64 protein-coding genes and 6 pseudogenes (1 of these 70 cut by a window edge) are annotated in these 53,483 nt (G+C 60.3%); 32 read left to right on the forward strand and 38 right to left on the reverse strand.

Annotated features, from left to right (window positions below):
* Window positions 1-232 precede the first annotated feature (232 nt).
* On the forward strand, window positions 233-1,396 hold the full coding sequence (locus tag AC0L14_RS24485) for an extracellular catalytic domain type 1 short-chain-length polyhydroxyalkanoate depolymerase (protein ID WP_473751058.1): 1,164 nt from the start codon (window positions 233-235) through the stop codon (window positions 1,394-1,396).
* Here AC0L14_RS24485 and AC0L14_RS24490 read toward each other — a convergent pair.
* Together AC0L14_RS24490 and AC0L14_RS24495 are read right to left on the reverse strand one after the other, a co-directional pair.
* The gene (locus AC0L14_RS24490; RefSeq protein ID WP_244602957.1) at window positions 1,393-1,785 is read right to left on the reverse strand and encodes a hypothetical protein; all 393 of its coding nucleotides are present in this window, start codon (window positions 1,783-1,785) and stop codon (window positions 1,393-1,395) included. The genes AC0L14_RS24485 and AC0L14_RS24490 overlap by 4 nt on opposite strands.
* Window positions 1,782-2,501 carry a Crp/Fnr family transcriptional regulator gene (locus AC0L14_RS24495; RefSeq protein WP_077383388.1) on the reverse strand — a complete coding sequence of 240 codons (720 nt, stop codon included), beginning with the start codon at window positions 2,499-2,501 and terminating at the stop codon, window positions 1,782-1,784. The genes AC0L14_RS24490 and AC0L14_RS24495 overlap by 4 nt, the downstream gene beginning before the upstream one ends.
* Window positions 2,502-2,706: 205 nt before the next feature.
* Between AC0L14_RS24495 and AC0L14_RS24500 the strand changes: the two genes are divergently transcribed.
* The gene (locus tag AC0L14_RS24500; RefSeq protein ID WP_123150106.1) at window positions 2,707-2,943 is read left to right on the forward strand and encodes a DUF6894 family protein; all 237 of its coding nucleotides are present in this window, start codon (window positions 2,707-2,709) and stop codon (window positions 2,941-2,943) included.
* A 31-nt stretch (window positions 2,944-2,974) separates the two neighbouring features.
* Here AC0L14_RS24500 and AC0L14_RS24505 read toward each other — a convergent pair whose 3' ends face one another.
* Together AC0L14_RS24505 and AC0L14_RS24510 are read right to left on the reverse strand one after the other, a co-directional pair.
* Window positions 2,975-3,412, reverse strand: a complete 438-nt coding sequence (locus tag AC0L14_RS24505) for a DUF982 domain-containing protein (protein ID WP_473750972.1) — start codon at window positions 3,410-3,412, stop codon at window positions 2,975-2,977.
* Between the two features lie 140 nt (window positions 3,413-3,552).
* The gene (locus tag AC0L14_RS24510; protein ID WP_077383390.1) at window positions 3,553-4,479 is read right to left on the reverse strand and encodes a manganese catalase family protein; all 927 of its coding nucleotides are present in this window, start codon (window positions 4,477-4,479) and stop codon (window positions 3,553-3,555) included.
* Window positions 4,480-4,820: 341 nt separating this feature from the next.
* Between AC0L14_RS24510 and AC0L14_RS24515 the strand changes: the two genes are divergently transcribed.
* Window positions 4,821-5,012: a hypothetical protein gene (locus tag AC0L14_RS24515; RefSeq protein ID WP_077383391.1), complete on the forward strand. Its 192-nt coding sequence runs from the start codon at window positions 4,821-4,823 to the stop codon at window positions 5,010-5,012.
* Window positions 5,009-5,188, forward strand: coding sequence for a hypothetical protein (locus AC0L14_RS24520; RefSeq protein WP_077383392.1), 180 nt, complete (start codon window positions 5,009-5,011; stop codon window positions 5,186-5,188). The genes AC0L14_RS24515 and AC0L14_RS24520 overlap by 4 nt, the downstream gene beginning before the upstream one ends.
* Window positions 5,189-6,021: 833 nt before the next feature.
* On the opposite strand, the gene AC0L14_RS24525 is transcribed toward AC0L14_RS24520, so the two are convergent.
* From AC0L14_RS24525 to AC0L14_RS24535, 3 genes are all read right to left on the reverse strand, one after another.
* Window positions 6,022-6,426, reverse strand: coding sequence for a recombinase family protein (locus AC0L14_RS24525; protein ID WP_473750973.1), 405 nt, complete (start codon window positions 6,424-6,426; stop codon window positions 6,022-6,024).
* Window positions 6,426-6,704: a recombinase family protein gene (locus tag AC0L14_RS24530; RefSeq protein ID WP_473750974.1), complete on the reverse strand. Its 279-nt coding sequence runs from the start codon at window positions 6,702-6,704 to the stop codon at window positions 6,426-6,428. The genes AC0L14_RS24525 and AC0L14_RS24530 overlap by 1 nt, the downstream gene beginning before the upstream one ends.
* A gap of 97 nt (window positions 6,705-6,801) precedes the next feature.
* On the reverse strand, window positions 6,802-7,236 hold the full coding sequence (locus AC0L14_RS24535; protein ID WP_473750975.1) for a hypothetical protein: 435 nt from the start codon (window positions 7,234-7,236) through the stop codon (window positions 6,802-6,804).
* A 137-nt stretch (window positions 7,237-7,373) separates the two neighbouring features.
* On the opposite strand from AC0L14_RS24535, the gene AC0L14_RS24540 reads away from it, so the two are divergent.
* From AC0L14_RS24540 to AC0L14_RS24555, 4 genes are all read left to right on the forward strand, one after another.
* Window positions 7,374-7,559, forward strand: coding sequence for a hypothetical protein (locus AC0L14_RS24540; RefSeq protein WP_473750976.1), 186 nt, complete (start codon window positions 7,374-7,376; stop codon window positions 7,557-7,559).
* 89 nt (window positions 7,560-7,648) lie between these two features.
* Complete coding sequence (locus AC0L14_RS24545) at window positions 7,649-7,939, forward strand: hypothetical protein (RefSeq protein ID WP_473750977.1); 291 nt, start codon at window positions 7,649-7,651, stop codon at window positions 7,937-7,939.
* A 523-nt stretch (window positions 7,940-8,462) separates the two neighbouring features.
* Window positions 8,463-8,672 (forward strand): hypothetical protein, encoded by a 210-nt coding sequence (locus AC0L14_RS24550; protein WP_287381639.1) that lies wholly within the window; start codon window positions 8,463-8,465, stop codon window positions 8,670-8,672.
* A 36-nt stretch (window positions 8,673-8,708) separates the two neighbouring features.
* Window positions 8,709-9,056: a hypothetical protein gene (locus AC0L14_RS24555; RefSeq protein ID WP_473750978.1), complete on the forward strand. Its 348-nt coding sequence runs from the start codon at window positions 8,709-8,711 to the stop codon at window positions 9,054-9,056.
* A 5-nt stretch (window positions 9,057-9,061) separates the two neighbouring features.
* Here AC0L14_RS24555 and AC0L14_RS24560 read toward each other — a convergent pair whose 3' ends face one another.
* The gene (locus tag AC0L14_RS24560; protein ID WP_473750979.1) at window positions 9,062-9,220 is read right to left on the reverse strand and encodes a hypothetical protein; all 159 of its coding nucleotides are present in this window, start codon (window positions 9,218-9,220) and stop codon (window positions 9,062-9,064) included.
* On the opposite strand from AC0L14_RS24560, the gene AC0L14_RS24565 reads away from it, so the two are divergent.
* The 4 genes and pseudogenes from AC0L14_RS24565 to AC0L14_RS24580 form a co-directional block, all read left to right on the forward strand.
* Window positions 9,219-9,374 carry an integrase arm-type DNA-binding domain-containing protein gene (locus AC0L14_RS24565; RefSeq protein WP_473750980.1) on the forward strand — a complete coding sequence of 52 codons (156 nt, stop codon included), beginning with the start codon at window positions 9,219-9,221 and terminating at the stop codon, window positions 9,372-9,374. The two genes, AC0L14_RS24560 and AC0L14_RS24565, sit on opposite strands and share 2 nt — an antisense overlap.
* A gap of 608 nt (window positions 9,375-9,982) precedes the next feature.
* Window positions 9,983-11,221 (forward strand): helix-turn-helix domain-containing protein, encoded by a 1,239-nt coding sequence (locus AC0L14_RS24570; RefSeq protein WP_473750981.1) that lies wholly within the window; start codon window positions 9,983-9,985, stop codon window positions 11,219-11,221.
* Between the two features lie 94 nt (window positions 11,222-11,315).
* The gene (locus tag AC0L14_RS24575) at window positions 11,316-11,867 is read left to right on the forward strand and encodes a terminase small subunit (RefSeq protein WP_473750982.1); all 552 of its coding nucleotides are present in this window, start codon (window positions 11,316-11,318) and stop codon (window positions 11,865-11,867) included.
* A gap of 45 nt (window positions 11,868-11,912) precedes the next feature.
* Window positions 11,913-12,158, forward strand: a pseudogene (locus AC0L14_RS24580) (DUF2493 domain-containing protein); the annotation flags it as partial.
* Between the two features lie 120 nt (window positions 12,159-12,278).
* Here the strand turns inward: AC0L14_RS24580 and AC0L14_RS24585 are convergent.
* From AC0L14_RS24585 to AC0L14_RS24595, 3 genes are all read right to left on the reverse strand, one after another.
* Window positions 12,279-12,545, reverse strand: coding sequence for a DUF6064 family protein (locus AC0L14_RS24585; protein ID WP_473750983.1), 267 nt, complete (start codon window positions 12,543-12,545; stop codon window positions 12,279-12,281).
* On the reverse strand, window positions 12,533-12,964 hold the full coding sequence (locus tag AC0L14_RS24590; protein ID WP_473750984.1) for a DUF6064 family protein: 432 nt from the start codon (window positions 12,962-12,964) through the stop codon (window positions 12,533-12,535). Before AC0L14_RS24590 ends, AC0L14_RS24585 begins: the two co-directional genes overlap by 13 nt.
* A 120-nt stretch (window positions 12,965-13,084) precedes the next feature.
* Window positions 13,085-13,537: a pyridoxamine 5'-phosphate oxidase family protein gene (locus AC0L14_RS24595; protein WP_473750985.1), complete on the reverse strand. Its 453-nt coding sequence runs from the start codon at window positions 13,535-13,537 to the stop codon at window positions 13,085-13,087.
* A 79-nt stretch (window positions 13,538-13,616) separates the two neighbouring features.
* On the opposite strand from AC0L14_RS24595, the gene AC0L14_RS24600 reads away from it, so the two are divergent.
* The 6 genes from AC0L14_RS24600 (at window position 13,617) to AC0L14_RS24625 (ending at window position 22,910) form a co-directional block, all read left to right on the forward strand.
* Entirely contained in the window at window positions 13,617-13,799 is a 183-nt protein-coding gene (locus AC0L14_RS24600; protein WP_473750986.1) for a hypothetical protein, read from the forward strand.
* Window positions 13,800-14,037: 238 nt separating this feature from the next.
* Complete coding sequence (locus AC0L14_RS24605) at window positions 14,038-14,874, forward strand: universal stress protein (RefSeq protein ID WP_473750987.1); 837 nt, start codon at window positions 14,038-14,040, stop codon at window positions 14,872-14,874.
* Between the two features lie 29 nt (window positions 14,875-14,903).
* Window positions 14,904-16,493 carry an MBL fold metallo-hydrolase gene (locus AC0L14_RS24610; RefSeq protein ID WP_473750988.1) on the forward strand — a complete coding sequence of 530 codons (1,590 nt, stop codon included), beginning with the start codon at window positions 14,904-14,906 and terminating at the stop codon, window positions 16,491-16,493.
* A 118-nt stretch (window positions 16,494-16,611) separates the two neighbouring features.
* Window positions 16,612-19,002, forward strand: coding sequence for a phosphoketolase family protein (locus AC0L14_RS24615; protein ID WP_473750989.1), 2,391 nt, complete (start codon window positions 16,612-16,614; stop codon window positions 19,000-19,002).
* Window positions 19,003-19,086: 84 nt separating this feature from the next.
* Entirely contained in the window at window positions 19,087-20,280 is a 1,194-nt protein-coding gene (locus AC0L14_RS24620; protein ID WP_473750990.1) for an acetate/propionate family kinase, read from the forward strand.
* Window positions 20,280-22,910 carry a cation-translocating P-type ATPase gene (locus tag AC0L14_RS24625; RefSeq protein WP_473750991.1) on the forward strand — a complete coding sequence of 877 codons (2,631 nt, stop codon included), beginning with the start codon at window positions 20,280-20,282 and terminating at the stop codon, window positions 22,908-22,910. The genes AC0L14_RS24620 and AC0L14_RS24625 overlap by 1 nt, the downstream gene beginning before the upstream one ends.
* A 546-nt stretch (window positions 22,911-23,456) precedes the next feature.
* On the opposite strand, the gene AC0L14_RS24630 is transcribed toward AC0L14_RS24625, so the two are convergent.
* From AC0L14_RS24630 to AC0L14_RS24640, 3 genes are all read right to left on the reverse strand, one after another.
* Window positions 23,457-23,948, reverse strand: a complete 492-nt coding sequence (locus AC0L14_RS24630; protein ID WP_473750992.1) for a hypothetical protein — start codon at window positions 23,946-23,948, stop codon at window positions 23,457-23,459.
* Window positions 23,949-24,139: 191 nt separating this feature from the next.
* Window positions 24,140-24,694 (reverse strand): GNAT family N-acetyltransferase, encoded by a 555-nt coding sequence (locus AC0L14_RS24635; RefSeq protein ID WP_473750993.1) that lies wholly within the window; start codon window positions 24,692-24,694, stop codon window positions 24,140-24,142.
* Between the two features lie 19 nt (window positions 24,695-24,713).
* Entirely contained in the window at window positions 24,714-25,361 is a 648-nt protein-coding gene (locus AC0L14_RS24640; RefSeq protein WP_473750994.1) for a helix-turn-helix domain-containing protein, read from the reverse strand.
* An 853-nt stretch (window positions 25,362-26,214) separates the two neighbouring features.
* Here AC0L14_RS24640 and AC0L14_RS24645 point away from each other — a divergent pair.
* Window positions 26,215-26,553, forward strand: coding sequence for a cytochrome b/b6 domain-containing protein (locus AC0L14_RS24645; protein ID WP_473750995.1), 339 nt, complete (start codon window positions 26,215-26,217; stop codon window positions 26,551-26,553).
* 324 nt (window positions 26,554-26,877) lie between these two features.
* Here the strand turns inward: AC0L14_RS24645 and AC0L14_RS24650 are convergent, their stop codons facing one another.
* Window positions 26,878-27,066: a hypothetical protein gene (locus AC0L14_RS24650; RefSeq protein WP_473750996.1), complete on the reverse strand. Its 189-nt coding sequence runs from the start codon at window positions 27,064-27,066 to the stop codon at window positions 26,878-26,880.
* Window positions 27,067-27,340: 274 nt separating this feature from the next.
* Here AC0L14_RS24650 and AC0L14_RS24655 point away from each other — a divergent pair, with 274 nt between their 5' ends.
* The 5 genes and pseudogenes from AC0L14_RS24655 to AC0L14_RS24675 all read left to right on the forward strand — a co-directional run.
* Entirely contained in the window at window positions 27,341-27,760 is a 420-nt protein-coding gene (locus tag AC0L14_RS24655) for an Hsp20/alpha crystallin family protein (RefSeq protein ID WP_473750997.1), read from the forward strand.
* Window positions 27,753-28,217, forward strand: coding sequence for an Hsp20/alpha crystallin family protein (locus AC0L14_RS24660; RefSeq protein WP_473750998.1), 465 nt, complete (start codon window positions 27,753-27,755; stop codon window positions 28,215-28,217). The genes AC0L14_RS24655 and AC0L14_RS24660 overlap by 8 nt, the downstream gene beginning before the upstream one ends.
* A 118-nt stretch (window positions 28,218-28,335) precedes the next feature.
* Entirely contained in the window at window positions 28,336-28,863 is a 528-nt protein-coding gene (locus AC0L14_RS24665) for a flavodoxin domain-containing protein (protein ID WP_473750999.1), read from the forward strand.
* Between the two features lie 177 nt (window positions 28,864-29,040).
* Entirely contained in the window at window positions 29,041-29,475 is a 435-nt protein-coding gene (locus AC0L14_RS24670) for a pyridoxamine 5'-phosphate oxidase family protein (protein WP_473751059.1), read from the forward strand.
* Window positions 29,476-29,496: 21 nt separating this feature from the next.
* Window positions 29,497-29,586: pseudogene (locus AC0L14_RS24675) on the forward strand (hydrolase); the annotation flags it as partial.
* Window positions 29,587-29,703: 117 nt separating this feature from the next.
* On the opposite strand, the gene AC0L14_RS24680 reads toward AC0L14_RS24675, so the two are convergent.
* Window positions 29,704-30,039, reverse strand: a complete 336-nt coding sequence (locus AC0L14_RS24680) for an ArsR/SmtB family transcription factor (protein ID WP_473751000.1) — start codon at window positions 30,037-30,039, stop codon at window positions 29,704-29,706.
* 287 nt (window positions 30,040-30,326) lie between these two features.
* Here AC0L14_RS24680 and AC0L14_RS24685 point away from each other — a divergent pair.
* Window positions 30,327-30,548, forward strand: a pseudogene (locus AC0L14_RS24685) (zinc-binding dehydrogenase); the annotation flags it as partial.
* Between the two features lie 16 nt (window positions 30,549-30,564).
* Here AC0L14_RS24685 and AC0L14_RS24690 read toward each other — a convergent pair.
* The 6 genes and pseudogenes from AC0L14_RS24690 to AC0L14_RS24715 all read right to left on the reverse strand — a co-directional run.
* Window positions 30,565-31,155 carry an NAD(P)H-dependent oxidoreductase gene (locus AC0L14_RS24690; protein WP_473751001.1) on the reverse strand — a complete coding sequence of 197 codons (591 nt, stop codon included), beginning with the start codon at window positions 31,153-31,155 and terminating at the stop codon, window positions 30,565-30,567.
* Window positions 31,156-31,183: 28 nt separating this feature from the next.
* Window positions 31,184-31,570: a hypothetical protein gene (locus AC0L14_RS24695; RefSeq protein WP_473751002.1), complete on the reverse strand. Its 387-nt coding sequence runs from the start codon at window positions 31,568-31,570 to the stop codon at window positions 31,184-31,186.
* An 86-nt stretch (window positions 31,571-31,656) separates the two neighbouring features.
* Window positions 31,657-32,910, reverse strand: a complete 1,254-nt coding sequence (locus AC0L14_RS24700) for an MgtC/SapB family protein (protein ID WP_473751003.1) — start codon at window positions 32,908-32,910, stop codon at window positions 31,657-31,659.
* 11 nt (window positions 32,911-32,921) lie between these two features.
* Complete coding sequence (trxC, locus tag AC0L14_RS24705) at window positions 32,922-33,371, reverse strand: thioredoxin TrxC (RefSeq protein ID WP_473751004.1); 450 nt, start codon at window positions 33,369-33,371, stop codon at window positions 32,922-32,924.
* Between the two features lie 27 nt (window positions 33,372-33,398).
* Complete coding sequence (locus tag AC0L14_RS24710; RefSeq protein WP_473751060.1) at window positions 33,399-34,151, reverse strand: HAD-IC family P-type ATPase; 753 nt, start codon at window positions 34,149-34,151, stop codon at window positions 33,399-33,401.
* 161 nt (window positions 34,152-34,312) lie between these two features.
* A pseudogene (locus AC0L14_RS24715) lies at window positions 34,313-35,251 on the reverse strand (HAD-IC family P-type ATPase); the annotation flags it as partial.
* A gap of 165 nt (window positions 35,252-35,416) precedes the next feature.
* Between AC0L14_RS24715 and AC0L14_RS24720 the strand changes: the two are divergent.
* Complete coding sequence (locus AC0L14_RS24720; RefSeq protein WP_473751005.1) at window positions 35,417-38,098, forward strand: bifunctional acetate--CoA ligase family protein/GNAT family N-acetyltransferase; 2,682 nt, start codon at window positions 35,417-35,419, stop codon at window positions 38,096-38,098.
* On the opposite strand, the gene AC0L14_RS24725 is transcribed toward AC0L14_RS24720, so the two are convergent.
* The gene (locus AC0L14_RS24725; RefSeq protein ID WP_473751006.1) at window positions 38,037-39,680 is read right to left on the reverse strand and encodes a bifunctional aminoglycoside phosphotransferase/ATP-binding protein; all 1,644 of its coding nucleotides are present in this window, start codon (window positions 39,678-39,680) and stop codon (window positions 38,037-38,039) included. The two genes, AC0L14_RS24720 and AC0L14_RS24725, sit on opposite strands and share 62 nt — an antisense overlap.
* 50 nt (window positions 39,681-39,730) lie before the next feature.
* Window positions 39,731-40,129, reverse strand: coding sequence for a c-type cytochrome (locus AC0L14_RS24730; RefSeq protein ID WP_473751007.1), 399 nt, complete (start codon window positions 40,127-40,129; stop codon window positions 39,731-39,733).
* A gap of 175 nt (window positions 40,130-40,304) precedes the next feature.
* On the opposite strand from AC0L14_RS24730, the gene AC0L14_RS24735 reads away from it, so the two are divergent.
* A complete protein-coding gene (locus AC0L14_RS24735; protein WP_473751008.1) occupies window positions 40,305-41,141 on the forward strand; it encodes a universal stress protein in 837 nt (278 codons plus the stop codon).
* A gap of 91 nt (window positions 41,142-41,232) precedes the next feature.
* Here the strand turns inward: AC0L14_RS24735 and AC0L14_RS24740 are convergent, their stop codons facing one another.
* From AC0L14_RS24740 to AC0L14_RS24770, 7 genes and pseudogenes are all read right to left on the reverse strand, one after another.
* Entirely contained in the window at window positions 41,233-41,679 is a 447-nt protein-coding gene (locus tag AC0L14_RS24740; RefSeq protein WP_473751009.1) for a pyridoxamine 5'-phosphate oxidase family protein, read from the reverse strand.
* Window positions 41,673-42,416 (reverse strand): phosphoribosyltransferase, encoded by a 744-nt coding sequence (locus tag AC0L14_RS24745; RefSeq protein WP_473751010.1) that lies wholly within the window; start codon window positions 42,414-42,416, stop codon window positions 41,673-41,675. Before AC0L14_RS24745 ends, AC0L14_RS24740 begins: the two co-directional genes overlap by 7 nt.
* A 3-nt stretch (window positions 42,417-42,419) precedes the next feature.
* Entirely contained in the window at window positions 42,420-42,845 is a 426-nt protein-coding gene (locus tag AC0L14_RS24750) for a DUF2267 domain-containing protein (RefSeq protein WP_473751011.1), read from the reverse strand.
* Between the two features lie 70 nt (window positions 42,846-42,915).
* On the reverse strand, window positions 42,916-43,584 hold the full coding sequence (locus AC0L14_RS24755; RefSeq protein WP_473751012.1) for a hypothetical protein: 669 nt from the start codon (window positions 43,582-43,584) through the stop codon (window positions 42,916-42,918).
* A gap of 59 nt (window positions 43,585-43,643) precedes the next feature.
* On the reverse strand, window positions 43,644-44,201 hold the full coding sequence (locus AC0L14_RS24760) for a Spy/CpxP family protein refolding chaperone (protein ID WP_473751013.1): 558 nt from the start codon (window positions 44,199-44,201) through the stop codon (window positions 43,644-43,646).
* 377 nt (window positions 44,202-44,578) lie between these two features.
* Window positions 44,579-44,734: pseudogene (locus AC0L14_RS24765) on the reverse strand (Hsp20/alpha crystallin family protein); the annotation flags it as partial.
* Window positions 44,735-44,936: 202 nt separating this feature from the next.
* Complete coding sequence (locus AC0L14_RS24770; protein ID WP_473751014.1) at window positions 44,937-45,830, reverse strand: universal stress protein; 894 nt, start codon at window positions 45,828-45,830, stop codon at window positions 44,937-44,939.
* A gap of 84 nt (window positions 45,831-45,914) precedes the next feature.
* Between AC0L14_RS24770 and AC0L14_RS24775 the strand changes: the two genes are divergently transcribed.
* Window positions 45,915-46,355: a phasin family protein gene (locus AC0L14_RS24775; protein ID WP_473751015.1), complete on the forward strand. Its 441-nt coding sequence runs from the start codon at window positions 45,915-45,917 to the stop codon at window positions 46,353-46,355.
* A 27-nt stretch (window positions 46,356-46,382) separates the two neighbouring features.
* Window positions 46,383-46,730: a c-type cytochrome gene (locus AC0L14_RS24780; RefSeq protein ID WP_473751016.1), complete on the forward strand. Its 348-nt coding sequence runs from the start codon at window positions 46,383-46,385 to the stop codon at window positions 46,728-46,730.
* A gap of 275 nt (window positions 46,731-47,005) precedes the next feature.
* Here AC0L14_RS24780 and AC0L14_RS24785 read toward each other — a convergent pair whose 3' ends face one another.
* The 4 genes from AC0L14_RS24785 to AC0L14_RS24800 form a co-directional block, all read right to left on the reverse strand.
* Entirely contained in the window at window positions 47,006-47,242 is a 237-nt protein-coding gene (locus AC0L14_RS24785; RefSeq protein WP_473751017.1) for a hypothetical protein, read from the reverse strand.
* Between the two features lie 59 nt (window positions 47,243-47,301).
* On the reverse strand, window positions 47,302-47,556 hold the full coding sequence (locus tag AC0L14_RS24790) for a lipoyl domain-containing protein (RefSeq protein WP_473751018.1): 255 nt from the start codon (window positions 47,554-47,556) through the stop codon (window positions 47,302-47,304).
* A gap of 420 nt (window positions 47,557-47,976) precedes the next feature.
* Entirely contained in the window at window positions 47,977-48,591 is a 615-nt protein-coding gene (gene fixJ, locus AC0L14_RS24795; RefSeq protein ID WP_473751019.1) for a response regulator FixJ, read from the reverse strand.
* On the reverse strand, window positions 48,578-50,092 hold the full coding sequence (locus AC0L14_RS24800) for a PAS domain S-box protein (protein WP_473751020.1): 1,515 nt from the start codon (window positions 50,090-50,092) through the stop codon (window positions 48,578-48,580). Before AC0L14_RS24800 ends, fixJ begins: the two co-directional genes overlap by 14 nt.
* 230 nt (window positions 50,093-50,322) lie before the next feature.
* Between AC0L14_RS24800 and AC0L14_RS24805 the strand changes: the two genes are divergently transcribed.
* From AC0L14_RS24805 to AC0L14_RS24815, 3 genes are all read left to right on the forward strand, one after another.
* Complete coding sequence (locus tag AC0L14_RS24805) at window positions 50,323-51,135, forward strand: universal stress protein (protein WP_473751021.1); 813 nt, start codon at window positions 50,323-50,325, stop codon at window positions 51,133-51,135.
* A gap of 143 nt (window positions 51,136-51,278) precedes the next feature.
* A complete protein-coding gene (locus tag AC0L14_RS24810) occupies window positions 51,279-51,548 on the forward strand; it encodes a DUF6455 family protein (protein WP_473751022.1) in 270 nt (89 codons plus the stop codon).
* A gap of 83 nt (window positions 51,549-51,631) precedes the next feature.
* Complete coding sequence (locus AC0L14_RS24815) at window positions 51,632-52,180, forward strand: hypothetical protein (RefSeq protein ID WP_473751023.1); 549 nt, start codon at window positions 51,632-51,634, stop codon at window positions 52,178-52,180.
* 59 nt (window positions 52,181-52,239) lie between these two features.
* Here the strand turns inward: AC0L14_RS24815 and AC0L14_RS24820 are convergent, their stop codons facing one another.
* The 3 genes and pseudogenes from AC0L14_RS24820 to AC0L14_RS24830 all read right to left on the reverse strand — a co-directional run.
* Window positions 52,240-52,938 carry a CBS domain-containing protein gene (locus AC0L14_RS24820; RefSeq protein ID WP_473751024.1) on the reverse strand — a complete coding sequence of 233 codons (699 nt, stop codon included), beginning with the start codon at window positions 52,936-52,938 and terminating at the stop codon, window positions 52,240-52,242.
* A gap of 98 nt (window positions 52,939-53,036) precedes the next feature.
* Window positions 53,037-53,180: pseudogene (gene ccoS / locus AC0L14_RS24825) on the reverse strand (cbb3-type cytochrome oxidase assembly protein CcoS); the annotation flags it as partial.
* Window positions 53,177-53,483, reverse strand: partial view of a cation-translocating P-type ATPase gene (locus AC0L14_RS24830; RefSeq protein WP_473751025.1) — the final stretch only. 1,976 nt of this gene lie beyond the right edge of the window; 307 of the gene's 2,283 nt are visible here — the last part of the coding sequence; its start codon lies off the right edge, out of view; the stop codon is at window positions 53,177-53,179. The gene AC0L14_RS24830 and the pseudogene ccoS, both read right to left, overlap by 4 nt.

Here is a 53,483-nt window from a genome sequence, read left to right on the forward strand (position 1 = left end):
CCCCCCCCCCCCCCCCCCCCCACCCCCCCCCCCCCCCCCCCCCACCCCCCCCCCCCACCCCCCCCCCCCCCCCCCCCCCCCCCCCCCCCCCCCCCCCCCCCCCCCCCCCCCCCCCCGGGACTCCCATCTCCCGCCGCTCTCCCTTGCTATTGTGCAGTGCAGCAACGATATTGCTGCACTCGCGTTGCACAGATTGCCGTCCATTCCGGGCGTCAGAACAGGGACGGCGCCATTGCGAAAAATCTCCGACACCATCGCCCGCCTCGCCGCGCTGCAGGCGCGACATGGCGCACATCCCGCCGACCTCGGTGCGTCAGACCATCTCCGGACGCTGGCCGACTTCGGTACCAATCCCGGCGGGTTGGGAGCGAAGTTCTACATTCCCAATGACCTATCCAAGGGCACCCCGCTCGTCGTCGTGCTGCATGGCTGCACACAGAACGCGGCCGGCTATAACCATCATTCCGGCTGGTCCCCACTCGCCGACGAGGCTGGCTTCGCGCTGCTCTTTCCCGAACAGCAACGCGGCAACAATCCGAACCTCTGTTTCAACTGGTTCCAGCATGGCGACACCAAGCGTGGTTCGGGCGAGGCGCTTTCGATTCGCCAGATGATCGAGACGATGGTCGTCACCCACGGTCTCGACCGAAGGCGAATCTTCATCACCGGCCTCTCGGCCGGAGGCGCAATGGCAGCGGCCATGCTGGCGACCTATCCGGAAGTGTTTGCCGGCGGTGCGTTAATTGCCGGCCTACCCTACGGCAGCGCAACGACCATCCCGGAGGCCTTCGATCGCATGCGCGGCCACGGCGGTCCTTCCGAACAGGATCTGCAACGGGCCCTTCGCGGCGCATCGGATCATCGGGGACCGTGGCCGAGGATTTCGATTTGGCACGGTGCCGCTGACCACACGGTTTCGCCTTCCAACGCGGAAGCGATCGCAGGCCAATGGCGGGGAGTCCACCGGCTTGAGAAAGCGCCGACGCGTCGGGAAGCTGCCGGATCGCACGCAAAGCAGGTCTGGCGCAACGGCGCGGGAGAAGCCTTGATCGAAATCAACATGATCGCCGGGATGGGCCACGGCACGCCGCTCGGCAACGGCCTCGGCGCTCCGGGACCTTATATGCTTGATGTCGGCATCGCCTCCACACGCGAGATCGCGCAGTTTTGGGGAATCGCGGCAACCGAGGATAGCGCCTCCCGGAAATCGAGGCCGCAAGTGCCCTTCAACCAACCGCCACTACCCCAGTCACCGGCGCCAGGTATAGAAAATGCGAAGACGAAGCCCCCACAGTCGACTGCCATCCATCAGTTCCCGCGTCACCCGGAATCGGGCCAACCCGGCGTGAAGAAGATCATCGAGGATGCCCTGCGGGCAGCGGGCCTGATGCGCTAGGCGGGCGGCGCAAATCGCTCGCCGACTGTCTCGCCGGCCCGCGAAGGTCGAGCGGCTCCGACCAGGCAAGGGAACGCGTCGTTCTTTGGAATCTGTCCGCTTTTCAGCGAGCAGTCGCCATGCACCTCGTCCAGATCCTGCTTCCCCGCGCGGAGACGGCGATCGGTGATCCAGTGTTGGTAGTAACCGACTTGGCTGATAGCGCCATGAAGGCCGCGGGTGCACAAGGCATCGCCAGTGGCGACATCAACGAAGAGATCGGAAGCGTTTACGAAGTGATTATCCATGCCTTGCAACGTCGACGTGGCGGACGAGCGGATTGAGGGCACGCACAGGGACAGCGCGGTTACCTTCTGGAAATCTGACAAACACCCGAGCGAAGTATTCACCGCGGCTCCCGCACCATGCTGAGATAGGTTGGATCGAATTCGGCAATTTCCTGCAGTCGGTGCCAGTTCAAAATGGTCACAGTGTAGTTCGCCCAGCTTATCACCCCAACTTTACGCAACGCGCCGATCACCCGGTTCATATGAACAACAGACAGGCCAAGCACGTCGGCCAGCTCGGCCTGTGACAGTGGCAGGTGGAAACTCATGCCGCTGGTGCGCTTCACGACCTGCAGGCGCACGAAAAGCTCGCAGACAAGGTGAGCAAGATGCGCTGTCTTCGACCGCCGCCCCATGGCCACGATCCACTCGCGGTGGATCGCGCCGTCTACAAGAGTATCAAGCCACAATAGCCGGGTCAGATGTGGAGCTTCCTCTGTGATGACCCGCAGCCGGCTATGCTCTGCGATAATCACTCGACAGGGCGACAACGCCACTATGCCGTGGTCCATCGTTTTCAGAAGGAATGCGTGAAGGTCGACAAAATCGCCCGGCACCTGCAATGAGGTGAATTGCCGCCCGCCGTCTTCGAGCACTTTATAGCGGGCGGCCAGGCCCTCAAGAATCAACGTGCTGTTGGTTGGCCTGGATCCCTCCGAAACCAGGTCCTGTCCGGTCGAAAAATCCTTCTCGAACGACATGGCGCCGGCCAACAAAGCCTTTTCCGCATCGGAGAGGGCATCGTGCTGGCCGAGGTTGAGATATAGGGACTCAAGCATCCTAGCCTCCAGCAATCGCGCCTGAACGCCGATCGCCGAGAGGTTATTTGGAAGCGCACTGCACGGCTTCGGACTCTAGGCCTTCGGAAGATGGCGCACACTAACAATTGTTACAATGCACCCCATCATACTGAAATGCCATCGCCGCGGAACAATGGCGATCAACCCGAATTAGAACACGATGATAGCGTCGGGTTTTCCGAAGATGCAGCGCTTCTATTTTGACGTCTACGACTCGGATGGTCCAGAGACGGACACCGAGGGGCAATTGTTAGAGACGCCCGAACGAGCAAGAAGAGAGGCGCTTCGGATATTGCACGACATCGCACACGACGAGATGCCGGATGTCAATCTTGTGACGATCACAGTCAAAATCCGAACCGACGGTGATCGGCAAATTTTCGAGGCGTCACTCACCCTGACATCAGATTGGAGTCGTTAGACATACTAACGGTAGTCGGGAGCACGCGCAGCTAAACTCGCGCCTGCCGCGCCGCCTTCTCAAACGCAATGAAGGCGATATCCGGCGTACAGGTTCCTTCCCTTGCTGCGACGAGAAGGCGAGCGGCCTCCCTGTAGACGTCTGCCTCATTGTTCGGCCATTGCCCAGCCAATGCTAGCTCAGCCTCGGTGATCAAGCGTCCATCCACAAAGCGGATCAAGAGCGGTAGAAACTTACCCATCGTGCGCGAACCCCGTTTTGCGAGATCGGCATATGGAGCGAGACAATGGCTGACCATAACAATGCTCGGGAAACCGGCGCTACCAAGTATCCAGCGAAGAGGGTGCTGATCCCTCTGACCGATTTTCTCAGGATGCCGCTGGAAACAGAGGCCGCGCAACGGAATTGGGTTGACGAGGCGCCGAGGCCAAGTGAACGACAAGACGCACCAGTCCGATGGCCAAAACATGACGATTCCCCCTGATGCTCCTAAGCCTCGCGAGTAGCGCGGGTCGCATCCATGCTTTGCAATATTGTTGTGCGCTTCTACTTTGGCGCGAATGGCGGTGTCCGGTGAAACGCGCGGCCGTTTTAGGCCGCGCTAAGAAATCAGCGCGAAGCTTTGTAGAGCTTGGCTGCAATTTCCATCATTTCTTCGGGTGCATAGTCTGGAGTGAAGGCAGAAGGCACGCCGCTTAATTGGTGTATCTTACCTCCATCAGGCATACCTTCGATGACTTCAAGCTCGCCGGGCGGGTCACCGGGAAGCGCCGTTTCGCCCTGTCCCCATATTCCGGCAATGTCCTTGTAGTCCTCCGGACTGAATGTATAGAGCCGTCGGTGCGAACCCTCATCAAGGTATTTCTGGCACTCCGGAATGTTTCCGAGATAGATGTTTGGAGTCGGCAGCATCTTCTCGATTTCAATGCCTGTCAGGTTCTTGATTGCCAGCGCATAGGCGTGCGCGTGAACCGAACCCCGCACGAGGAGATAGCCGCAAACCTCACGGCCGGTCGGATCAGTTAGGGACTCGTAGACCCGCAGCTTGTGCAGTCTGGCCCCGCATTCCAGGTGGAAATTATGGAGCAGATCAACGATGACATTTCCCGTCGTCGTGACAAAATCCATGTTCCAGGACGAACCGTTACTGTTCATCGGCATGGCCCCGCCGGCATTGGAGAAGAATGCCCCAGCCAGGCGAATGTCCTTCATTGCCTCATAAGGTGCGCCTGAGATGTCCCCGCCGTCCTTCTCATCCGCGCCTTCGAGGTCAGGGCCGTTGTTCAGCATGGCAACGCCGTTACTGACGAGCTCGACGTGACCAAGCTCCTCTGCGGTTATTGCTGCCACCAGGCCGTAAAAGGGCTTGAGCTTCGACTTGCTACGAAAATTGAAGCTTTGGAAAAGGTAGTTTCCCAGGGTCGACATTTCACCGTATTTGCCCCCGAGCAATTCTTGCAGGGCGGCACCCGCGTTGGGATCCACCTGGGTAGGAGCGGGTAGTTCAATCTGTAACTTGTCCACGCGCAAAAACATTTGGAGCTTCCTTTGATTAGAGTTCAGTGAAGCCCAACTTCCCCGCATAAGAGTTGTTCCGCAGCCGTCGCGGCGAAAGGTCGATTACAAATTGACGAATTCTGACTAGCAGTTCTGCAAAGATTCGACGCTAAATTCGGCATCGGCCAGGCCGGCTAGGAGCGTGAAGAAGGGGCCGCACCAAGCTTCTTCGCAAATACGTGTGACGCCGGGGTACCTACATCAAATGCAAATGACCGACGGGCATTCAAGGCCCACGGTGGATGAGTCGCTGGCACATCGAACGGGCGCCGGTGCTTGAGAGTGAACATCGTACTCCCGCCCTTAAAAGGAGTTCCGCGATGGACAAACGCGAGGAATGCGCCGCCGTTTCTGCTCATGACTATTCGGTCATCAAGGGTGCCTTCAAGGCTATGGTGGCTGAAGGGCTGCCTGAACATGTGTGGGCCGAAGTTGCCGAGAGAATGGTTGGCGATTTGACCAGGTCGATCGACATTGATCCCGAGCTAGTCATGAGGATAATTCGCAGATGACTCAACGGCGCGTCGACAAGGAGAAGTTTGAGCGGGCCGACCGCGAGGCGAAGCTCGCGCTCGAGACAGAGCGGCGTCATCGTGAAGCGAAAACCGCGCGTCTTCGTGAGCAGCGGCTCGCTGCCGAGGCGAATGCCAACCCAGAGCGAAGCTACTCGCCGAAGCTCTCATCGTAGCCAAATTTGAACACTTAGCCTTGCCGTTCGTCGACAATCTGAACCAATGACTTTGCGAGTGTCGGACACAAGCGCGCGACCAGTAATTATTTCTTAGCGCGTCGAGCGCAGTTGGACTATTCCCAACGGACCGAAAGGCTCAGCCCACGTTGTCAGTGCTGTTCGGATCGATCTTCGTCAGTCGCTCTCTGGCATCGATCACGCGCCTTTGCTCGGCCCTTATCCGGCCGCACAACGCGAGATTAAGGGCGACGCCACCGTCCTCCTCCCGTAGAAGTGTAAGAAGTAGAACGCCGCACGTGCGACGCAGCCTCTCGATCAGGATGCTTCCTGCACTTCCTCGACTTGTGGCGTCACGGGTGCAGAATTAACGACGTAGGTGTTCGAGGTCAGGTCGCTAGTAGATCGGATGATGATGCCATCGTCTATTAATCGGGCAAAGGTCGCCCTTGCGATACGCAGGGGCTTGCCTTTGGCATCTGCGGCGGTGACTTGTTCGACCAGGGAACGTGAGTGATGGTGTCAACGCGCTTGAGAAAGCGCTTTTCCTTCTCAGTCAACTCGATCACGCCCGTTCCTCCATACCATTTGGCAGCGTCTGGTTGGCCGGTAACGCCGATGATGCGACTCCGTTCCAAGGACCCACGGCACCAAACCCATGGTGGGAGCTAGCGGTCCGCCGGGCTTGCTTATCATTTTCCAATGTGGAGCGGATGGCTGCTAAATTGTTTGCGATCGGCTGGCGCTTGCCGGTTTCGAAATAAAGGGCTGCGGGACAGGTGAGAAAGGCAAACTTGAGACGGGATACAGGGGCAATTAACTGAATTTCCCGCCTATAAAAGCAAGTTCGCAGAAATTTGTCGCGCCAAAATGTTGCGTACATTCGAAACTTGCCATTGGCCGTTGCGCGCTGTTCGAACGCCTCGATTGTTCAGGGCGATTGCCAGGCCACGTAGGCTGGTGATGCCGGAGCGCTGAATGGAAGCGATGATTGGCAGCACGGTCTGGGCAAACCGGTCGGCTTCTTCGATCGACATCTTCCGACCTTTCGCCGCAGCTTCGGCGGTGTTGGTCGGATTGCCGAGCTTTATGCTCGTCCTGCGTGAGGCGAGGGCGGCTTTGGTGCGCTCCGAGATCAATCGACGCTCCTTCTCGGCCAAAGCGGCGTAAAGGTGCAGCATAAACGGGTCGGCGTCAGCGCCGAGTTCGGCGACGATGAAAGGAACGCGCTGGACCATCAGTCCGGCAAGGCGACATCACGAGAGAGGCGATCGAGCTTGGCCACGACCACCGGGCATTTTGTCTGGCGGGCAAGGGCGAGGGCGGCATTCAATTGCGGCCGTCGATCAAGAGCATCCGCGCCCTTTCCGGTTTCGATCTCGGTGAACTCCTGGAGGATGATCATCCCCTCGGCCTCGGCAAAGCGGGCGACCGCGGCACGCTGGGCCTCAATGCCCAAGCCCGAGCGTCCTTGCCGTTGTGTGGAGACACGATAGTAGGCGACTGCTCTCGTCATCTTTGGTCATCCCGGGGTGTGCAAACTGCAAACCACCGTTTGCAGTGTGCTCACACTGCCTTGGATAGCAAGCTAACCGTCGGATCTGGCTCGTTATTTATTCATTATCGCGGGGGCGTGTAACAGGACTCTCAAGCAAAACCCTCTGGCGTGAGCTGACCGGTTCCCATTGGACCGGCTCAGGTTCAATTGCGATGGCGCGTCTTGCTCGAAGAGTTTGCGAATCCGGCGGAGAGATGATGATGCGAGTGATCTTACGCACTGGCTCACCGCTGTGTTCGTTCACGATCGTTTCCTTCCAGCCCATGCGGGTCTTGGCCCAGAAGATCGCCGCGGTAACGGATTGAGGGCCTTCGCCTGTGGCTTTGCGGAACAGACTCTGGGCAACAGCTAAGTTGGCCTTTGTGTGGCCGATCTTCAACTCCTGGCGGTAGTGCTTGCGCAGGGTCTTGGGATCAACCCCGATCATGGCTGCAATGCCGGGCTCAGGTACGCCGCCAAGATGGGCCTTTCCGCGCTGCTCTGCCGCCATGGGGCCATGCGTTGGCTGCCTAGCGAGGTGCGGGAGATCGTTGGCAAGGGATGGAACGCCGAGCGGCTTAGCGCTGCCTTGGAGGGGCGTCACCCGGCTATGCCCCATTGTTCGGCACGGGGATCGGCCTCAGGCTCATGTTCACCGAGAGCCGCATCCTGATCGTGGTGATGAGCATCCTCATGGGCCAGGGCATCCCGGCGCTGCCGATGCATGACGGAATCATGGTGCCGCGCTCCAAGTCCGACCAGGCGATGATTGCGATGATCGGAGCCTCGGAAGAGATTGCCGGCGTTCCCCTGCCGGTCGCGATCAAGGCATGAACTTAAGGTTGCTATCACCAAATCTGCAACGAGGATTCGACAGTCTCGTCCGCTGGCGCTAGGCTGCCTTTTGGGGGTGTTCTTGGGCCATGTCTCGCAGCTTTTCCGTTCGCGTCCTGTTGTGTCTTGCGTCGGTGCTGCTGGGAGCTACGGCGGCCCAGGCCGGATTGCAGTTCCGGGCCGGGCAGACCGATGCCGGACTCCGCTACATCGTCGTGTCGGGCGATTTCGCCTATCAGGACGACCTGTCCGTCTTCGAGACGCTGGCGCGGTCCAATGCCTCAGTGGCGGTCACATTCCAGTCTCCCGGTGGCCACGCGTCGAACCATCCTGATTTCGGCAAGCCGCCTAACCCGAATGCCCTGTCGTTCTCGCGCTGATGGGTTTTGCGTCTCAACGTGCATGAACTCGTTCTTGCCGCACCGCTCGCAACTCATTTTGCTCCCCACCAACTCGGCCTCAACATCCCCGAAGATTTCCCTCAGGTCCCCCCCGGCTGATACCAGCGCTTGACGTTGCAGAGCCCGCACTGAACTCGCACGAGCTGCCCAACCTCTTGGGCATTTCTGAGCCCCATTCGCTGCCGCGCTTATGTCTTCCACCAGTGTTAGGAATATCCAAATAGGAACTCATTCCTTCTCTGGTCAATTTTCTCTTGACAGTTTTGTTCCTATTTTGTTCACTGTCTCCATGGAACGCTTGGAGGGCACTGCCATGGACCGCATTGTCATGCTGGACAGTCGCCAAGAGGCCGCCCTTAAGGCCATCACGGACAAGTTCATTGCCCTCCAAAAGGGGGACGCATGAAGGCGCTCAAGGAAATGATTGTCCTCAACGGTCGCTTTCAGGACCAGCTTGACGCACTCTCGGCACCGCGCCGGGCGACACGGTAGGAGGCACCAAATGGGCATCATGCATCTGGACCCCGAGGCCAAGGCGGAACTGCACTCCGAAGCCGAGAGACTCATCGCTCGCTACGACAGCCCGCTTGAGACAGTGAAGGCGCTGATGGCCTACAACTGTGAGCTTGAGACCCAGATAGTCGCCCTCGCTCACCGGCATCCGGGGCTGGTGCATGTCAGCTACGACGACACGCCGCCAGTCCTGGGGTGATAGCCGTGGGCGCTCACGCGAGGCCGATGTTGCCCGATGCATGACCTTATTGCTTTCCTAGAAGCCAACTCGGCGCTGGTGCTGGCGAACCCGGCCGTCTTTGCGACGTTTGCCGTTCTCTTCGGAGGCGGGGGCTTCCTAGTCGGCCGCTACTTGCTGACCGAGCGTGTCGCCAATCTGGAAAGCCGAATTACAAGGCGCGACGAGGAAATCGCAGAGCTAAAGGCCGAAGAGAAAGCGCCAGAGCGGGAACTGCCGATGGTGCCTATAGCCGGTGCCGTTGCGACTGGTCCGAGTGCAGCGGGCGACTCAGTACGCCAAGTCCTGCCAATGAGTAAACTCGCGTTCTTGGCGTCTGAGCGGCGGTTCAACGAAAGACAATGAGCATGTCAGAGAACATCCTCCCACAGCACAAGACCCCCAAGCTGATCGTGGTCACCGCCTTCGACCGCGACGAGACCGGCGACCTTCAGCCTGTCTTTGGGCCGGCCGAGCAGCAGACAGAGGACCGGGCGATAAGGACTGCTAAGGGCTTGGCGGGAAAGCATGCGGGTGCACGCTGTGGGCGGCGTGGCCGGTCTGACTCTACAGGTTAAGGATACCGGCGCGCGCTCTTGGTTGCTTCGAGTCTCTATAGGTCAACGACGGCGCGAGATCGGGCTGGGCGGATACCCGTTGGTTCGAGGAACTGTCCGGGATTAGATTTCATTCCGCGCATGACGTGCGGGCAACTGCTGTGGCTTTGCTACGGCAAGGGCCTGGCCGTATATGTCGCTATCTCACGAGATATTCTATTCGGTTCACGACGTCGCGGAGCGTTACCGCATCTCCGTGAACAGCGTTTGGCGCTGGGCTTCAGATCGCCAAGAGTTCCCCAAGCCTGTCAAGATTGGCCCCGGTTGCACACGCTGGCGGCTGACCGAACTTGAGGCTTTTGAGAGCGGTTCGGGAGCTTGCCCAAAGTCCCGGAAACGCCCGCCCTAAGTTAGCTCAACCCGTTTAGACGTCTGCGACTGGGGCAGCCATTGGCTCCAGAGCCATCACTCTACCTTTCGTAGGAATTTTCGGATGGGCTGGAAAGCAACCTCCTCTGCTGCCGGAGCAAGCGGAAAACTCGTTTTGCTTGCCTCGGCCCGCGCTTCTGACAGGACCCCAAGGTGGAATGCTGCGGTAGCATCATGTTGTATGCAGACGACCACAGGTCTTCGGCTGATACGGCTCGACGAAGCCTCGGTTGACGGCTTCTGTTGCGCGGTCCACGGGCGTCACATGGGCTCCAACGGTCTCTCGGCAAACTGTACGAGGGATATGTGAGTTCAGAAGCTACGATCAAGCGTGGGCCACGCAATGCGCGCTACACAGCCGTTCCGAACCATGTGTTTGAAGACAAGCGCCTTTCCATGGAGGCGCGCTGGCTGCTCGGATATCTGCTGTCGAAACCTGACAACTGGACCATCCGTATGGGTGACATCTGCAACAAGGGTGGATGTGGCCGTGACAAGGCACGGCGGATGGTCAATGAGCTTGTCGAGCGAGGATATGCAGACAAAGAGCAACCACGTGATGAAGGGCGATTCGCTACCCTTCGGCTAGTTATTTTCGATGAACCGAGGTCTCAGCGCAGCGGCGATGCGACGTTGGAAAGTGTTGCATCCTTACCGCAGACTGAAAACCCGTCGACGGTAGATCCGATGACGGAAAATGCGGCACTAGCAAAGACTGATACTCAAGCAATAACTAATCATAAAAAGAGAGGCCGAACCCGCGACGATGGGCGAAAGCGTGAGCCATTGGCGGACGATCTAGGTAGGTTCGAAGCGCGGGTTATGCATCTTGCGGATAGCTTGAAATGGCCGCATTGGGCAAAATCGTCAAAGGATTGGACAGTAGCGCGCTTCGCGGAATTGTCAGATTCGGAGAGAGCTGAGGCAGAGGCGAAAGCACCTGCCTATCTCGCCTATTGTGGGCGCAAAGCATTGGCGCTCGGGCTCTATCTCAAAGATCGGAAGTGGGAGCATCTCCCCGCGTCAGCAATGTCCGCGGTTAAGGCGCCACCAATACCAATGCCCCAGCCTTTCGGAAAAGTTTGGTGTGCGATCAGGCTTTACTGGTTACTTCAACCGCCAGGACCGTTGCCAAAACCAACATCCTTCCTTGAGAAGTTGATGGCCGACGAGGGTGCCACTAGCCATCACGAGCGTTTGGCACATCAGGCGCGCTACGGCTGGCCGAGGGTCAATCTCATGGATAGTCAGGCCGACAACGGTTCCGGAACGCCCCTTCCCGGAGACATGCTTCAGCTGGAAACCGTCGTGTCGTCGTTTGAACAAGTTCGCATAGAAACGCCACTCTGGACTGCTTGGGAGGCCGAACACCAGAGGCGCGGCTGGCCGTGGTTTTCGTCCCTTGGCGATCGGCAAGTGGGCTACTTTCCGGCAGGCGGGCCAGCCGGATTGCGGGCTTTCGAAGGAACCCTGCGAGCAATGCAGGACCATGCTGCTCAGCACGCGAACGGGCCAAAAAATTTGAAAAGGCATGCTTTCTCATGAAGTGAACTGTCAACCGACGGGCTCGCAAATGCCGGGGTGTCGGGGAATGCATGCCCGGATGGGCCTGGTACAAAAAGTTGGGAAAAGTTGGGTTATGAAAAAACTTACCGAGAGGCAGCGACTGTTTGCGCACGAGTATCTCGTGGATTTGAACGCGACCCAGGCCGCGATCCGGGCCGGCTATTCGGCGAAACGGGCCGATGCCGAAGGCAGTGATCTACTCAAACACGCGGGTGTAGCCGCCCTAGTTGAACAATTGAAATTTGAACGCTCTGAGCGAGTCCAGTTCGGCTCAGACGCCTTGCTGGTGAGCTTGAGGGCGCAGGCGGATGCTGATTTGGCGGACATTTTCGATCTAAATGGGACGATAAAGCCCATTCACGCCTGGCCTCTCGTTTGGCGCCAAGGTCTTATCCGAGGCATCGAGTCAGAGGAGCGCTACGAACGTGGCAAAAGCGGCAAGAAGATCGTTGTCGGGCGCGTCACCAAAATCAAACTCAGTGATCGAGGCCGGCTTCTCGAACTCATCGGCAAGCATGTCAAAGTGAATGCCTTCAACGTCAAATATGGGCAACCTACGGCTGACACAATTGAAGAGTTCTTCGCAGAGATAATGGGCAACGCGATACGACCGAAGTCCAACTGAGAATGAGTGACCGATGCGTCTGTACGCGAACTTTTGGGAGGCCCGATGATCGTTCTTGTGTGTGGAGGTCGCGGATTCGGAGTCCTTCCCGAGGGCACCACAGATCTGCAAAGCAACTTCGACCTAAACAAGGCTGCGAGAGAGCGCAGCCTGTTGTACCAAGTGCTTGATCGGTTGAATGGGGAGCGCCATTTCTCGATAGTCGTTCATGGGGATGCTAATGGTGCTGACCGTCTGGCGGGAGCTTGGGCCGAGAGCCGACAAATCCCCGTGAGGGCTTTCCCAGCCGATTGGGAAACTCATCGCCGCGCAGCGGGGCCGATCCGAAACAAGCAAATGCTAGATGAAGGCACTCCCGATCTCGTCGTCGCGTTTCCGGGTGGAAGAGGCACGGCCAACATGGTGCTTCAATCAAAAAATGCCGGTATTTCGGTCGTTGAAGTGAGACATCTTGTGGGCCGTTCGGCGTCGGTCACGGAGCACGATCAGCGGCACAACGATTATGCCGGAAACGAGGAGGACCCAGTCCTGCACGATCGAAAGAGCGAACGCGGCACTCCCGCCGATCAGGGACCAGACCAGAGGGACAATCAGTAGCCACACCGATACGCGCGAGGTCGTCAAAAGCAGCATCCCGAAGGCGAAGAGCGCTACCGGACAGGGCGTTATGCCGAACATGGGGGCATCTCCGGATATGCATATCCGCTCCACATTCCAAGGAACGGGTAAAGTATGCCCGAGTAGGCGACAAATGTCGCGCCAAGCCAGCCTAGGGCATCAGCCGGTGGAGCGAAACGCAGGTCCGAACGAACGACTCCGAAATAGGCCAACAGCACCGACTCAATAACGAAGAGCGCTCCGAACCCGAAGGCCGCCGTGTTGATGGTCGAGAAGAATGCCCCATGATAGGCGACACCCGTCGACAGCCACATCAGAGCAAGCCCTGCCGCGATGAGGCGTCCCGATCGCGTCGAAGGCCAAAACAAGAGTACGACGAGACCCACACCGACAATATAGGCCACTATTTGCGCGGGCCATACGGACACATTGTAGGACGCGAAGACTGCCAAAAACTGTTCCTTCGTAAACGGCAGCATGGTGGAGCCTCCTTGCCCAGGCCACGCCAAGGAACACCCATGAGCGATTGCGCATTGTCTCAGCTCAAAGAGGGCGCGGCGGTTGGCACATAGGTTCGATTTGCCGGCCTGGCTGAGCGCTCAGCAGGTGACGAGATCCGTGTGGCCAAACCCCTTGGAGTAATCGAGCACGGAGATGACTGTAGGCATCACGCGCAATATGCGGACCTGCTCCGGAGTCGGCATCGGGCCTGGGAGCGAGACTTGCTCCGGATACTTCAGCGGCAGCATCCGCAGGACCTTTTCTGCTTCGGCCCGGTCTGCCACCGGCTGCGTGCGCGCCGCCATGGAAAGTCCGGTGATTTCCATAACCTGAGGCGTGTCGTGATCAATGGTCAAGGACACGCGATCATCTCGCGCCAGATTCGCCGCCTTCTGGCTATCCAGACCGCAGAGGAAGTAGAGCGTAAGGCCTTCGTTCACGTAGCCGACGGTCGTCGCCTGTGGCCAGCCGTCCGGCCTCAGCGTTGCAATTGTCATGATCCGGTGCTGATCCAACAGCGTCAGGATCTTGTTTCTGACCTCTTCGTTCATCGGTTGTCTCCAAAGTCACTGCCGCCCATGACGATAGTAGGGGCCGTGGATCACCTGGCATTGACGCACATCAACGCAGATGGCCCGCAAACGGCCGCAATGGCTGATCCGGGCATCAGTACTGGTTGCCGCTGCTGCGATGTACGGGCGCTGGGAGTCATCGGCGCTGGTTGTCACCAACGTCAGCTATCGGGCGGTGAAATGGATTATTGAGGGACGCCCAAGGGTGCATCAGCCGACATTGCTCGACTTCGGCCTTTGATTCAGCAGACGCAGACCGAATGTCCGGAAGACGCCAAGACCGGTCTTGGCAATGCTGAATATCAGCATTTGGCGGCGCTAAGCGGACTTAGCGAACGAGCGTGCGCAACTTTATTCCTCGGCCCCACCGATCGCAGCATTTGCGGTGGATCAATGCTCGCGCCGTCAACTACCTCCATAGATGTCGCAAGCGCGGGCATGACGGTGGCTCGACCCTGTCACAAAGGAGGCGAAATCTGATGAAGCTTATGGCATCCCTCTCCCTGGCGACATACCCGGAGGCGAACACACCAAAGATCGCATCGAATGCAGTCGCAGTCGCCAAGTACATTGGAGCGACGCTGCACGCGGTCGCCATCAATGTCGACATTCCCGACATTTCAAACGCTCTATCGAGCTACCTGCTCGATCTTCCTTACAAGATCCGGGAGGCCGAAGCGACGAGTCGCAAGTTCGGCAAGAACCTGCTGGAAACGGTTGCAAAGGAAGCCTTGCAGGGCGGTGTGAGCTTGACGACGCAAGAGATGACGGCACTGCCGGCATTGATCGGGGAGACCGCGGCCGCGCAGTGCCGCTATTTCGATATCTGCCTGGTCGGATGGACGTCGGACAACCAGACGTCGCGAATGACAGCCGAGGCGATCGTGTTCGGTTCGGGTCGATCGACCTTGCTTCTTCCTGACTCCACGAATATCGGTGCGCTTGATCATGTCGTCATCGCCTGGGACGGCAGCCGTGTGGCGGCGCGGGCCGTCGCCGACGCGCGTCCGTTCCTGGAGCGCGCTTCCAAGGTGACGGTCGTCAGTGTGACCGACGAAAAGCCGCTGCCTGGAAAAGACATCGGTGAACGCCTTGCCGAGGGCCTGAGGACACGCGGGCTGACGGTCAAAACCTCTTCGATCCAGGCCGGTAACCTTTCGATCGCCGGCGCTCTCCAGGAGCATGCCATCAAGATCGGCGGCAAGCTGCTGGTCATGGGTGGATACGGTCATTCGCGTGTCAGGGACTTCGTGCTCGGCGGCGCAACCGAGGGTGTTCTCGCGGATCTGCGCCTGCCTGTCCTGCTCTCGCACTAGGTCGCGACGGCATGCAAGGCGGTCGCGGCATGGATCCGGTTCTGCGCTTCCATGGCGCGGCCCACGGCGTTACCGGCTCCTGCTATGAGATCGAAACGCCTCGCTGGCGGGTTCTCGTCGACTGCGGCCTGTTCCAGGGATCGAAGTCGGAGCGGGAACTGAACTATGGCCCGTTCCCGCCGAACGCGATTGACGCTGTCATCCTGACGCATGCGCATATCGACCACAGCGGGCTCTTGCCGAAGTTGGTCAAGCACGGCTTTTCCGGCCCGATCCATACGACCCGCGCCACAATCGATCTCTGCTCGGTGATGCTGTTGGACGCGGCGCATATCCAGGAAATGGAGGTCGAGCAACTGAACCGCCGCAATGCGCAGCGCGGACGGCCGCTAGTCGAGCCGATTTATAGCCTTCAGGATGCGGCTGCCTGCATGACCTTGTTCCGGGCTCTGGAATACGGCGAATGGATTGAGGTCGCCGATGGCCTTCGGGCACGCTTCTGGAACGCCGGCCATTTGCTCGGCTCCGCCTCGGTCGAACTCGAGATCGATCTGGATCATCAGAAGACACCGATGCGCATTTTGTTTTCAGGCGATATCGGGCCTGGCCACAAGCTGCTTCAGACCGATCCGGAAGGTCCGGCCGGTGTCGACTATCTCATCTGCGAATCGACATATGGCGATCGGGACCGGCCGAATGTTTCGCCCGAACAGCGGCGATCCCTGCTCTGCGACATCGTTCGTGGCGCTGCCGCGGCCAGCGGCCCGCTGATCATTCCCTCCTTCGCGGTTGAGCGGACGCAGGAACTGCTGGTCGACCTCCACCTGCTCATGCAGACGGGTGCCGTGCCGACGGCGCCGGTCTTCGTAGACTCGCCGCTGGCCACACGCGCCAGTGCAGTTTTCGAACGGCACGCCGACGATATCGAACAGGGCGACGTCTTGCGCCAGGCCCTCAGCTCGAAGGAACTGCGCTTCACCGAGACGGTGGAACAGAGCAAGGCGATCAATCGCCTGACCGGCTTCTTCGTGGTGATCGCCGCCAGTGGCATGTGCGATGCGGGGCGAATCCGCCATCACCTCAAGGCCAATCTCTGGCGCCGGAATGCCACGGTGATGATCGCCGGGTACCAGGCCCAGGGGTCGCTCGGCAGGGTACTGCTCGACGGGGCGCGGCGCGTGCGCATCCAGGGTGAAGAGGTCGAGGTCAAGGCGCATATCAGCCTGTTCGACCTTTATTCCGGCCATGCCGACGCTGCCGAACTGGTCGCCTGGGTCGAGGCCAGAAGTCCGGTAAAGCAGGTGGTGTTCCTGACCCATGGCGAGGAAGAGGGGCTACGCGGCTTCAGCAAGCGGTTGCGATCGACGGTCCCTGACGACAGGATCATCATGCCGCGGCTGGATGATGCCTTCCAATTGACACTCAGTGGCAGTTTGCCAGTCGAGCTCAACGAGCCGCGCCGTCTGAGACCGGAAAAAATTGCCCGCCTCGACTGGCACAACGACCTTTCAAAACTTCTCCTGGACATCAACGAGGCGGTCGGTGCCGCAGCCGACGAGCGGGGTCGCGCAGCGGTGATCAGGCGCATGCGCCGGGCGCTCGAGAACAATGACGCATAGAGGCCGCGAAGCGATGAACTGCAAGCGTACCAACGCGTTTGTGTCCATTCGACAGACCGACGAACAGAGGCGCAAGTCGCGATCCGGCGACGGTCGCCAACAGGCAACGGAGTCAAACATGACCGACCATACGACAATCCCAGCGTCCGGTGGCCTTCTATCAGACCAGGAGCTGCACGATATCGATGCCTATTGGCGCGCTGCGAACTATCTGACGATTGGCCAGATTTACCTGCTCGACAACCCGCTGCTACGCGAGCCATTGCGGCTGGAGCATGTCAAGCCGCGCCTGCTCGGCCACTGGGGAACGTCGCCGGGATTGAGTTTCATCTATGCGCACCTCAATCGCGTAATCAGGCTCAGGGACGCGAATGTGATCTATGTTTGCGGTCCTGGCCACGGCGGCCCGGCTATGGTGGCGAACACCTATCTCGAGGGCATCTATAGTGAATTCAATCCGGACATATCGATGGATGAGCAGGGGATGCGCAAGCTGTTCCGGCAGTTCTCGTTTCCGGGTGGCATCCCGAGCCATGCCGCACCCGACGTGCCCGGCTCGATCCACGAGGGCGGCGAATTGGGCTACGCGCTCTCGCATGCCTTTGGCGCGGCCTTCGACAATCCGGACCTTGTCGTCGCCTGCGTCGTCGGCGACGGGGAGGCCGAAACCGGGCCGCTTGCCACCGCATGGCATTCCAACAAGTTCCTCAACCCGGCGCGCGATGGCGCGGTTCTGCCGATCCTGCATCTGAACGGTTACAAGATCGCCAATCCGACAATCCTGGCCCGTATCCCCGAAGACGAACTGCGCGCCCTGTTCGTCGGTTATGGCTATGAGCCACTGTTTGTCGAGGGCCATGACCCAGCGTTGATGCACGAGCGGATGGCAATCGTGCTTGACGACGCGCTCGATCGCATCCGCGCGATCCAGCATGCCGCCCGTGCAGGTTCCGCAGCACCGACGGCGCGACCAAAATGGCCGATGATCGTGCTGCGCAGCCCCAAGGGCTGGACTGGGCCGAAAGAGGTCGACGGGCTGAAGACAGAAGGCTTCTGGCGCCCGCACCAGGTTCCCTTGTCGGGCCTTGCGGAAAATCCGGCGCATCTGAAGCTGCTCGAGGAGTGGCTGAGAAGCTACCGGCCGGAAGAGTTGTTCGATGGCGCTGGTGCTCCCGTCGCCGCGATCCGCGCCACCACGCCGCAAGCCGCGCGGCGAATGGGCGCCAACCCGCATGCCAATGGCGGCTTGCTGCGCCGCTCCCTTGATCTGCCCAGTCTACGGGACCATGCCGTTTCCGTCGAGCGGCCGGGAGCGGTGAAGGCCGAGTCAACGCGGACAATGGGCAAGTTCCTGCGCGCCGTTATGGAGCTGAATGTTGCGGCGAAGAACTTCCGCATCGTCGGTCCGGATGAGACAGCCTCGAACCGGCTTCAGGACGTGTTCGAAGTCACCGAGCGCGCCTGGATGGAAACGATCCTGCCCGAGGACGTTCATCTCGGCCGCGACGGCAGGGTCCTGGAAATCCTCTCGGAACACACCTGCCAGGGCTGGCTTGAAGGCTACCTGCTGACCGGGCGGCACGGCCTGTTCTCCTGCTACGAAGCATTCATCCACATCGTCGATTCCATGTTCAACCAGCATGCGAAATGGCTGGATGCCTGCCGCGACATTCCGTGGCGGCGGCCGATTGCGTCGCTGAACTATCTGCTGTCGAGCCATGTCTGGCATCAGGAGCACAATGGCTTCAGCCATCAGGATCCCGGCTTCATCGATGTTGCCCTCAACAAGAAGGCCGACATCGTGCGCGTCTATCTGCCGCCGGATGCCAACACCTTGCTTTGCGTGACCGATCACGTGCTGCGGACATGGAACCGCATCAACGTCATCGTCGCCGGCAAGCCGCCGTCATGGCAATGGCTGTCGATGGACAAGGCCGTCGTCCATTGCAGGACAGGGATCGGTATCTGGGACTGGGCGTCGACCGAGAATGGCGACGAGCCGGACGTCGTGATGGCTTGCGCCGGCGACGTTCCGACGCTCGAAACGCTGGCCGCCGTGCAGATCCTCAGGCACCACGTTCCTGAGCTCAGGATCAGGGTGGTCAACGTGGTCGACCTGATGACCCTGCAGCCCAGGGAACATCACCCACATGGGTTGTCGGATCGCGAATTCGACGCCCTGTTTACCACGGAAAAGCCGGTCATCTTCGCCTATCACGGCTATCCCTGGACCATCCATCGCCTGACCTACCGGCGCGCCAATCACGACAACATCCATGTGCGCGGATACAACGAGGAGGGCACGACGACGACGCCATTCGACATGACGGTGCTGAATGGCCTCGATCGATACCATCTCGTCCAAAGCGTCCTCGACCGCCTGCCAAAGGTCAAAGGCGCCAGTATCAGCCTGATCCAGGCAATGGAGGGTAAGCTGCTTGAGCATCGAGCCTATATTCGGGCTCATGGGCAGGATATGCCGGAGATCCTTGGCTGGAAATGGGAGTAGGGGCCGGATGCAACGCCAAAACCTGCTGAATGAGCCGATGAGCGGCCTTCGGCGCATCGCAATGGCACGGGATCGGATGGCTGCATGACCGATGCGATCCTTGTCCTGAACGGCGGGTCATCGAGCCTGAAATTCGCTGTCTTCGAGGCAAGCGCCGAGCTTCCCGTGCTGCTGCGCGGCAACGTCTCGTCGCTCGGGCAGCATCCGCGCTTGCACGTCGCGGCTGCGGCCGGATCTCCTGAAATCGACAGGAGCCTGGCTGACGGACCGATCGATGTCGCCAAGGCATTCGCGGCGGTCGCTTCGCTGCTCGCCGATCGTGATCTCCTTCGCCGCATCGACAGGGTCGGGCACAGGATCGTCCATGGCGGCCGCGACTTCACCGAAGCGACGCTGCTCGATGGGCACACGCTCGAGGCATTGCGGCTGCTCGAGCCGCTGGCGCCAATCCATCAAAGGATCAATCTCGAAATTGTCGCGCTGGCCGCCGAGCTCCTGCCGCAGGCCCTTCAGATCGGATGCTTCGACACGGCATTCCATTCGGCCCGACCGGAGCTTGCCAAGATCTATGGGCTGCCGCGCGAGTTGACCGAGGCGGGCATCGTTTCCTATGGCTTTCACGGCCTGTCTTATAGCCATATCGCTTCCAAGCTGCGCGAGCGCTACGGCGCGGGTGCCGGCGGCCGTGCGATCGTCGCGCATCTCGGCAGCGGTGCCAGCCTGTGCGCCATGGACGCCGGACGGAGTGTCGCCACGACGATGGGGTTGTCGACGCTGGACGGGCTTGTCATGAGCACGCGTTGCGGTGCGCTCGACCCGGGGGTCATCCTCCATCTGCTGCAGGATCGGAAGCTGCCGACCGACGAGCTGGCCGCGCTTCTGTACGAGAAATCCGGCCTGCTCGGTGTGTCCGGAATATCCGGTGACATGCGGACGCTGGTCGGTTCGGAGGAACCTGCTGCTGCCGAGGCCATCGCTCTATTCGTCTATCGCATCGGGCGCGAGATCGGGTCGCTGGCCGCTGCCCTGGGAGGGCTTGATCGCCTGGTCTTCACGGCCGGTATCGGCGAAAATGCGCCGCCGATCCGGGCAAAGGTCGGAGCCTTTGCCGGTTGGCTCGGAGTAGCCATAGACAAGGACCGCAACCAGCGCGGCGACGAAATCATCAGCCTTGCCGGCTCCAGGGTCGAGGTCCTGGTGATTCCCACGGATGAGGAGAGGGCCGTGGCCGCCGAGCTGCACCGGCTCAATCGCGCGTCACCTGAGCGCGCAAACTGATGTCAGTTCTTGTCGGACAGGAAACACAGGAGCGCACGCGCCAGGGGCGCGAGAACGCCGGCTTGCCTCAATCAGCAGTGACGACGTTTCCGCCGCCAGGCCTCACCGCGGCCGAAGCACAGGCGAGGCTCGTCGCCGAAGGCTTCAACGAACTACCCAGATCGAACCGGCGCACGCCGTTGCGTATCGCCTTCGAGGTCATTCGCGAACCAATGCTTGCTCTGCTGCTGGGTGGAGGCGCCGTCTATCTGGCTCTCGGCGATCTGCAGGAGGCGCTGATCCTGCTCGTCTTTGCGACATTGTCGGTGGCGATCACGATTGTGCAGGAAGCCCGCACGGAACGTGTGCTGGAGGCGTTGCGCGATCTTACAAGTCCGCGGGCCCTGGTGATACGCGACGGTGAACGTAAGCGTATTGCCGGTCGCGAGGTGGTGCGCGGCGATCTGGTGGTGCTGGCCGAAGGCGACCGGGTGCCGGCCGATCTCAGGCTGATCCAAAGCCAGGACCTCCAGACCGATGAGTCCCTGCTGACTGGCGAATCCGTCCCGGTGCGCAAGATCGCGGCAAGAGCCGCCAACCTGCCTGTCGAGCGCAGACCCGGTGGTGACGACCTGCCTTTCGCGTTCTCGGGATCGCTGGTCGTTCGCGGTTCGGGCATTGGCGAAGTTCTGGCAACCGGCGCCAACAGCGAAATCGGTGCGATCGGCCAATCGCTCAGCACCATGGAGACCGAAGCGCCCCGCCTGCAGCAGCAAACCAAAAGGCTGGTCGGCATCTTTGCGCTGGTGGGCGGGGCCGTCAGTATTGCCGCGGTCGTCCTGTATGGCCTTTTGCGCGGCGGATGGCTCGATGCGGTGCTGGCTGGCATCGCGCTCGGTATGTCGATGCTGCCCGAAGAGTTTCCGATGGTGCTGACGATCTTCATGGCAATGGGTGCCTGGCGCATATCGCAGGCGCGCGTGCTCACGCGCCGTGCGGCGGCGATCGAAACGCTTGGCTCGGCGACGGTCCTGTGCACCGACAAGACTGGAACGCTGACCGAAAACCGAATGACGATCGCAGAATTGCGAACTGCAGACGGCGAGCTGCTTCGTCTGCCTGATGCTCCGAACATGGCGGTGCCGGCGGCATTTGGCGATCTGGTCGAACTTGGCGTTCTTGCCAGTGCCGAGTTTCCGTTCGATCCGATGGAAAGGGCGTTTCACACCCTTGCCGGCGAGCGATTGCCCGGCCGCGAAGACCCGGACCGGGCTCACCGGAAACTGGTGCGCGCCTATGGGCTTCATCCCGAACTGCTGGCCATGTCGAACGCCTGGCGGCCTTCGCCAGGCAGCAGCAACTGCCTGATCGCCGCGAAGGGTTCGCCTGAGGCCATAGCGTCACTCTGCAGGCTGGCTGCCGATCGTCTCGGATCGGTCAGATCAGCCGTGGATGCGATGGCGGCCGAGGGATTGCGCGTCCTGGGGCTGGCGCGCGCCCGTCATGACGTCGATCGTTTGCCGGATCACCAGACGGGTTTCGATTTCGAGTTCATGGGCCTCGTTGGCCTGGCCGATCCATTGCGCGCCGGTGTTCCGAATGCCGTGACTGATTGCCGTTCCGCTGGGATCAAGGTGATCATGATCACCGGCGACTATCCGGCGACGGCCAGAGCGATCGCAAGTCAGGCGGGGCTCAAAGTCGACAATGTCGTCACGGGTGAGAGACTCAAGAGTCTGGACGACGCGGCGCTGGCCGATCAGGTGAAAACCGCAACGGTGTTTGCCCGCATCATGCCCGAGCAGAAGCTGGCGATCGTCAGGGCGCTGAAGGCCAACGGCGAGATTGTCGCGATGACGGGAGACGGCGTCAACGACGCCCCCTCGCTGAAGGCGGCTAACATCGGCATTGCCATGGGCGGCCGCGGAACCGACGTTGCGCGGGAGGCGTCCTCGATCGTCCTCCTCGACGACGACTTTGGCTCGATCGTCAAAGCCATACGGCTTGGCCGCCGCATCTACGACAATTTGCGCAAGGCCATGGGCTTCATCCTTGCCGTGCACGTGCCGATCGCCGGGCTGGCCCTTCTTCCCTTGCTGTTTGGCCTGCCCATCCTGTTCGGGCCAATCCACATTGCCTTTCTGGAGATGGTGATCGATCCGGTCTGTTCTCTGGTCTTCGAAGCGGAAACCGAGGAGGACGACATCATGAAGCGCCCTCCGCGAGATCCGGACGCGGCGCTGTTCTCGCGATCGTTGATAGCCTGGAGCCTTGTCCAGGGCATGATGGCGTTCGCTCTTGTCGCTGCTGTCTTTATTCTCGCCCTGCGAGGGGAGATGCCTGAGAACGAAATTCGCGCCCTGACATTCTTCTCGCTCGTGTTGACGATCGTTGGCCTGATTTTCGTCAACCGCACGTTCAGCCGGTCCTTGCTACTTGCCTTGTTCCGGCCAAATCGATCGCTTGGTGTTGCCGTTGGAATGGTGGCTGCGGCGCTTGCTTTGACACTGTTTTGGCCGCTTGCCAGCGAGCTCTTCCGGTTCGGGCCGCTACATCCGGGCGATATCGCCGTGGCGTTTTCGGCCGGACTTACGGTGTTGGTCTGTCTCGAGTTCCTTAAGTATTTCTGGCGGGAAAGACTGAAAACCTGATCGGGTGCAACAGGGTTTCAACAGCCGCGGCGCCGACCGCCTTCCAACAGGCAGGCGAGACTCATTGGGCTGGCAATCTCTGGTCATTTGATTTGGATCAAATACCGATGCCCTGAGTTATAGCAATAGAATCAGCGGTTTATCGAAGAGGTTCCGCGGATGGCCGACGTCGTATCCAGGCTTGTCAGGGAATGCAACATGACGCGAGGCAACGGTGTGGACTTTCCCACGATCTGGCAGTCCATCCTGAAGGGACATTCATGTGTCGCGGGGCCGCCGGTACAAGGTCGCTGTGACGAGGGACCCGTCCTCAAAATTCCCCTTATCACGGGACGCTGTCTTACGTTCGACGGTTCAGGGTTTCATCTTGAGTGAGCAGGATTGGATTTCCTTCCGCTACCCGTTCCCCGGGGGAGATGGGCTCCTCAGCTCCTAAACTTTGTTCCTGATTCTACCCACTCGACGGCGCACGGCGCTTAGGCGCCTGGGTGGCTTCGTTGCTGCTAAATTTCCGGTTCGCCGGCGCCGTTGATCCCGCCGAGATCGTCAGGCGGCCCGCATCCGGCCGTTCTCCTCGTCGCTGGTGAGGTCGCCTTCTGTCCAGCGGATTTCGACCTTTGCTTCGGCAAGTCGCCTGTAAAGGGTTCGTCGTCGCACTATTGGCCACCACTCATACAGGAATATCTCCAATGGCCGCCAATTGGCCACCCAGCCCAGTATCAGGAGACTCTCACCGATGACCCTCGCCGGACCCGCAGCCGCCGAGCTATAGCCGATCAGCTGACCTGCGATGAGACTGAGCGCCAGTATGGGCAAGCCCACGAGCATTGCGTGCCGCCCTATTCTCAGAAGTTCATGGAGCTCCCGCGTTGCCTGGGCCGACCTGCCGGTGAAGTTGTAGCGCACCGCGTCTGCAAGCATCTGCGCCGCTTCCTGGTCCTGCTCGCTCTTTGGCAGTTCAACCGCGATGAGGATCGGCGCGCTGTGCGGTGCTTCTTGCGCCCATTCAACGATGAAGCTTTCGGCCTCGCGGTCCAAGTCTCGTTCCCGGAAAGGCGTTGGGTCGAAAGAATTGAATAGGCGCGTCAGGGAACCGATTTGGACTGTTATCTCATATAGTTTGTGATCTGTGTCCATATCACTACTCGCCAATCCGAGCATCGGGACAACGGCCTCCGCGGTTCTGTCACCGGAAGCCGGGATTTGCCTGTGCCACTTGACTGCCGTGGTCAGAGCTGTTTTCCGAGCCGCCGGTGAACCAAAACAAGTGTCGGGTCGTCGGGGTAGGTCGTGACGGTGAACCCCATGTCGCGTTCGAGCTCAATGGCCGAACGGTTTTCGCGGTTCTCGATCGACTCGATGGTCTCAAGTCCAATCCCTTCGGCATATTTTGCGATATAGGCGAGAAGTTCCCACCCGACGCCCAGGTGCTTGCGATCCGCGCGAATGCAGATCGCGACCTCGCCTGCGCGATCGGCCGGATCGCATGCCAGTGTCGCAACCGCGATCAGCATTCCGTCGATCGAGAACGCAAGAAAATTATGGATATGGGAGTCATCGGAACGCGTCATCGCCACCAGCCGCTCATGGGAAACCTCCTTCACCCCGCCGAGAAAGCGAAAGCGCAGGTCTTCCGGCGTCACATGGGTGAAGAACTCGGCCAGGGCAGGCTCATCTTCGGGGCGCGCGCGGCGCACTTTGAAGCGGAATCCGGTGTGTGTGGCAAGGGTAGCATTGATTTGCATAGTCGCGGTGCCTCCGTCGTCTCTGGTCAGCGGCCTCATGAGCCGTCTGGAGTCGGTATCATTCGCTCATATTGTGAAGCGCTTCGTGCTTGACGATTTCGATGCTGCGCAGGCTGAGAAGGCGGATGACGCCCTGGTCCTTCAAACGGGTGAAGACCCGCGATACAGTCTCGATGGTCAGGCCGAGATAGTCGCCGATGTCCATACGCGACATCGGCAACTCGACCTGCCGCAACCCACCCTGTCGCTCGGCCAGATCGACCAGGAACGCAGCGACGCGTTCGATGGCATTCTGACGGCCAAGAACCAGCAGATGCTCCTGCGCCCTAGTCAACCCCTTGAGCGCCAGCGGCAGCAACTGACGGGAAACATCCGCGCCCGTGGCGACCCGGAAGACGCGGATGCCCGTGGCGTTGATGGCCTCGGCGAAGAAGTGATGCGTCGTGTCGGCTTCGAAGCCGAATGTCTCTCCAGCCAAGTGGAATGCGCTTATCTGCCTGCGGCCGTCGGCAAGCAGGCGGTAGACACGAACGGCGCCGAACTCGACCTGGTAGACGGCTCCGGCCTTTTCACCTTGGGCATAGATTTCCGTACCGGCCGGAAAAAAACTGACCGGTTGCAGTGGTGTGGAGTCGAACCGCGCTGGCAGGGTCGGCTGGGTGGAGTGTGACGGCAGTGCAATTCTGGAGGTCGCATAGGCATGCATGGCTGTTTCCCCGGTTGATCCGTGACACAGCAATTGCGCGAATCCGCGGGGCGCGAAATTCGGTTATGTCCCTACGGGAAACTGCGTAGAGCTTGGCCGGGACAGCACTGGAGGCTGTTGTGGCAAGCGCATTCGTGTTGTCCTCGGGCGACTTCGGCATCTACGGCTGCGGTGGTGCGCCAGCATAAAACCTGAGGCGGCGTCTTCAGGCGACGTACCGCCATTTACAGATCTGGTTCGTGCATTGAGCCAATCAACTTTTGGCCAGCATGTCTTGGTGGTTAGTCGTCCGATCCGGGGCGGGACTTCGAACGCCGGCAGGGATTCGCCTGAGACGCTTTGAGGCTGAATCTTGGCGCAGATCAACGCGGCTCGCACGATGGACGTCATACCCCGCGCTCTAAGAAGATGTCAGCGGCCAGATGCGAATAGGGCTATCTGAACATCATTCCAGGACCGAAATCGCCTGAACGTCCCAAGCCCATGCCCATCATGGGCAGAAAAATCTCGTCGGCCGCGTGCTTTTTGCTCATCACTTAGCATAGAGTTTTTCAGTTGCTGCCCTGACAGTTTTCACCTGTTCCAGACGGGCTTCGAGATGGGTCTGTTCGTAGGCCAGTCGCTCGGCGCCTACGCCAGCCGGATACCGGGCCACAGCGGAGCAAACTTGGCAGGAATGGCAGGCGACTCAAGCGAGCATGGCTGAGAAGCGAGCGGCGTAGGGCATGGCCCGCAACCCCTATTGTCGGTCCGCCCACTGGAGGCATATTACCAATTCGTAATTTGGCGGCCATAAGTCTGCCGGCAAGCCAACCGAAGAGGGAGATATTCTTTTAACAGGTGGCCTCGTCGAATGACCTCTGCCGCATACACGTCGACCCAGAAGTTTTTGCACTGGGTTCTCTTCGTGCTCGTCCTCTTGCTTTCCGCACTAACCTACGGCGAGAACCTGTTGCCGCGTGGCGACCCTACAGTCGATGCCATCATCTGGCGGCTGCATATTTCGTTTGGTCTTCTGCTGGCCGGGCTGCTGCTTTGGCGGGTTGTTCTCCGTGGCCTAACTAAGAGGATCGCCCGGTCTTCCAGACGAAATGTCGGCGCCCGAGAGGACCGCAGTCAAGATCGGCCACTTTGTGCTCTATGCGCTGCTGATCCCGATCCCTGTCCTCGGCATCCTTTTGACTTGGTTTAGAGGTGATGGGCTTGAGCTTCTTCGGCCTCTTCACAGTGCCGGCACCATTTGCACCCGAACTACGGCTCGCACGATTCGAGAACTTCACTCGTGATGCGCTAATGGGATATTAATCGCGACCGGCTTACACGCCGCAGCCGCGCTCTATCATCACTTCATCCGCCGCGATGCAATTCTAACGAGAATGCTCCCAAAAGGTTGAGCCTGGCGGGCGCTAACGCCACAGGCGGCGCCCAGGACGCGAGAGGCGCATCGGTACAGACAGTGGCCGGCGGCAACGCGCGCTGGCAGCAACCTCCGACTGGGTCGGGAGTTCTACTTTGACTATTGGCCCCGAGAACCCAAATCGGCATCGGTCAGATCGGCAATGGTTTGTACAAGGACGGCAAATTGCGGGTCGTCGATCAGCTTCGAACTAGAAAGGGGATTGGGGGCGGACCATCCAATGAGCTGTTCGAATTGATTCAGATCAAAGCAACAAAGTGCCATCGGTGCATTCTTCTTCATCGTCATGCGGAGACAAACTGGCCATACACCATGGAGAATCGTTCAAGCGAATGGGAACCCAGGCAGGTAAACCAGATTGCCAGTGAAACATGATGGGCGAACCTGCGGCACCACCTAGGCGACTCTGGAGTTAAGTTCAGAGCTGGAAGGTGGGAGCCGCGGGCTCGGTACTCGTCGCTCTATGGCGCACCGCCGATTGGGCGGTGAAGAGCGGGGATGGCCCTGCTGTACATCGAGGGAACCCGAGGGCCTTGCGGCGCGGCTTTCCGAGGAGGAGACAATGATCGCACGAATGCTATTCGGCGCAGATCCTTTCCGCAACATACGCCGCCTCCAAGACGAAGTGAGCCGACGGGAATTCCCGGCGGTGAATGCCTTCGTAAACCAGGACGGCGTCATCATCACCGCCGAACTGCCTGGGGTAAGATCACAAGACTTGGACATCTTGATTCACAGAGATTCCGTTACGCTCAGCGGAGAGCGGCAAACCGAAACTGAGGAAGCCCGGCGGGGATACCACCGGCGTGAGCGTCGTCAAGGCCGGTTTGTGCGGACCGTGTCATTGCCGTTTGTGGTCGACCCGAACAAGGTTGAAGCGGATCTCGTCAATGGCGTACTAACTCTGGATCTTCCTCGGGCCGAAGAGGACAAGCCCAAGCGCATTAACGTGAAGGCGAGCAAGGAGCCGGGTCATGGCTAAGCGAGAGACCACGAGTGCGGGAACGAAGGGGAGCAAGCAGTCCAGGGCCACGCCGACTAGCCAACCGGAGTTGGAGGGCAAGTTGTCCGCGGAGCAGGACGCGGGCGAACGGACCCATGAGAAGCTGGTCTTCGTACCACGGGTTGACATCTACGAAACTGAAATGGGCCTTGTCGTCGTTGCGGATCTGCCCGGCGTCAGCCCGGAGGGTTTGGAGGTCACGTTGGAGAAGCGGGTGCTGTCGATCTATGGCCGCGTCGAAGAGGATACGCCCGAGGGCTACAGCCAGGCCTATCGCGAGTATGAGGTCGGCGATTTCGAGCGGCAGTTCACTCTCTCCGGGGATTTCGACATCGATGGAATTGAGGCTAACATGAAGGACGGTGTGCTTCACCTCGCCATCCCGAGAGCTCCGGAGGCAGCGGCAAAGCGGATCGAGGTTAGATCGGTTTCCTGACGGTCGAGGAAGATTGCGCAGACGCCGCGATCGCCAGTAGTTAGCAGAGCCTACTCCATGACTCTCGCCGGGTCGTCCTCTCGGCAACCGACGTGGGCGCTGTTTTCGGAGGGATATCGTGAATATCCTGATTGTCTATGGAACGACCGAAGGGCAGACGCGGAAAATTGCCGCACGGACGACAACGCATATTCGCGAGCGCGGGCACCAAGTCGAGCTGCAAGATAGCGCAGCGCTCGCATCCGATTTGAAGCTCGGACCCTTCGACGCGTTCGTCATTGCCGCGTCGGTCCATCAGGAGCACCACCAGGAAATCGTCACGAACTTCGTGTTTGCCCATCACGAACTGCTGAACACTAAGCCTTCAGCTCTCATATCCGTCAGTCTGTCGGCGGCGCTGGAAGACCAAAAGACGGAAGCGCAAAACTACGTGGATCGCTTCGTCTCCGTGACAGGGTGGCAACCACGCATGACCCTCCTTCTCGGGGGTGCTTTGCGCTTCACCAAGTACGATTACTTCCAGGAGCAGTTCGTCAAATTCGTCGTCATGAAGAGCGGCGATCCGAGCCCCGAGCGCGATCACGAATTCACTGACTGGAACGCCCTCGCCGACTTCGCTGATCGATTTCTTGAGACGGCCGGCTAGATGATCAGCCCACGATGTGATGGCAATTCTCGCTTATCGCCGACCAAGGTGGAAACATGAGCCTCTCCGCGGGCGATCGCGAATCCAGTGGAAGCAAGAAGTCCGCTTCAGCGGCATCGAGATGCACAGAGCGAAGCTGGCTCTTTCACCAGGGGGAGTCGCGTGACCATCAGTGAGATGACCGCCCAAGAATGCAGGATGCATCTGGCCGCGAGCAGGGTCGGGCACCTCGCTTGCGTAAGAGACGGGATGCCGTACGTCGTGCCAGTCAGCTTCGTTTACGAAGACGGCCACATCTACAGCTTCTCCCTGATTGGTCACAAGGTCTGGGCGATGCGGGGACATCCTCAGGTTTGCTTCGAAGTCGACGAGATTCGCAGCCCTCGCAGCTGGTGGAGTGTCATTGCCTTCGGTCGCTACGAAGAACTCTCCGAAGCGGGCCCCCGGCAGAATGAGCGCGACCATGCATGGTCGCTGTTGCAGAAAGCGCGCCCCAACTGGTGGGAACCTGGCAGCGAGACACCCCACTCCGAGGACAAGGTGGCCAGTCCGCCTCACCTCTTCCTCCGCATCAACATCGAGAAGATCACTGGCCGCCGTGCCCTCGTCTGACCGGCCCAGTCTAGTTATGAGCCAGGCGACGTTTATTTCTTCTACACGACATGCCCGAAATGGGCCAAAGCCTATGGGAAGAACTATGTTGTTGGCATTGCGGCCATTTGAGGCGCGACCTGGAGACGCTATCTGAGCTGCATTCGCCAGAGTCGGCCAGTCAGCCATTGCACGCGCCATCGGGGCGCTTCTCACTCGACATTTTTTGGTCATGGCGGTGTTGCGAAGTCACCTGGACCTGATCTTCGTCGTCTTCGTCTTCGGGTCGCAATAGATGCCATAGAGCGTCTGCAGGATGCGCTCGACCTCGGCTGAAGCCAGCCGGTAGTAAACCTGCTGCGCGTCGCGGCGGGTATCGACCAGTTTCAGCGCCCGCAGCTTAGCCAATTGCTGTGACAGCGCCGACTGGTTCATCGCCACCAGTTCGGCCAGTTCGTTGACGCTCGTCTCGCCGTCCAGCAGGTGGCACAGGATCATCAGGCGCTTCTCGTTGGCCATCGCCGCTAGAAGTTCGGACGCTTCCCGCGCCATCGCGTCCAGTTCAGTGATTTTTATATTGCGCATATGAACACATGATCATATTAAGAGTTACAAATAATAATAGTTCGACCCTGGTTCCTGTCAAGCCGACGGATCGATGCCGCACGCAGATCATGACGGCAGACTTTGCAAGGTCCACAGTTGGGCCGTGAGGAGTGCCAACGGAACGGGCTGCCTGGGCTGCCCCCGGCGTGCACATGGTCGAAGATCTTACTACGATCGGCTGAAATGCCGGGATGTTAAGGGAGCGGATGCGGTCCACTCCTTCTTCCGTGCGGAAGGATTGGGAGCCCTCATGAGAGCAATGGTGCTTGAGCGACATTCCAGCGATGCCTTATGGCCTACTCTGGGAGGAGCGTGAACTGGTGTCGGTCGCAAACCTGACGCGCCGCGATGCAGAAGAGTTTTTCCCCATCGCGACGAGTGCAAAGGTTCGCACGCATACAGAGGTCTATCCGCTGGAACAGGCCAATCAGGCGCTGGACGATCTGCGCTCCGGGAGATTGACCGGCGCAGCCGTCCTGGTCCCGTGACAACGCTCAACGGACGCTATCTGGCCAACTGACCGAGTTTGCGCATCTGCCCGATCCATTTCGCCCGGGTCGCGTCACTGCTGCCGGCAACCATGCCAAACAAGGTCTCGCGCACCGGATTGATGCCGGCAAAACGCAGAACGCTCCGCCGCATGCCGGCGATGCCGTGGCTGAGGAACCAAAGCCGGTAGACAAAGGACGGCATGCCCATCGTCACGACGACCCGAGCGGAGCGACCGCGAAGCAGTGTCCTGGGCAAGCGCCCACCCTTGTCCGCGTAGGCAAAGGCAGTTCCCGGCCGCATGACCTGTTCCAGAAATGCCTTGAGCAGCGCGGGCATCGTGCCGAGCCAGAGTGGAAAGACAAAGACAATGTGCTCAGCCCATAGGATCGCTTCGGCGGCCTCCTTCAGGCTGTCGGGGACCGCGCCGTGTTCGAATTCCTGCATGGTCCGCAGCATCGGAAAATCAATTGCTGCGAGATCGACCTGGCGGACGGCATGCCCGGAAGGCTCCGCGCCTTCGGCATAGGCCCTCGCAAGACCGCGGCAGAGCCGGTCCGCAGATGGGTCGGGATGGCCGATCACAACAAGGATGCGCCGCGACATGGCTTTCTCCAATGCTACTTGCCAGCCGCTAAGGCCGTTCGACCCGCGCCACCTGGTAGGTATGCATGGCCCCATTCCGCGCGATCGAGACATATTCTCCTGTCACGAAGCGCTCGTCGCCAAGATGGAAACCGATCTCGTCGTCGCGGTCGCCTTCGGCATAGTCGAAATACCATTGTCCGCCCGGCTTGCGCCGCAGCCGACCGATCAGATCTTCCTCGCCGGTGCGAAAATGGCGCACGCGGCAGGAGGCTCTGTGCGATTTCCACTCTTCCGCATCGATCCGGCCTTCGTTCGTCAGCGGAACAAGCACGTCATAGCCTTCCTCGCGATCACCCTCCGGATGCCCCCTTTCGCGGGCAAGCAGCAGCCGGATATTGCGGAATTTCGAGGTGAGGTCGTTCAAGCTGGTCATGGCAAACTCCTTTCACGGAGTTTGATAGCGTGGCGGTTGAGCCTGACCTTGATCCGCATCAAAGAAGCTGGAGAGTTTGACCGCGCCTAGACGTTCGGCAGCAGGATCGTGGCGAGATACCCGGTGATCACTGCAAGCAGGGTTGCACCGGCCAAAGGCAACCAGAACCTGACGGGCCCGGCAAATACCGCCAGCGACAGGCGGCCGATCGCGTTTGCCGCCAGCGCCGCCAGCACTGCCTGACCTATCGTCGCGACGGGGACCGAATGCTTTACCAGGCGCAACGCGCTGAGCACCGAGACATCGACATCGAACGTTCCCGCAAGCGCTGAGGTCGCCAGCAAGCCGCGGCCGCCGAATTGAGCCGCCAATGCCGCACTCGCGGTCGCGACAACCGCGAAGAGCAAGGCAAAGAGCAGCAAGGGACCTAATTCGAATGGATTGCGAGCTATCGCGCCTTTTTCGCGTTTTCCGTCGTTGTGAGCCAACATGAATGCGCCGCAGACGGCAAAGGCGAGCGCCGCGCCAATAGCAGGAATGGCCACCGCTCCAAACACGCTTGGCTCGAGGACCAGCACCACAGCGCAGACGCGCAGTATTGAAACCATCGCACCCAGCGAAGCCGCGCCTGCGAGCGGCAGCGGATTGCCGGCGGACGCGGCTCTGCGCGCAAGCGCCATAGTTACGGCGGTGGAAGAAACGACTGCACCAGCGAGCGAACTGACGAGCAGACCGCGCGTGTTTCCCAGGACGCGGACGGCGACATAGCCAGCGAAAGAAATCGACGCCATCAGGACCGTCAGGAACCAGACCTCCCAGGGATTGAACCCGCCCCAAGGGTCCATCGTCCGGTTTGGCAGCAGGGGTAGAACAATCGCCGTGATCACCGCCAGGATCAGGGCCGAACGGAGCTCGACCCAGGTCAGTCGCTTCAGAAGGCCGTGCAGGATATCGCGACTCGCGAGGACCGCCGCGAGTGCTGCTCCTCCGGCAGAAGCGGCTCGATAGTCACCGGCGACCGAAAGCGCGCCGAGCGCGAACACGCCGAGGCCCGCAATAACGCTCGTAACGCTGAAATCCTCGTCATGCACCGCCTCGCGCGCCTTGTACCAGGCAAAGATTGCAGCAAAGGCGATGAACCCGCCGACGAGCACGGATACCGCACCGAGCGCATTGGCCAGCGCTGCCAAAATGCCGCCGAGCAGGCCGGATATGCCGAACGTGCGAATGCCGGCTGTCCGGCTGCGATCCGGGGCGTCCCGCTCGCGCCAGCCGCGCTCCAATCCGACGAGGAGACCGATTGCCAGGGCCAGTCCAAGCCGGGCGATGAGCGTATCCATGGTTGCCGGCCTCAGGCGGCGACAGTTGGCAGACGGTCGCGAACCCATCTGACGATCTGCCCCGCCGTCATTGCGCCGGATGTGCGCGCAATTTCACGCCCACCATGGAAGAGGATCATCGTCGGGATGCCGCGAATGCCGAAGTTTGCCGAAACGGCCTGTTCCTTGTCGGAGTTGAGCTTGATCAGGCGGACATGTGGTTCCAGTTCGTTGGCCGCCGCCTCGTAAGCCGGCGCCATCATCTGGCAGGGGCCACACCAGGGCGCCCAGATGTCGACCATAACGGGAAGGCTGCTGCGCGTGATCTGACGATCGAAAATCTCAGCGTCGACGTCTTGCGGGTGTCCCGAAAACAGTCTGGCGCCGCATTTTCCACATTTTGCCTCCAAGGCTTTGCGGGCCTGCGGCAGACGGTTGACCCCGCCACACTCGCTGCAAACCACAAGATCCTGCTGTGCCATGGCCATTCACCGATTTGCTGTCGTCTACTATGCGCGCCCGAGACGTCCATCGCCAAGAGTGCGCAGCGCGTTAAGGATGACCGCAACGTCGATCCCCTCCTGCAGCAATGCGCCTGCCACTGGCGTGATCTGCCCCATGGCTGCAGCAACCATCGCCAAGGCCGAGAGCGCCAGCCCGGCGATGATGCTCTGCAGGGCAATCGCGCGGGTGCGTTGGGCAATCCGCATCGCTTCGGCGACCGGCCGCAACCTGTCGGCCAGTATGATGACGTCGGCCGCCTCGGAGGAGGCCGTTGCACCGCGTGCACCCATGGCAACACCGACCGTCGCGGCGGCGAGGGCAGGGGCATCGTTGATACCGTCGCCGACCATCATTGTGGGGGCCTGCGCTTTCTCGACCTCGACCGCCGCGACCTTTTCGGCGGGGGTGGCATTGGCGACGACCACATCGAGGTCGAGCAAGCGGGAAATGCGCTCGGCGGCCACGCTGTCGTCGCCTGTAAGCATGACGACACGCTGGATGCCTGCCTGCCGAAGTTCGCCCAACGTATCGCGTGCGTCCACTTGCAAGGCGTCCCCGAACGTAAAACACCGGCAAGGCGCTTGCCAAGCGTAACAAAGACCCTCAGCACCGGCTCGTCCCGGTACCGGTCTTCGCCGCTTCTCGCCCAGGTCGGCAGCGTTTTGTGGGCAAGCACGAGATGCCGCGAGCCCGCCGCGATCGACACGTTTTCGACCTCCCCCTTCAGGCCGGCCCCACGGTACTCGCGAACATCGCACGGATGCGAGAGTAGCAGGTGCCTAGCGCGCGCCGCTCGGGCGATCGAGTCGGCGAGCACATGGTGCGAGGCCTGTTCCAGCGATGCCAACAGTCGCAAAAGCTCGTCCGGGTCGCGGCCGGGTGCCACGTCGATTTCGATCAGCTCGGCGCCTCCGATGGTCAAGGTGCCGGTTTTGTCGAAGATCGCGGTCCGAGCCAGCGCAAGGGCCTCCAGTGCCGCAGAGCCCTTCATCAGGATGCCACCATGCGAGGCGCGTGACACGCCGCCAATGAAAGCAACTGGGGCGGCGAGGATGAGCGGACAAGGTGTTGCGACCACCAGGACGGCGAGCGCTCTGATAGGGTCGCCGGAGACGTACCAGGCGATGCCGGAAACCAGCAACGTGACAGGGAGCAGGAACAGGGCGAAACGGTCGGCCATCCGGATAAAGGGGGCTTTCGCTGTCTGCGCCGCCGCAACCATGCGGACGATCGCTGCGTAGGTGCTTTGTTCGGATAGGGCAGAAGCCCGCATGCTGAAAGCCTCGCCCGCATTGACGGTGCCGCTGCGCAACAGATCGCCGGCGCTGCGCCGTTCCGGCAAAGGTTCGCCAGTCACCGCGGACTCGTCGAGTGAGGCCGAAGCGTCTAGCAGGATCCCGTCGACAGGCAGCAACTCACCAGCGCGCACGAGCAGGTGGTCGCCGACGGTGACGTCCTCGACAGCGATGGCTTCTGTTCCTTGTGTCGACTTCCGGTGCGCAACGCGCGGCGATCTGTCTGTCAGTGCCTTGAGGTTGCGCTCCGCGCGCCCGCGGGCGAAATCCTCAAGCACCGTGCCGCCGGCATACATGATCGCCACCACTATTGCGGCAAGGGGTTGGCCCAGCAAAAGGGCCGCAGACATCGATACCAGTGCTATGGCGTCGACGCCGAAGCGGCCGATCCAGAAATCGCGCAATATGGAAATGGCAAGCGCAGCCACTACAGGCAAGGTCGCCGCCGTCCAGATCGTGCCCGCATCAATGGGGCCAAGACCGGTTCTCCAAACGCCGATTCCGATGGCCAAGCCAAGGATAGCGATGACCAGCAAGGCGCGGCGCAGGACGGACTCGTTCATACGATGCTTTCCGATTTGATCGATGCTTGCGCGATTTCCGCGGGCACTGGCGCTCGCGTCGAACCCGCGCAACAGATAATCGCGATGACCGGAGGAGGCTTTGATCCAACGCAATGAACGGGCAAGATCGATTGGCGACTATCGCCACGAACGGGAGAAGCAGGGGTGACGATCCGGAATCTCGAACATGCGTTCGCCCCCAAGTCGGTTGCCGTGTTCGGCGCATCGGTGCGCGACGGCTCTGTCGGCCGTGTCGTCTTCGACAACATTGTCAGCGGCGGCTTCGAGGGCGAGATCTGGCCGGTCAATCCGAAATACACTGAAGTGGCGGGTCGGCGCTGCTATCCGAAGGTGGCAGATCTGCCAGGTATTCCCGATCTGGGTGTGATCGTAACGCCACCCGAGACGGTTCCCGGTATCGTGCGCGAACTCGGGGACAAGGGCACGCGGGCAGCAGTCGTCATCACCGCTGGGCTGACGCGCGAGAACGGATTGCGCCAGGCGATGCTCGACGCCGCCAAGCCCACCCTTTTCCGCATCATCGGGCCGAACACGCTGGGCCTGATGATCCCGCCAGTGAAGCTCAATGCCGGGTTCGCGCATATGGCAGCCAGGCCAGGCAATATCGCGTTGCTGTCGCAATCCGGCGCCATCGCGACTTCGCTGATCGACTGGGCGGCGCAGAACAATGTCGGCTTCTCGCAGATCGTCTCTCTCGGCGATATGGCGGATGTCGATGTCGGAGACTGTCTCGACATGTTGGCGGGCGATGCGCGCACGCGCGCCATTGTGATGTATCTCGAAACCATTCCCGATCCGCGCAAGTTCATCTCGGCCGCACGTGCTGCGGCGCGCATCAAGCCGGTGATCGCGATCAAGTCGGGCCGGCACGAGCAATCGGCGAAGGCTGCTGCGACCCACACCGGCGCACTATCGGGTGCCGATCGCGCGGTAGATGCGGCATTGCTGCGTGCCGGCATCCTGCGCGTCAAAGACCTGGCAGAGCTCTTCGATGCTGCCGAAACGACTGCTCGCTTCGCTCCGCTCGAACGAGCCCGCGTCGGCATCATCACCAATGGCGGCGGGGCAGGCGTGTTGGCCGTCGATCAACTCATCGACTGCAAGGGCGAACTGGCCGAGTTTTCACCGGTGACCATAACGCGCCTGAACGCTGTGCTGCCGCCCACCTGGTCGCATGCCAATCCGGTAGACATCATTGGTGATGCTCCGCCAGCGCGATACAAGGCCGCCGTTGAAGCGGTCGCGGCCGATCCGGGAACAGATGTCGTCCTGGTGATGAATTGCCCAACGGGGCTAGGCTCGCCACTTGATGCAGCAAGCGCGGTGGTCGAGCTCACCGGCGATGGGAAAATCGGCCGAAAACCGGTCCTCACCTGTTGGCTCGGGGAGCATACGGCGCGCGCCGGGCGGCTGATCCTTCAGGATGCTGGCATTGCCAGTTTCGAGACGCCTGCGGATGCCGCAAAGGCAGTCTCCTACCTGAGCGAATGGTCGCGAGCCCAACGCGCGCTGATGCGCACGCCGTCGAGCAGCAGCGAGGACACCGCGAGCGACCGCGAATCCGTGCTTGCAATATTCAGGCAGGTTGCCAAGGAAGGCCGGCGAATGCTGACCGAGCCGGAAGCCAAGGCGGCGATTTCCGCCTACGGCATTCCGGTGCCCGAGACGATCGTCGCAAAATCTCCTGCCGAAGCGGAGATTGCGGCCGACCGGCTCCTCAAGACGTCCGAGCACGTCGTGGTCAAGCTGCTGTCCAAGACGATCTCGCACAAGTCGGACATTGGCGGGGTGGTACTCAACATTGCCACCGCCGCGGCCGTCGGGGAGGCCGCACGCTCGATCGAGGCGCGGGTGCGCAAGCACGCACCGAAAGCCGACATTGAAGGCTACGCCGTTCAGCCGATGGTGGTGCGAAAACAGGCGCAGGAACTCATCCTCGGCATGAACCGGGATCCGATCTTCGGCCCCACAATCATGTTCGGCGCCGGCGGCGTGGCGGTCGAGGTGATGGACGATACGGCGATCGCGCTGCCGCCGCTCGACGACGTTCTTGCCGGCGACCTGATCGACCAAACGCGGATCGGCCGCCTGCTTGCCGGGTTCCGCGACCGCCAGCCGGCCGATCGTGGTGCAATCACTGCTGCGCTCAACGGCCTGTCGCAGCTGATCGTCGACTTTCCCTGCCTCGTCGCCATGGACGTCAATCCGTTGCTCGCTGATGCCGATGGCGTGATCGCACTCGATGCCCGCATCGAGATCGAGCAGGATCGCGTGGACGAGCCGGGGCCGAACCCAGCGCTCGCCATCAGGCCTTACCCGTCTGGCTGGGACAGGGACTTTGCGGCGGGCGGCGCGCACTTTCACATCCGGCCGATCAAACCGGCCGACATCGCGCTCTATCCGGAATTCCTTGCCGGAATTTCTCCGGACGATCTGCGCCTGCGGTTTCTGTCGCCGCGCAAAAGCTTCTCCGACCAGATGCTGAAGCGGCTCACCCAGCTCGACTACGACCGCAACATGGCTTTCGTCGCTTTGGAGACTAGCACTGGCGCGCTGGCGGGCATCAGTCGGCTTTCCTGCGATCCGGACCGCTTCGCTGCCGAATACGCCTTGCTGGTGCGCACGGATCTGCAGGGTCATGGCCTCGGTTGGGAATTGCTCAGACAGATCGTCGATTATGCAAAGGCCGATGGGATCGGTCGGATCGAAGGCATCGTGCTCAGCGAGAACAGCAAGATGCTTACCATGTGCCGCGAATTCGGCTTCAAGGTAGCGCATCATCCGAGCGAACCCGGCCTTCTCGAGGCAAGGCTCGACCTCCGTTGAGGTCGATCACCCTGCCGCCGTCACGAGGCTGAGCGAAGGGGTAGCCCCGGTTCGAAAGCATCTCCTTCCGAGACTTTCGCAATTCCGCGACGATGTCGGCAAGCTTCCGATCGGCGTTGACCTTGCGCCAGCTGGACTGGGTGGCATTTCGCTGCAATTGCCGCGAGAGGATATCGATGGTGGCGTCGGAAGGACCACCGATGCGCTCGCTGACCCGTTGCCAAAGAACAAGTGGATCAGCTTGCAGCCAGAATCCAGAGAATGAGACGTTCCTGTCGCTTGCCGTCTTCTCGATCCGGCTTCGATCGGCTGGCCTGTCGAACACAGCATCGGCGACCACCGACCCGCCTTCGGAAAGGATCAAACCGGCCCGCCATGCCATTTGTCGATAGACGCGTTCCGATACTCCCGGTCGATAGGCCTTGTCCGGCAGCCTCGTTTCTGCAGGAACGCCATGCATCGCTTTGCGAATACGGTCGCTTTCGACAATGCGCGCGCCGGGCGGCGCACCGACGCGGGCGGCGAGGGCCTCCGCAACGGTCGTCTTCCCGGAACCACTCAAGCCGCCGATCGCAACGAGTCGCGGCGAGGTTTCCTGGAGAAACGTTCGGGCAAGCTCGAAATAGGATCTGGCCTCGGCAATCAATTTGTCGGAATCGGCACTGCCTTCTTCGACCTGCGTCGCGGTGACATGCGCGCGCACAGCAGCCCGAACCGCCATGAAGAAGGGCAGAAGGGCAAAGCCATCCTCATCGTCGGCTTCGTCGAGATAGCGATTCATCACAAGATTGGAGAACTCCGGAAAACCGCGATGCCACAGGTCCATCAACAGGAATGCAAGGTCGTAGAGCACATCGACAGTCGCGATCTGGTCGTTGAATTCGATGCAGTCGAAAAGCCGGGGCTCGCCGTCAAAGAGACAGATATTGCGCAGATGCAGATCGCCATGGCACCGGCGGATCTTGCCAGCGGCTTCGCGACGGTCGAGCAATCCGGAATGCCGGGCAAGCGCGGTACGGAAGGCCTCGGCAAAGGTCGCGACCTCGGCCTTGCCGAAGACATGGCTGGTGGCAAAGCCGGCCTCGTTGATGTCGAGCACGCCAGCAAGGTTAGAGGCGCCACTGCCATTGCGGATTTCCGGTACGCCGCGATGATAGTGCACGATCATGCGCGCAGTCGCCGTCATCAGCGCAGGCGTCAGTTCGCCGGCGATTGCCATCCGATCGAGGAGCTTCGATTGGTCGAAGCGAACCATTTTGATCGCTGCATCGACCAGTTCTCCCGAGCCATCGAGGGCAAGCTTGCCTGCGGCCTCTCGCGTAATGCGCCGCACGCCCAGATAAAGGCCAGGTGCCGTTTTCGAGTTGAGTTCAACCTCCTTCTCACAAGCGGCGAGCCTGAGTGCCGGTGTCGAGAAATCGACATAGGGCAACTTGACCGCTCGCTTCATCTTGTAGGCGTGTTCGCCAACCAGGAAGATACGCGAAATATGGGTCTCGATCGCCTCTACCGGTCCACTCTCGCCATACGTGGCGGGATCGAGCAGTAGCGCGACCACGGCTTCCTGGTTTTCAACGATCATGGTTCTGCCTCCTTGAGCCCGCGATGCGAAAACCTTGCCGAGCCCGATGCCTACCGCTGCAGTGTCTGGACATAACCGGCCAGGTTATGGATGCGTTCCGTGGTGACGATTTCTCCGGCGCTTGGGCCGTACTTCTTCACGTCATCCGGAAGGAATTGCCGGCCCCAGACCGGCATGTCGCGCTCGCCGTGCTCCGGCACCATGGTGCGGCCGTCGATCATGGCAAAGACGCGCCAATACGGAAATTCGCCACCATTCCTTTTCGACAGACGCGTCAGGTCGGCCGGGCGCTTCACCAGCTCGTCGCCCAGGGGGCCATCACCTTTGCCGTCGACACCATGGCAGACCGCGCAGGAGTTCAGGTATTCCGCCTGGCCGTAGCTCATTTCCTGCGCCGTTGACGCATTGAGAGCCAAGCTTGTGAAAACTGCAGCGATCAAAAACTTCATTTTCGTGTCCACCGATTGATTGGCTGAACCTTACTACCTCGGTGCGCACCGCCGTTGATCCGGATCAAATGGGCGCGCCGAACGTGATCTTTGATTCAGCGCAATGAGCGCCGCGGCCCGTCTCGTTACGGTTGCAGGCACGATTGAAGCCAAACTCAGAGTCAGGAGCACTGCGATGTCATTCAAGACGATACTCACGGTCACGGAACCAGGCATGAGCGACGGCGATCTGCACCTCGCTGCTGGCCTTTGCGAGGAGGTCGGTGCGCACCTCGCTGCTCTCGTGGTGGTGCTCGCCGCGCCACCGCCGGTTGGAGAGTTTGCCGCGATCGTTTCAGAAGACTGGCTGAAGGAGCGCCAGGCAGATGAGAAGGCCCTGAAGAAGACAACGGCGGCCGTGTCGGCGTTCCTGGCTGGTCGCGCACTTTCGGCTGATACTGTCAGCGCATATCCGGAAGCCAGTTGGGCCGACGAAACCGTAGGTCGCCGCGCCCGCTATGCCGATATCACCATTGTGGGACCGGAAGTGCTTGCCGGCGAGACGCTGAAAAGCAAAGTGATCGAGGGCGCATTATTTTCCTCTGGAAAGCCTTTGCTGCTTGTCCCCCAAGGTTCGCGGCCGACGCTGAAGCCGAAATGCGTGATGGTCGCATGGGATTCCCGTCTGGAGTCTTCGCGCGCCCTTCGCGAGTCGCTCGACATGCTGATCCGCGCCGAAGAAGTGCATCTTGTCCTGGTCGATCCTGTCGAGGGTGAAACCCACCACGGGGCCGAACCGGGAGCCGATGCTGCAGCCTATCTTGCCCGGCATGGGGTGAAAGTCACGGTCGACCGCTTGCCGAGTGCGAACCGTTCCGTTGCCGACGTGCTTCGCCAGCACGCAATTGATGTCGCCGCCGACCTGCTGGTCATGGGCGCCTACGGGCATTCGCGGCTGCGCGAGCGGATCTTCGGCGGCGTCACCAAGTCGATGCTCGAGGATCCATCGCTGCCTGTCCTGATGGCGCGGTAGCAATTGAAAGCCAGAAAAGGGAACATCACAAAAAAGGCCGGCGAGTTTGCGCCGGCCCGTTTTGTTCTTGGCAGCGAATGGGCTGTACGACCTACTCGCTCGCTTCCCGGCCCGACACCTGCTCGATGAGGATCCGGAAGAAAACGTGGGGTTCGCTATCGGCCTTGGGAGGAATGACTGGCTTGAGGGCGCCTGGCTCCCACCAGTCGGGGTGCTTGCTCAGCACTGACCAAGCATGATCGCGCTGAAGCTTGTGGCCGACCCGGTCAGGCAGTTCTTCGTAGCGGCCGTCGACAACAACGCTTCTCCAACCTCGGCCCTGGCCTCGCTCATCGACTTGGACCGATACCAGCGGGTTAGCTCGCATCCAGTCGATCTTCTTGCCGGGCATTGAAAACGCATAGAGATGGTTGTCTGCGTGCGCAAAGTATAGCGGCACGACGTAGGGCTGCCCTTCCTTCGCGCATGCCAGACGGCCCACGCGGTTGGTCGTCAGCAATTTGGTGCATTCCAAAGTAGACAGTGTGCGGATCAGCATCGTTGCGTTCTCCTAACTCTTGGCAGCTGTCTTGTGCCGTTGTCTCTTTTTGGCGTCCATGGCGGGGCGTTTCGAATTGCCAAGTCGGCCGCACTATGCGCGCGAGCAGCCTCAGCCACGGCTGCCAGCACTTCGCTATCGGAGAGCTGCGGGAAATTGAGGTAGTGTTGACCGAGAGCGCGAAAATGCGCCGGTTGACTGAGGCAAACGGTGCAGTCCGCTTCCTGGGCAAGCTCAGTCAAGGTGTCAGCAGGTGCCACGGGAAGCGCGACAACGATTTCCCGAGGCGAGCGCCTCTTCAAGGCCCGGATCGCGATCTTCATCGTCGTTCCGGTCGCGGCTCCGTCATCGACGATGATTGCCGTTTTTCCGGATACCGACAGGGCCGAGTGCTTGCCGCGATAGGCCAGGCGTCGTCGTTCAAGCTCAGGGCGCTCTTTGGCGATCAATACGCGAAGCTCGTCATCGTCGAGCGAGTAGGCTTCGACGATGTCCCGGTTGAGTACGACATCTGGAGGATCGCCATCGACGATCGCGGCAACAGCCAGTTCGGGATTCCCCGGCGCTCCCACCTTGCGCACGATAATCAGGTCAAGCGGGGCCTTCAGCGCCTTGGCCACCTCAGCAGCGACGGGAACGCCGCCCCGCGGCAAGGCGAGGACGATTGGCTGATGCAGCCGGAGTTTCTCCAGCTCGATGCCAAGCTTTTGTCCAGCGTCCTGACGGTCACGAAACATCGATCAACCCGCCGGCCACAGATGACGAAGCGATTTCTTCATCGAGTTTCTTACCTGCACGATCTCGCCATGCGAAATATGACGGTCGAGAAGTTTGAACACCGCGTTGATCGCCACATCAAAATCGACGGCCTCATCATAGCCGAAACTGTTTCTGACGCTGAGGACAAAATCTCGCTTCTTGTGGTCAGACTCAGGCGCCGATGGATTCCAGCCTTCGAAGTAGATGCCCCTGATGAGCGTCGGCAGCTGGGCGGAAAGATCGGCCATTTCCGCAGGTGACAGCCAGTCCCGCAGCGTGTGCAGAACGGATCTCAGGAGCCGGTAGGCGCTCTGCTCGCTCCAGCCCAGGTCCCTGGCCAACTCGCTCACCCATTGCTGGGCCTGCTCGGCCGCGTGAGCAAAACCAATTGCCGAGGTGTGAACCATGCGAGTACTCCTTCACGTCCGTCGCGCCATCTTGGCCAACGGGAAGATCCTTGCATTGAGCCGCATCAAATTATTTGGTGCCTGCCGGAGGCTGCTGCCATCGTGATGCGGAGCCTGCTGTCAATCGCTCCGGCAGCAGGCCTCTCCCTCCCGATATGAACGACCGAACCTGCTTGGATCCGATCGACAGGCCGTCCATGCAAAGAATGAAATTGGTCGCCACAGAGTCCGATGGGCCGGCCAGGATTTTATAAGTTCGCATTTCCGAGTTCGGTTCGTCGCGGGAGAATCTCAATTCATAATCTCCTGCAAGGACGGCATTGATGAATGGAGCGGCGAGCTTGGCGTTGTCCGTCGTCGCCATTATTGTACCGCCATCAAAGGTTTCGGAGCTCAGCTGCCCCGGCGAATTGAAAGTCGCGGAATTGAAGGCCGCGTTTGAAATCGGCACGATCTTGGACTTTTCGATTGCAGCGACATCGATTGCCGCCAGGAGAAAGCCGGCCAGAACCGTACCGTCGGACCTGTCGTATCCACCAAATGTGATGAATTTGACGAGTTCGCGCGATGGCGGGTTGCTGATATCGACGATGATTTCGCAGAACCGGGTCTCTTCGGTCTCTTCAGTCCAATTGCTGTAGGTCACGCCTGTTGGAAAGATCGTCGAGCCGGCCGCATGAGTCATGCCGAGCACAGACAGTGTCCCCAGAAATCCCAGAAGCCGAAACAGAACGAACACGCGCTCAGCTCCTCCGCAGGCTATCTGCATCAGTCCATGTCTCCTCAAGCGAAGGGAGACTACCTGAACATCATTCCAGGCCCGAAGCCGCCCGATCGCCCCATGCCCATCCCCATCATAGGCAGTACGATCTCGTCGGCTGCCTTCTTCTGCTCGTCGCTGAGTGCTGCGTATAGTTTTTCAGCGGCCGTCCTGACAGCCTTTACCTGTTCCAGACGGGCTTCGAGATGAGTCTGTTGGTAGGCCAGCCGCTCGGGCAGGGGCCTTTTCAGGAAGCCGCCTTCCTGGAACTCCTTCATCATGGCCTGCATCAGCGCGTTGTGCGTTTCGGCTGTGCTGCGAATGACGGCGGCCAGCTGATCCCAGGAGGGCGTCTGCTCGTCGGTGATCTTCAGTTCCGCCTTGAGGAAAGCGAGGCGTCCGTCAATTCGATCGAGCATCTCGTCTGAGTCGTAGCCAGCCATCGGGCCGCCCATTCCCCATTGACCCATCATCATGCGGCCCACGCCCCACCGGGGCCACCAGCCGGCATCGTCGTCCTCGGCGCCGGCCAGAGCAGGCAGTCCTGTCACGACCATCATAAATCCCGCGGCTAAGGTAGTGCGCCAAGTGAACATGGGATGCTCCATTCAGACGGTTTGCGTCGTCTGCCCACAAATCACGCGATTGCGCGGCGCGCATTGATCTGCGTCAAAAAAGCTGGGACTGCCACAGTGTTGGGAGTAACCTTTATTTGGTGTTTCAGGCTGGGCGTTGAGGGATGTCGTGGACCGGTTCATAGCCCGTGCCAATATCGCCCACTTCGAGGATCTGCTCTCTCGCGAGACCGATCCCGAGCAGCGACGCGTCATCGAAGGCTTGTTGGCCTAGGAGCGGCAAAAGCTCGAAATTGCGGAGCGTCAGGCACGCAAGGAATCTCGCCAGCCTTCCAATCCCGCAAAAGGCAATGAACCTCAAGATTGACTGGCGCTGAGGGCTTCGATCAAACAGCCAATCATGCAGCCTTGACCGTGATCTTCTTCTCGGCATTCTGGGCTTCAGTGGTCTTGGGCAGCTTCACCGTCAGCACGCCCTTGGTGAAGCTGGCCTCGATCTTGTCGGCGTCGACGCCTTCGGGCACTTGGAACGACCGCTGGAAGGAGCCGTAGCGGCTTCCCAATGTGAATCACGGGGCCGGAGGTCGGTGAGCCCGCTTGCCAGTCGTCGCCGGATCGGCTCTCGCCCAACTATTCTCCGTCATCACGGTTCGTCGTGTTCCGTGTCGCCAAAATCCAGTTTGGCTTGGCAAGAGCCGTATCCAAGCGCTTGACGCAAAGATCGGTGTTGATCCAGGTCAAGACGCATCCGTTGCCTCAATTCGAGATCAGCCGATGGAACGATCCGGTCTGGAGCAGTGAGCGCGTCACGCCGCCAAAGGTCATTTCCCGGACTCGGCTATGACCGTAGCCGCCCAGAACGATGAGGTCGGCCGCGATTTCCTGCCCGATCCGGAGGAGAATCTCCGCTGGCTCGGAGCGGCTGGCATCCAACACCTCGGATCGCGCCTTCACCCCGTGGCGTGTCAGGAAAAGCTCGACGTCCGCCGCATTTTCCCGGGACGAGAATTCTCCATCATTCACGGTGGCGATCACCACATCGCTCGCGCGGGTCAGGAAGGGCAGGGCGTCGATGACGGCACGTCGCGCCTCCCGCGTGTCATTCCATGCGATCAAAATACTTTCGGCCTTGATCGGGGCGGGGGTTTCAGAAGCCACGAGCACCGGACGGCCCGCCGCGAGAATAAGACTGCCTGGATCCACGGTCCGGTGGCGGTCGATTACGAAATCCGGCGCCGGGGATCCGATGACGATCAGATCGGCAGCACGTGCATTGAGCGCAAGCTGGCGCGTTGGATTTCCGATCTCGCCGCGCCACGAGGCACGGTTGTTGCCGTTGACTATGTTCAGGAACTCCTCTCTCAGGCAATCAAGGCGGCCTTCTATCTCTTCCACCTGAGACCATATCGCCTTCGTGGCGGCCCTGTCGTCGGTGCCGGTGGGCATGACAAAATGTGGCTCGGCCGCACAGAAGCCGATCAGCTCCGCATCATGCCTTCGAGCAAGATCCCACGCGACTGAAATGCGTGGCGCGGCGAGGGCGTCCACGTCCAGCTGTACCATGATCGTCTTGAAAGCCATCGTTGCCGCCCTCTTGTGGTCGAGGCGAGCCAGCCACGAAAAAGGGGCAAGGACCTTGATGCGCGTCAAACGGTGCACCAGGGGCACACCAGTTGCTCGCAGTGCCGGCAAAGGTCTTGGGCCTGTTGATCCTGATCAACGACCCGACGGCAATTGGCGATAGCGTTGCCTGCAGACAGTTGTCTGCACCGCTCAAAAAGGAGTACCGACATGCAAGCCCATCTCGAGCCATTCCAATTCGGCATACTATCTTTGCCGACGGCGCAGAATGCACAGCAGCTCATCCTCGCCGCGGCATTCCTTCAGGCTCACACGTTCAAGGCAATGATGCGTTATCAGATCGAGACCCTTTCGTTCTTAAAACATCGGTGCGAGCAGGATGTTCGGTTGGCCGAAGATCTCATCGACGGCAGCGACTTCAAAGACGCTTTCGATGTTTTCGCGAACTTCCTCCAGAACGCGACATCGCAATACGCCACGGAAGCCGGTAAGGTCGCAGCGCTGACATCGAAGCTCGTTTCGGAAACGGCCCGGCGTGTGCGCAAGGAAGCCGAGACTGCGATCGAGGACATGGCGGCCAAGACGGTCGCGTAGAATTGACCATTGCAGAGGCTTGCAAGCATGAATGCCTGTATCGGCAATGAAAGTCGTCGATCGCGAGTTTCCATCCTTGCGGCGGCGTTGCTCGGTTCTATGTCGCCAGCCCTGGCCGACAGCGTGACGGAACACGGCAAGGCCTTGGTGCAAGTCAATTGCGCACGCTGCCATGCTGTTGGAAAAACCGACGTGAGCAGCCATCCGGACGCTCCCGCCTTTCGCACTCTGTCGAAGCGCTATCCGCTCACCGATCTCGAAGAGGCCCTCGCCGAGGGCATTTCAACCGGCCACCCTGACATGCCCGAGTGGGTTGCCAGCCCCGATCAGATCGAGGCGATCATCGCGTATATCGCCAGCTTGCAGAAGCCGTGATCGGTGACAGGGGAACAAGGCAAGCAATGGGCAAGAGCGCGACGCAGATCTGATCTTGGTCCATGCGCAATCGGCCTCGCGGCATACGGTCGGCGGCACGGAAGAACGATCGAGCGTGCGCAACGATCTGCGCTCCGCAGGATGATCCGCCCGTTTCAACGCCAACAATGCAATCCTTGAATTGTGGATGGTGGCTGCTAGAAACCCTTGATGCTAGAAACCCCTTGGCGCGCTCCGTGCATGGATGAGATCGCCTCAGGCCCACAGAACCTTCGTCAAGCCCGCCTGATACTGCCGGCGGCGAAAGCGTCAGTCACGGGTGGCGGCGCACCCCACGAGGGTCCCCTCTGGCAACCGACTAGTGGGGTCGCCTTCAACGTGATCGGGAGATCATAGCCATCGATCAGCACTGTAGCCCACTGGTCCCCTAGATCATCCTGCCAGGTGTTGGTGACGCGACACCTCACCGCCACATCCATGCCAATCTCGATCTTGTCCGTTCTCTTAACCATGCTGAACTCCCTTAGCTCTCCCCTGGGCGCTCTCCCAAACCGTGACGCGTTAAACGCCATCAGCCGGGTCGCAAAGAGTCGTCCAACGTTGCCAGGACCGAACCAGGTTCGATGACAGCGTTCACTGTCGCGACAATCGTCGCTCGCCCATTTGCCGGCGCGACAATCTCGTGCAGCGCATCTTCAATTCTAACTTCTGCTATTCGCTCGCCAGCCTTGATTATGGCGCCGCTGGCGATGAACCATCGCTCGACAATGCCCTCAGGCAGCATGCTGGATGCCCACAACTCTTGATCGACCCTGATATCCTGCATCGCGGTTCTCCTTTGTGCCGGGAATGATATTCCGCTCGGCAAGGTGGTCATTTGATCACGATCAAAGAGTTTGCTGCTTCCATGAGCAACCGAGGCGAAACAGGCGCGGCGTGCCTGCCTATGAAGTCAATGTCGCATTGGCATTTTTGAAAATGATTCAAATCAAGGCGAGGCTTGCCAGCTTGCGCATGCTAGGGGGATGTGGAAGCCAATCCTAAGCGCTCCGTTTGGTCGCGACCTCGAACTGGCCGTCTTAGACGAGGATGGCGAGCATGCGCTTGTGTTTCCTTGCGTAAGGGAACGGGAAGGTTGGAAGAACGCCGCCACCCGCGCGCGCATTGACATCCACCCGACCCACTGGCGCGACTGGGTGCCGGATAGGATTCCGGCAAACAACGGCAAGTCTCTCAGTGACTCGCCTTAACGTTTGGATTCCACAACCAATGCCATGCGCACGAGATGCGACAGGCTGCTCGCGGCCATCTTGCTCATGACATTTGCGCGATGGATCTCGACCGTGCGCGGGCTGATGCCAAGATCATAAGCAATCGTCTTGTTTGGCAGGCCGGACACAAGTCCGTCCAGCACCTGTCGCTCCCGCTCCGACAGCGCCGACAGACGACCGCGGATTTCCGAGCTTTGTGGATGTGCCGCATCCGTCTGATTGCGATTGTCCAACGCGGAGCGGATCGCCTCGATCAGCACCTCGTCGTCAAACGGCTTTTCAATGAAATCGGCGGCCCCTTCCTTCATCGCCTGAACGGCGAGCGCCACGTCGGCATGACCGGTCATGACAATAACCGGAACCGAGTGACCGCGGGTCCTGAGTTGGCGCAGGAACTCGATGCCGTCTATGCCGGGCATGCGCACATCGGTCACGATGCAGCCGTCGATATTGTTCGTCGCCGTTGACAGAAACGCCGTCGCCGATTCGTGCAGGCGTACGGCAAAGTCGGCGGTCGCCAGAAGAAAACCGAGCGACTTGCGAACCTCGACGTCGTCGTCGACCACATGCACAAGATCATTCCCGGCCATTGACGACCTCTTCCCTGTCCACGGTGCGCAAGGTGAACCGGAAAGCGGTTCCTCCAGACGGCATTGCCTCGGCCCAGATACGACCGCCGTGCGATTCGACGATGGTGCGGCAAATGGAGAGGCCGACACCCATACCCTGCTTCTTGGTGGTGACGAAAGGTTGGAAAAGCTGGGCCGAGATCTCCGGCGCGAGGCCCGTGCCTGTATCGATCACGCTCACTTCGGCCATGCCGTCGTCCTTGGCAATGGTCATCACATGCAACTCACGGTGCGGTGCTCCCTGCATGGCCTCCACCGCATTGCGCATCAAGTTGAGCAGAACCTGCTGAATTTGGATGCGGTCGGTCAAGACCAGTTCGGCTGCAGGATCGAGTTTGTAGCTGACGCGCACATTGGCTTCTCTTGCCCCAACCAGGGCCAGGGACGATGCTTCCTCGATCAATGCCGGCAAGCGCTCGACCTGACGCTCGCTTTCACCTCTTGAAACGAAGTCGCGAAGGTGTCGGATGACATCTCCTGCTCTCAAGGCCTGTTCCGCGGCCTTTTCGACAGCCTCCCTCAACATCGGCGCGCTCTCTTCCTCGCTCTTCTCAAGCAGCCGGCGGCTGCCCTTGAGATAGTTCGTGATCGCGGTGAGCGGCTGGTTGATCTCATGCGCAAGCGTCGAGGCCATTTCGCCGAGCGCGGTAAATCGTGCCATATGGAGAAGCTCCTGCTGCTGCTCCTGTATTCTTGCTTCCGCCCGGTGACGTTCGGTCAGGTCGCGACAGAAGCCGGTAAAGAAGCGTCCCGTTCCCGGATGCATCTCGCCGACGGAAAGCTCCATGGGAAAGGTGGAACCATCCTTGCGCATTCCCGTGACAGTGCGGCCAAGTCCGATGATCCGGCGCTCTCCGGTCGTCAGATAGCGGTGCAGGTAGGCGTCATGCTGCTCGCGATAGGGCGCCGGCATCAGCAGGCTGACATTCTGACCTATGACTTCGCCGGACTTGTAACCGAACAGCATCTCGGCGGCCGTGCTGAAGGATTGGATGTGGCCTTGTTCGTCGATGACGACCATCGCATCGGGCACCGTTGCCAGGATCGAACGCAGATGATCCTCCCGCAGCCGAAGTGCGGCGTTCGCAAAGGAGAGTTCGCTGACATCCGTGCCTTCGACGAAGATGGCAGCGACCCGACCATCGTCGGTCTTGATCGGCTGATAGACGAAATCCAGGATGCGCTCTTCTATCGGCCCATCCTCCTTGTTGCGAAGGGCTACCTTCACGCCTTGGCCCCTATACGGCTCGCCGGTCCTGTACACATAGTCCAGCTGTTCGAAGAAGCCTTGATCTTCGAGCTCGGGAAGGGCCGCGCGCGCCGACTTTCCAATCACCGACCTGTGGCCGATCAGTCGTTGGTAGGCGGCATTGGTCAGTTCGAAGACATGATCCGGCCCCCGCATGAGAGCCATGAAGCCCGGAGCCTGCTCGAACATTTGCGACAAGACTGATTTCAGCATCGTCCCGCCGGCCGACAAAATACCCGCTTCGCTTTGGCTCACCTGATATCCCTGGTTTCGGCACGCCTGCAACAAAGGCTAATTATCACTCCTCGCCGCGCACTCAAAACGGATCGAGGCCGAAGTCTTCGGATGCAATTGGCGGGTCCTTTGACTCACATCAAGGCATTGGGCGGTGGTGAATGCAACGCTCATACATTTCTACCCTCTTCAGCGAAAGGCCCCCTCGCATGTCTTACAAGTCAATTATCGCAAACCTTGCGATAGATGCAGCGCCTGCGCCCATAGTGAAACTGGGGGTCGAACTGGCCGAGCGTTTCGGAGCGCACCTTATCGGCCTGGCGGCAGCGGATGTTCCGCCGCTGGTCGCCACCGGCAACGGCATGGTCTACGAAGGCGAGATCATGCAGGTTCAGCGAACCGAGATCGAAAAGCGGCTTACCGAACTGCGGGCCGAATTCGAAAGGCTGGTTCCGGCATCGGTCAGCAGCGAATGGGGGCAGGCGGTCAGCAGTCCGACCCGCTTCCTCAGCGTTTCCGCCCGTGCGGCGGACCTCATCGTTACCGGCGGCGAGGAGGGAGAAAATATCTACCGCGCCGTAGATATCGGGAGCCTTGCCCTCGGCACAGGCCGGCCAGTCCTCGTCGCCGCGAGCAATGTCGAACATGTCATGGCAAAGACCGTGCTGGTCGCCTGGAAGGACACCAGGGAGGCGCGAAGGGCGATAGCGGATGCATTGCCTTTCTTGGCTGGGGCCAACGAGGTGGTCGTTGCCACCATAGATGCCGACCGCCACGAAAGCAGCCGCGACAGCCTCGCCGACGTCGCGGTCTATCTCGAACATCATGGCATCCTGGCGCGAACCGAACTGATCCGTGACGAGGCTGATGGTGACCGGCTGCTGGCATTCGCGCGCTCGATCCATGCGGATCTGATCGTCTCCGGTGCCTACGGCCATAGCCGCCTGCGGGAATGGGCCTTCGGCGGCGTCACCCGCACGCTGATCGAAGACAACGCCATCAACCGCTTCATGTCGTATTGACCGCCAGCCGCACCGGGAACTTCAAGTCCGACACATGCGGTCCGCACGCCAGATTCATGGTTCCGGGCGAGTCGCCTGTTGACCGAGATCAATGCAGCGGTCGCCAACATGGCAATGATGGCCGAGAAACAGGAGTGACCGACATGACCTTTCTCGATTACCTGATTTCAGGTGACGCCAGGACCGCTTTGATGGGTCGCATGATGCAGAAGCTCGGCGTCGACAAACAATTGAAGGTCGTGGCGGACCATGTGGCCGTCACCAATCGTGCAGTAGACCGCTGCCGGTCGTGCGGCCATCAGGACGAATGCACGAGCTGGCTCGACGAACACCAGCACGCCGATGATCCGCCGGATTACTGCCGCAACCACGACTTGATCGCACGGCTTCAACACGCAGCCGGCCAACGCTAGAAAAAGTCACCACAAATGGGTCTGACGAGTCAACGCAAACTGAACTTATGCCGATAGATTTGCATCCCATGGGACCAGGCAGTTTGGACAATCTATTTCTTCTAGAAGCATTTTTGCTTTTTATTGCGCCCGGCCCAACCAATGCTCTTTTGATGGCGGGTGCGGCCAAGCGAGAGAAGGCGATTGCACTCTTGGTCGCACAGGCCTGCGGATACGGGATCGCAGCCGCCTGCTGGTTTTCGCTGCGACCCTTGCTGCCGTCCGGCGCCATCCAGGTACTCAAGCTGGTCGCAGCCCTATGGCTCGTAATTCTTGGCCTGCGTCTGATAGTCAGCGACCAGATCGACGCATCCGAAGACGGGGATAGCCTTTCTGTTATAGGAACTACTGCCCTCAATCCGAAAGCCTCTATCTATTGTCTGGCAATCGTGCCGGTGGGCGCGAGGCCGTACGAACTGGGCTTCTTCTGGATTGTACTTTTGTTGACCACAGCTGCCACCGGGTCGATGTGGCTTTTGCTCGGCAGGCGGCTGAACGGAGGCAGACAGATGGCAGACCGGGTCGCGGGCGCGGTGCTTATCGCATTCGCCTTGTTGCTGCTTCGACCACTAATAACGATAGCTGCGACTTAGGGTTCAACGCGGACATTGGGTCACGCAATGCGGAGTCCGCAAATTCTTGTAGTGCTGAACTAAGAGACAAGCACCACCGACAGCGGCCCCGCGCAGAAGAGGTCATCCTTGACGGCCCTTACGCCGGCGACGTTTTCGGCGGCGACAATGGCTGCCTGGCGCTCGCGTTCGTCGAATATCGCGCCGCTCAGCTTCACCACCCCCTTGTCCACTGTCACGTCGATCATGTCCTTGCCGGCCCACTTCTGTCTCGCAAGCTCGGCAAGGACATTCTGTCGGATCTGCTCGTCGTCGGTGACTGTCGAGACAGTGTCCGGCAGGATACGGAGCAATGCACGCAGAAGATCGGCGCGGGTGACGATGCCGACAACTTTGCCTCCGTCGATGACCGGAACGCGTTTGACGTGATGGCGCGTCATCAGCTCGACGATCTCGGGCAGCGATGCGCCAGGGGATACCGTGACGACATCCGCCATCATCACCTCCTCGACTCTGCGTCCGTTGGCCCGAACATATTCATCGGCGGCTCTTCCTGGGCTGACAAGAAACTCCAGCCAACGCGCGCGCTTGCGTTTGGAGCCGAGTTCTTCACGGCGCAGGAAATCGCCCTCGCTGACTATACCGACCAGAGCGCCGTCGCTGCGAATGACGGGAAGGCCGCTGATCCTTTTGGAGAGCATCAACCCTGCCGCATCGGAAATCGATGCCGTTGGTTCTATCCCGATCACCGGTGCGGTCATTATGGCTTCGGCTTGCATGCCTGACTCCTCCGACAACTATCGGGGCCAATATCGAGGTCCTGTGCGGGACGTGCCTTGATCTGCATCACTTCGACAACGCCAGACGTCACTTTTTGCTGGTCGTCCCCGTCGATCAGAATCCGCTCCGCCGCTCCGTCGAGATCCTCGTACTGACCGCTCTTCAGCGCCCAAAGGAACCCGGACAGCCCAAGCGCGCCGAGGAACAGCGCCACAGGAATGAGGTAGGCGAGCGTCGTCATGAGGGTCGCGCCAGGGCGCCGATGCCGGAGCGTCCGTCAGGAGCGACGCTTCTTGCTGAAGCGTGCGGCCCAGACCCCTGCAGCCGGAGCGCGTTTCCGATAACCAGCAGCGACGAGGCGGACATCGCAATCGCCGCGATCAACGGCGTGACATGGCCGAGAATAGCGATCGGCACGGCAACGGCATTGTAGACGATCGCGATGGCAACGTTCTGGCGGATCAGCCTTCCGGCTTTCCGCGAGATGTCGAGGGCGAGGGGCACGGCCAGGAGGCTTTCACGCAGGAAGACGAAATCGGCGGCG

The organism is Mesorhizobium sp. WSM4841 (assembly GCF_055811515.1).

Bases quoted from the DNA above. Each gene is read 5' to 3' on its own strand.
- AC0L14_RS24505 (WP_473750972.1), bottom strand. From the start codon at position 3,412: ATGTTTTGGCCATCGGACTGGTGCGTCTTGTCGTTCACTTGGCCTCGG.
- AC0L14_RS24535 (WP_473750975.1), bottom strand. From the start codon at position 7,236: ATGGCGGCAGAGCAGCGCGGAAAGGCCCATCTTGGCGGCGTACCTGAG.
- AC0L14_RS24560 (WP_473750979.1), bottom strand. From the start codon at position 9,220: ATGCTTTCCCGCCAAGCCCTTAGCAGTCCTTATCGCCCGGTCCTCTGT.
- AC0L14_RS24555 (WP_473750978.1), top strand. From the start codon at position 8,709: ATGCATGACCTTATTGCTTTCCTAGAAGCCAACTCGGCGCTGGTGCTG.
- AC0L14_RS24605 (WP_473750987.1), top strand. From the start codon at position 14,038: ATGAAGCTTATGGCATCCCTCTCCCTGGCGACATACCCGGAGGCGAAC.
- AC0L14_RS24820 (WP_473751024.1), bottom strand. From the start codon at position 52,938: ATGCAAGCCGAAGCCATAATGACCGCACCGGTGATCGGGATAGAACCA.
- trxC (WP_473751004.1), bottom strand. From the start codon at position 33,371: ATGGCACAGCAGGATCTTGTGGTTTGCAGCGAGTGTGGCGGGGTCAAC.
- fixJ (WP_473751019.1), bottom strand. From the start codon at position 48,591: ATGGCCGGGAATGATCTTGTGCATGTGGTCGACGACGACGTCGAGGTT.
- AC0L14_RS24740 (WP_473751009.1), bottom strand. From the start codon at position 41,679: ATGCTGATCCGCACACTGTCTACTTTGGAATGCACCAAATTGCTGACG.
- AC0L14_RS24550 (WP_287381639.1), top strand. From the start codon at position 8,463: ATGGGCATCATGCATCTGGACCCCGAGGCCAAGGCGGAACTGCACTCC.
- AC0L14_RS24500 (WP_123150106.1), top strand. From the start codon at position 2,707: ATGCAGCGCTTCTATTTTGACGTCTACGACTCGGATGGTCCAGAGACG.
- AC0L14_RS24590 (WP_473750984.1), bottom strand. From the start codon at position 12,964: ATGCTGCCGTTTACGAAGGAACAGTTTTTGGCAGTCTTCGCGTCCTAC.
- AC0L14_RS24785 (WP_473751017.1), bottom strand. From the start codon at position 47,242: ATGGTTAAGAGAACGGACAAGATCGAGATTGGCATGGATGTGGCGGTG.
- AC0L14_RS24525 (WP_473750973.1), bottom strand. From the start codon at position 6,426: ATGGTCCAGCGCGTTCCTTTCATCGTCGCCGAACTCGGCGCTGACGCC.
- AC0L14_RS24810 (WP_473751022.1), top strand. From the start codon at position 51,279: ATGACCTTTCTCGATTACCTGATTTCAGGTGACGCCAGGACCGCTTTG.
- AC0L14_RS24750 (WP_473751011.1), bottom strand. From the start codon at position 42,845: ATGGTTCACACCTCGGCAATTGGTTTTGCTCACGCGGCCGAGCAGGCC.
- AC0L14_RS24695 (WP_473751002.1), bottom strand. From the start codon at position 31,570: ATGACCAGCTTGAACGACCTCACCTCGAAATTCCGCAATATCCGGCTG.
- AC0L14_RS24530 (WP_473750974.1), bottom strand. From the start codon at position 6,704: ATGACGAGAGCAGTCGCCTACTATCGTGTCTCCACACAACGGCAAGGA.
- AC0L14_RS24660 (WP_473750998.1), top strand. From the start codon at position 27,753: ATGGCTAAGCGAGAGACCACGAGTGCGGGAACGAAGGGGAGCAAGCAG.
- AC0L14_RS24800 (WP_473751020.1), bottom strand. From the start codon at position 50,092: ATGCTGAAATCAGTCTTGTCGCAAATGTTCGAGCAGGCTCCGGGCTTC.
- AC0L14_RS24645 (WP_473750995.1), top strand. From the start codon at position 26,215: ATGACCTCTGCCGCATACACGTCGACCCAGAAGTTTTTGCACTGGGTT.
- AC0L14_RS24625 (WP_473750991.1), top strand. From the start codon at position 20,280: ATGTCAGTTCTTGTCGGACAGGAAACACAGGAGCGCACGCGCCAGGGG.
- AC0L14_RS24585 (WP_473750983.1), bottom strand. From the start codon at position 12,545: ATGTTCGGCATAACGCCCTGTCCGGTAGCGCTCTTCGCCTTCGGGATG.
- AC0L14_RS24670 (WP_473751059.1), top strand. From the start codon at position 29,041: ATGACCGCCCAAGAATGCAGGATGCATCTGGCCGCGAGCAGGGTCGGG.
- AC0L14_RS24805 (WP_473751021.1), top strand. From the start codon at position 50,323: ATGTCTTACAAGTCAATTATCGCAAACCTTGCGATAGATGCAGCGCCT.
- AC0L14_RS24725 (WP_473751006.1), bottom strand. From the start codon at position 39,680: ATGATCGTTGAAAACCAGGAAGCCGTGGTCGCGCTACTGCTCGATCCC.
- AC0L14_RS24610 (WP_473750988.1), top strand. From the start codon at position 14,904: ATGGATCCGGTTCTGCGCTTCCATGGCGCGGCCCACGGCGTTACCGGC.
- AC0L14_RS24615 (WP_473750989.1), top strand. From the start codon at position 16,612: ATGACCGACCATACGACAATCCCAGCGTCCGGTGGCCTTCTATCAGAC.
- AC0L14_RS24600 (WP_473750986.1), top strand. From the start codon at position 13,617: ATGGCCCGCAAACGGCCGCAATGGCTGATCCGGGCATCAGTACTGGTT.
- AC0L14_RS24495 (WP_077383388.1), bottom strand. From the start codon at position 2,501: ATGCTTGAGTCCCTATATCTCAACCTCGGCCAGCACGATGCCCTCTCC.
- AC0L14_RS24520 (WP_077383392.1), top strand. From the start codon at position 5,009: ATGACTCAACGGCGCGTCGACAAGGAGAAGTTTGAGCGGGCCGACCGC.
- AC0L14_RS24620 (WP_473750990.1), top strand. From the start codon at position 19,087: ATGACCGATGCGATCCTTGTCCTGAACGGCGGGTCATCGAGCCTGAAA.
- AC0L14_RS24680 (WP_473751000.1), bottom strand. From the start codon at position 30,039: ATGCGCAATATAAAAATCACTGAACTGGACGCGATGGCGCGGGAAGCG.
- AC0L14_RS24730 (WP_473751007.1), bottom strand. From the start codon at position 40,129: ATGAAGTTTTTGATCGCTGCAGTTTTCACAAGCTTGGCTCTCAATGCG.
- AC0L14_RS24790 (WP_473751018.1), bottom strand. From the start codon at position 47,556: ATGCAGGATATCAGGGTCGATCAAGAGTTGTGGGCATCCAGCATGCTG.
- AC0L14_RS24780 (WP_473751016.1), top strand. From the start codon at position 46,383: ATGAATGCCTGTATCGGCAATGAAAGTCGTCGATCGCGAGTTTCCATC.
- AC0L14_RS24650 (WP_473750996.1), bottom strand. From the start codon at position 27,066: ATGACGATGAAGAAGAATGCACCGATGGCACTTTGTTGCTTTGATCTG.
- AC0L14_RS24545 (WP_473750977.1), top strand. From the start codon at position 7,649: ATGTCTCGCAGCTTTTCCGTTCGCGTCCTGTTGTGTCTTGCGTCGGTG.
- AC0L14_RS24690 (WP_473751001.1), bottom strand. From the start codon at position 31,155: ATGTCGCGGCGCATCCTTGTTGTGATCGGCCATCCCGACCCATCTGCG.
- AC0L14_RS24655 (WP_473750997.1), top strand. From the start codon at position 27,341: ATGATCGCACGAATGCTATTCGGCGCAGATCCTTTCCGCAACATACGC.
- AC0L14_RS24515 (WP_077383391.1), top strand. From the start codon at position 4,821: ATGGACAAACGCGAGGAATGCGCCGCCGTTTCTGCTCATGACTATTCG.
- AC0L14_RS24735 (WP_473751008.1), top strand. From the start codon at position 40,305: ATGTCATTCAAGACGATACTCACGGTCACGGAACCAGGCATGAGCGAC.
- AC0L14_RS24540 (WP_473750976.1), top strand. From the start codon at position 7,374: ATGTTCACCGAGAGCCGCATCCTGATCGTGGTGATGAGCATCCTCATG.
- AC0L14_RS24510 (WP_077383390.1), bottom strand. From the start codon at position 4,479: ATGTTTTTGCGCGTGGACAAGTTACAGATTGAACTACCCGCTCCTACC.
- AC0L14_RS24745 (WP_473751010.1), bottom strand. From the start codon at position 42,416: ATGTTTCGTGACCGTCAGGACGCTGGACAAAAGCTTGGCATCGAGCTG.
- AC0L14_RS24640 (WP_473750994.1), bottom strand. From the start codon at position 25,361: ATGCATGCCTATGCGACCTCCAGAATTGCACTGCCGTCACACTCCACC.
- AC0L14_RS24760 (WP_473751013.1), bottom strand. From the start codon at position 44,201: ATGTTCACTTGGCGCACTACCTTAGCCGCGGGATTTATGATGGTCGTG.
- AC0L14_RS24700 (WP_473751003.1), bottom strand. From the start codon at position 32,910: ATGGATACGCTCATCGCCCGGCTTGGACTGGCCCTGGCAATCGGTCTC.
- AC0L14_RS24595 (WP_473750985.1), bottom strand. From the start codon at position 13,537: ATGAACGAAGAGGTCAGAAACAAGATCCTGACGCTGTTGGATCAGCAC.
- AC0L14_RS24575 (WP_473750982.1), top strand. From the start codon at position 11,316: ATGAAAAAACTTACCGAGAGGCAGCGACTGTTTGCGCACGAGTATCTC.
- AC0L14_RS24565 (WP_473750980.1), top strand. From the start codon at position 9,219: ATGCGGGTGCACGCTGTGGGCGGCGTGGCCGGTCTGACTCTACAGGTT.
- AC0L14_RS24635 (WP_473750993.1), bottom strand. From the start codon at position 24,694: ATGAGGCCGCTGACCAGAGACGACGGAGGCACCGCGACTATGCAAATC.